Below are 55415 nucleotides of genomic sequence, written 5' to 3'. Positions count from 1 at the left end.
GATCACCACGTCGGCCTTCGGCCGGTTCCTGCAGCCCGACGACCTGGCGGCCAAGCACGTCCAGCTGCTGGTGCTCGACCTGCTCTACCTCCTGGTGGCCCAGGAGAACTACACCCGGGCCACCAGCTCCCTGGCCGCGACGGCGGTGGCGGTGGCCCCCCACCGCCGCGCCCCGCGGTCCACCCTGAACCACCCCAGTCCTCCTGCATCTGCCCGCTCCACGGCATGGACGCCACGCGGGACCCGGCAGCACGAGGTCAGCACAACCACCACACCACGGAAGGCATGAACATGAGCAACCCGAACTTCCGCCGCCGGGACTTCCTGCGCGGCTCGCTGGTCGCCGCGGCGATGGTGCCGTTCGGCGGCGCCCTCGCCTCGTGCGCCACGGGCGGCGGCGGCGGCGAGGAGCCGGCCCCCCAGACCGGCGGCGGGGAGGTGAGTGCTGAGAACCCGTTCGGCGTGGCCGAGGGCAGCACCGTCGACGCGGTCATCTTCAACGGCGGCTACGGCGTCGACTACGTCGAGTTCGCCGCCGGTGTGATGGGTGCCGGCCCGACCGGCGTCACCCCGGAGGTCTCGCCCTCCACAGCGATCGCCACCGAGCTGCAGCCGCGCTTCGCCGGCGGCAACCCGCCGGACCTCATCGACAACTCCGGTGCGCAGCAGATCGGGTTCAACACCATCCTCGACCAGCTCGAGGACCTCACCGACGTCATCGACGCGCCGAACTACGAGGGCACCACCATCCGCGACACCCTCTACGAGGGCGTGCTGGCGCCGGGCACCTTCGGCGACAAGCTGGCCGCGATCAACTACGTGCTCACCGTCTACGGCGTCTGGTACTCCTCCTCGCTGTTCGAGGAGAACGGCTGGAGCGTCCCCACCACCTGGGACGAGGCGCTGGAGCTGGGCGCCCAGGCCAAGGAGCAGGGCAAGTACCTCTTCGTCTGGGGCCGTGAGGCGGCGACCTACTACCAGACCATGGCGATCGAGTCGGCGATCATGCAGGGCGGCGACGAGGTCCGGCTGGCGCTGGAGAACCTGGAGCCGGACTGCTGGTCCAAGCAGGCCGTCCAGGACGTCTTCGCCAAGATGGAGCAGGCCGTCAGCGAGGGCTACTTCGCCCCCGGTGGCGCGGGCACCCAGTTCACCGTGGCCCAGGCCCAGTGGAGCAACGAGCAGCTCGCGCTGCTCTACCCGTCGGGTGCCTGGATCGAGAACGAGATGAAGGACCAGACGGCCGAGGGCTTCGAGATGATGGGCTTCCCCGGCCTCGTGGTCGATCCCGCGACCGCGCAGATGGCCGACGCGCTGCACAGCACCGCGGGCGAGCCCTACATCGTCCCGAGCCAGGCGGCCAACGTGGCCGGCGGCAAGGAGCTGCTGCGGGCCATGCTCAGCCAGGAGGCGGCGACCAACTTCGCCCAGCAGAAGCTGGCCCCGACGATCGTCCAGGGCACCGTCCCCGAGGACGGCTTCGGCTCGACCGCGCTGGTGTCGCAGACCCAGATGCTGGCCAACGCGTCCTCGGTGTTCACCTACAACTTCGTCAGCACCTACGGCATGAACCAGGACCAGCTGGTGGTGTGGAACAGCTTCCTGGACGGCTCCATCGACGCCGCGCAGCTGACGTCGGACCTGCAGGGCATCACCGACGCCGTCCGCGAGGACGACTCGGTCGAGAAGATCGAGGTGTCGTGACCCTCGTCCAGACCCAGGCCGGCCCCGGGGGCGCTCCTGCCCCCGCGGGCCGGCCGCGGAGCTGGTTCACCCGCAACCGGCGCAACCTGACGTTCGGGCGGATCAGCTTCTTCGCGGTGTTCCTGGGTGTCCCGCTGGCGATCTACGCGGTCCTGGTGCTGAGCCCGTTCATCCAGGCCGTGCAGATCTCGTTCACGAACTGGGGCGGCTTCAGCCGGGACTTCGAGTACATCGGGTTCCGCAACTACGCCCAGATCTTCACCAACGACGCGTTCCTCACGGCGTTGCGCAACAACATCATCCTCGTCATCGTGCTGCCGCTGGTGACGCTGGTGCTCAGCCTCGCGCTGGCCAGCATCGTCACCGTGGGCGGCGCCAGCAACGGCGAGGTGAAGGGGTTGCGCGGGTCGAGCTTCTACCGGGTGATCTCGTTCTTCCCCTACGTGGTGCCGGCCATCGTCATCGGCCTCATCTGGGGGATGGTCTACAACCCGCGCGGTGGCCTGGTGAACGGGTTCCTCACCACGCTCGGCTTCAGCGCCTTCGAGTCCTTCCCGTGGCTGGGTGACCCGCGCACCGCGATGGGCGCGACGATCTTCGTCATCGTCTGGAGCATGGTCGGCTTCTACATGGTGCTGTTCATCGCCGCCATCCGCGGGGTGGACCCGTCGATCTTCGAGGCAGCCCGCCTCGACGGCGCTGGACGCTTCCGCACCGCCGTCACCATCACCATCCCGCTGATCCGCGACAACGTGCAGACCGCCTGGATCTACCTCGGCATCCTGGCCCTCGACGCCTTCGTCTACATGCGGGCGCTCAACCCGCAGGGCGGGCCGGACCGGGCCACCTGGGTGATGTCGCAGGAGCTGTTCGACACCGCCTTCGTGGCCAACAAGTGGGGCCTGGCCTCGGCGATGGGCGTGGTGCTCGCACTGGTCACGCTGGCCTTCGCCGCGCTCGTGTTCCTCGTCAACCGGCTCACCGGCGCCGAGAAGGAAGGGGGCTACCAGTGAGCACCGTGCAGGCCGCCCGCGCCTCGACCGACCCGTCCACCGGCCCGGCCCCGGTCGCCACCCGCACCGGCTCCCGGCTCACCGGCAGCGACCGGGTGATCGCCGTCGTCTCGCACGCCGTCCTCATCATCTGGACGGTCATCATCGTCGTGCCCCTGCTGTGGTCGCTGCTGTCGTCGTTCAAGACGTCGAGCGAGATCATCAGCGGGTCGCCGTTCGCGCTGCCGGAGAGCTGGCAGTTCGAGAACTACGTCCGGGCCTGGAACGAGGCCGGTATCGGCCGGTACTTCCTCAACTCGGTGATCGTGGTGGCGGCGTCGCTGTTCCTGGTGATGCTGCTCGGGGCGATGTGCTCCTACGTGCTGGCCCGCTACCAGTTCCCGGGTCGCCGGATCATCTACTACCTGATGCTGGCCGGTCTGACCTTCCCGGTGTTCCTGGCGATCGTGCCGCTGTTCAACATCCTGCGGGACATGGGCCTGCTGGGCACCCTGCCCGGGCTGATCCTCACCTACGTGGCCTTCGCGCTGCCGTTCACCGTGTTCTTCCTGTACGCGTTCTTCCGGACGCTGCCGCAGGAGATCGCCGAGGCCGCGGCCATCGACGGCTGCGGGGACTGGCGGACCTTCTTCAGCGTGATGCTGCCGATGGCCCGTCCGGGGCTCGCCTCGGTGGCGATCTTCAACTTCCTCGGGCTGTGGAACCAGTTCCTCATCCCGGTGGCGATCAACACCAACCAGGACAACTGGGTGCTCACCCAGGGGATGGCCTCCTACGCCGGGGCGATCGGCTACCAGATCGACTTCGGCGGTCTGTTCGCCGCCGTCATCATCACCATCGCGCCGGTGCTGGTCGTGTACGTCATCTTCCAGCGCCAGCTGCAGGGCTCGGTCACCAGCGGCGCCCTCAAGTGACCGCTGGTCGAGCCAGCCGACCGCGTGCCGCCGGTCCCGTCTCCTCCGGGAGGCCGGGACCGGCGGCGCGGTGCGTCCGGGCCCGGTCAGCCGGCAGCATCGCGGGCGGCGATCCCGTCCAGCCGGAGCGTGGTCGACTCGTCGCGGTGCGCCCCGTCCGAGCCGACGTGCTTGGCGCTGATCTCCGGGCCGTTCTTGATGACCTGCACCAGGGCCATCCCGTGGCCGCGGCCCAGACCGTGCTCCTCGGCCAGCCAGGTGAGGATCTCCCCCGCCTTGGTGTCGGGCCCGTAGCCGCGCTCGTGGGCGCGGTCGACGAGCTGCTGCGGGGTGAGCCCCGTCTTCTCCTCGGCCTTGTCGAGGTAGGCCTGGAACGACATGGTGCGGTCCTCTCGGTGGTGCGGTCGCCGGGTGAGACCCCCGGCGACCGGCGGACTCATCGCGGCGCCTGGGTCCGTTCGGGCAGCTGGTGGCGGTAGGTCCACGACGTCAGCGCGGTGCCGACCATCACGGTGAGGACGCCGACGAAGATGTGCAGCGAGATCAGCTCGGCCTGGGCCAGGCCCACCTGCACCAGCGGCAGGACGGCCGTCACCACCGCCAGCGAGACCAGCACCGGCCCGGCGCTGCGCCGCAGCACGACGTAGACCACCGCGCTCAGCAGGCAGATCGCCACCACCGCCCAGGCGAACCAGCCGTGCACACCGAGGTAGGACCGGTCGTCACCGAGCCCGGCGGCGGCCCAGCCGACCTGGGCGATCAGCGCGGAGAGCACCAGCGTGGCCGTGGACCGCAGGACCAGCAGGTGCAGGGAGGGCAGCCTCATGCGCCCACTCTGCCAACCGCGTCCGACGGGCTCGTCGCCGGCCCGCCCCAGATGGCTGCCCGACCTGCCGCCGCCCCGTCACCCGGGCGACATGTGGACGGCCTAGCGTTCGGCTCGTGAGCGACACCCAGCTGATCGTCCTCTTCGGTGCCACCGGTGACCTGGCCCGCCGCAAGCTGCTCCCCGGGCTGCTGCACCTGGTGAGCTCCGGCCTGGTGCCCGACCTGCGCATCATCGGCGCCTCCCTCGACGAGCTCGACGACGAGCGCTTCCGCGAGCTCGCGGTGGCGGCCGTCGGCGACTTCGGCCGTCGTCATCCCGACGAGGTGGTGGCCGACTTCGCCCGCCGGCTGCGCTACGTCAGCACCGCGCACGGCCCCGCCGAGCTGGCCCGGGTGGTCGGCGAGGTGCGGGAGGAGATCGGGCCGTGCGGGATGCTGCACTACCTCAGCGTGCCGCCCAAGGCCGCCGTCGACGTCGTCGCCACCCTGCGCGACGCCGACCTGGTCGAGGGCTCGCGGATCATCATGGAGAAGCCGTTCGGGATGGACGCCGCCTCCAGCCGGGCCCTCAACGCCCGGCTGCACGCGGTCTTCGACGAGCAGCAGATCTTCCGGATCGACCACTTCCTGGGCAAGGAGGCCGCGCTCAACATCCTGGCCTTCCGCTTCGCCAACGGTTTGTTCGAGCCGATCTGGAACCGCACCTTCATCGACCACGTGCAGATCGACGTCCCCGAGGAGCTGTCGCTGCAGGGCCGCTCGGGCTTCTACGAGGGCACCGGCGCCTTCCGCGACATGGTCGTCACCCACCTGTTCCAGGTGCTGGCGTTCATGGCGATGGAGCCGCCGACGGCGCTGGAGGCGGCGGCGATCAGCATCGAGAAGAACAAGGTCTTCCGCTCGATGCTGCCGATCAACCCCGCCGACGTCGTCCGCGGGCAGTACATCGGCTACACCGACGAGCCCGGCGTCTCGGCGGACTCCCAGACGGAGACCTTCGTGGCGCTCAAGGTGCTCATCGACAACTGGCGCTGGGCCGGGGTGCCGTTCTACCTGCGCACCGGCAAGCGGATGGCCGAGGGCGCGCGGATCATCTCGATCGCCTTCCGTGAGCCACCCAAGTCGATGTTCCCCGCCGACTCCGGCGTCGGCCGGCACGGGCCGGACCACCTCACCTTCGACCTGGCCGACTCCGCGCGGATGTCGTTGTCGTTCTACGGCAAGCGGCCCGGGCCCGGGCTGAAGCTGGACAAGCTGTCGATGCAGTTCGCCATGCACGAGGTGTCGGACTCGCGGCACGTGCTCGAGGCCTACGAGCGGCTGATCTACGACGCGATGCGCGGCGACCGCACCCTGTTCACCACCGCCGAGGGCATCGAGCGGCTGTGGGACCTCTCCCAGCCGTTGCTGGACGACCCGCCGCCGGTGCGGCCCTACGCGCCGGGCACCTGGGGCCCGAACGCGATCCACCAGCTGATCGCCCCGCACGGGTGGCGGCTGCCCTTCGAGCGGGCCTGGCGGGCGCCCAACGCCCACGGGCAGTGAGCCCGGCCCGCGCCCGCGCCGGCCTCCCGGCGCGGGTTGCGCGGGTCGGCACGGACGCCGCTAGAGTGCTTCTCGACAAGTTGTAGAGAAGCGGGGGCGGCGATGGTCGAGGACGTGGGCCTGCGGGTCGTGCTCTCCGTCCTCTTCGCCGTCACCGCCGTCTGGTTCGTCCTGCACGGGGTACGAGGTGGGAGCTGGGCCGACCGGGTCTGCGACGGCTGCCACGCCGCGATGAGCCTGGCGATGGTCGGGATGGCGTGGCCGGCCGGGATGGGACGTCTGGTGCTGCCCCAGGTGCTCGTCTTCGCCGCCGCCTCGGTGTGGTTCCTGCTGATGGCGGTGCTGCCACCCGGACGCCCGCCCCGCCACCTCGAGCACACCGACGGCGGCCCGTGGCTGCACTGGCTGCACGTCGCGATGATGCTGGCGATGGTGTGGATGCTGCTGGCCATGCCGCACCTGCACGGCGGCGGCGCCGCGCCGGCGTCCTGGGTGCTGCCGGGTGCCGTCCTGCTCGCCCTGCTGCTCGCCGGCACCGCGCTCTCGGTACGCGCCACCGTCCCCCTGCTCCGCCGCACCCCGGGGCGGCGCCCGCCCGCCTGGCACCTCGCCCACGTCGCGATGGGGGCCGGGATGGCCGCCATGGTGGCACCGGTGCTCCTCACCTGACCTGCTCCCTGCCGTCTCCCGATCCCGAGAGGTCGCCATGCCGAACCCCCGCCGTGCCGCCCTGCCCGTCCTCGCCCTCCTCGCCGGGACGGCCCTGTGGGCCGGAGCCGCCGGCACCGCCACGGCCCACGTGACGGTGTCGGGCAGCAGCGCGGCGGCCGGCAGCTACACCACGCTGACCTTCGCCTTCTCCCACGGCTGCGGCGACTCCCCCACCACCGGGCTCACCGTCCAGGTGCCCGAGGGCATCGACGCCGCCGCGCCGCAGCTCAAGCCGGGCTGGGAGGTGGAGAAGGTCATGGTCGAACTCGACCCGCCGGTCACCGACAGCCACGGCAACCAGCTGACCGAGCGGGTCGGCGAGCTGCGCTTCACCCCCGACGAGCCCGTGCCGGACGGCTACCTCGAGACCTTCCAGGTGTCGCTGCAGCTGCCCGCCGACGCCGCGGGCACCACGATGGCCTTCCCGGCGGTGCAGACCTGCGAGCAGGGCGAGAACGCCTGGGTGCAGGTGGCCGCTGAGGGGCAGGACCCCGACGCCCTCGACTCCCCGGCTCCTACGCTGGCGGTGGTGGCGGCCGAGCAGGGGGGCGGGCACGCACCCTCCGACGGCGCGGGCGGTCAGGCACCCGCGGAGACGCCCGGCACCGACCCGGCCGCGGCCACGACCTCCGACGGCTCCGGGCTCGCGGTGGGCCTGGGCGTCGCGGGCCTGGTGGCCGGGCTCGCCGGCCTGGCCGCCGGCGTGACCGCCCTCGTGCGCACGCGGAGGCCGTGAACGCCCGGCGCCGGCGAGCCGCCGCGGCCCGTCGGGCCGCGCTCCGCTGGCTGGTGGCGGTGCTGCTGGGGCTGGTCGCCCTGGTGGCGGTGCCGGCTGTTCCCGCCTCGGCGCACGCCAGCCTGCTGTCCAGCGACCCGGCGCCCGGGACCGTCCTGGCCACCGCGCCGAGCGACGTCCGGCTGGTCTTCGACGAGCCGGTGACCCCGGCCGTGGAAGGGGTGCGGCTGGTGGGCGTCGACGGGTCGACGGTGGTGCTCGGCGCCCGGGCGGTCGACGGGACGGTCGTCGTCACGCTGCCGACCGGGCTCGCCGAGGGCAGCTGGCTGCTGTCCTGGCGGGTGGTCTCGGCCGACGCGCACCCCGTCAGCGGGGTGCTCGGGTTCGCGGTGGGGGCGCCCAGCCCCGAGGCACCGCCGGTCCCGGCCGAGGACGGAGCCCCGGTCGCGGAGCTGCTCCTCACCGGCGCGCGGGCCCTCACCTACGGTGGCGTGCTGGCCCTCGTCGGTCTGGTGCTGGTGCGGACGCTCGTGCTGCGGGAGAGCCGACCGGGCCGGGCGGTGCCCCTCGCCGCCCTGGTGGCCGGCGCCGGTGCCGTGCTGGCCGTCCCGCTGGAGTGGCTGGCGGTGCAGGCGGCCGACCCGGCGGCCCTGCTCGGCGGCGGGCTGCTCGACGCCGCCAGCGGCGCGAGCGGGGTCGCGGCGGCGCTGACGGTCGCCGGGGCCGTCCTCGGGGTCGTCGGGTCACGGTCCGGAGGGCCGGCCGGGTGGGTGCGGTGGCCCGGGATCGCCCTGGCGGTGACGTCGCTGGCCGTCGTCGGCCACACCCGGACCTACCAGCCGACCTGGCTGGTGGTCGCCGCCGACCTGGCCCACGTGCTGGCCGGCGCCCTGTGGTCCGGCGGGCTGCTGGCGCTGCTGCTGTGGTGGCGCTCGGAGCGGGGACCCAGCGACGTGCTCACGGTGGTGTCGCGCTTCTCGACCGCGGCGGCGGTGTCGGTGCTGGTGCTGGCCGCCACGGGCACGACGATGGCCGTCCTGGTGCTCGAGCGGTGGTCGGGCGTGCTGCAGACCGCCTACGGCCGGGCGCTGGTGGTCAAGCTCGCCCTGGTGGCGGCGGTGCTGGCGATCGCTGGCTGGAACCGTCTCGTCCTGGTGCCCCGGCTGCGGCGCGGGGAGGCCCCCGAGGTGGCTCCCCGGCTGCGCCGCAGCATGGTCGACGAGGTGGCGCTGCTCGCGGCCGTGGCGGTCTTCACCGGTGTGCTCACCTCGGCCAGCCCGGTGCCAGACGACCACGGCGGGCACGGCTCTCCGACCGTCGCCGTCGCGCCGGCCCCGCAGCGCCTCGACCTCGGCGAGGTCGAGGCCGAGGTGCTGCTCAGCCCGGCGCGGCGCGGCCCGAACGAGGTGGCGGTGGAGCTGCGCGACGACGCGGGGCCGGTCGAGGTGGAGCAGCCGCCGACGGTGTCGCTGACCCTGCCCGGCCAGGTCGGCCCGCTGCAGACCCGCCTGGAGCCCACCGGCACCCCGGGTGAGTACCGCGGACCGGTCGACGTCCCCCTCGCCGGGCGCTGGGACCTGGCGGTGGCCGTCCGGCTGGACCGCTTCACCGAGCCGGTCGGCGTCGTCGCCGTCGACGTCGGCTGACGACGGTGCTCGCCCACGCTGCCGGGCGGACCGGGTCAGCCGCGCAGGGCGCGTCCGGCCTGCCGCCCGGAGAAGAGGCAGCCGCCGAGGAACGTACCCTCCAGCGAGCTGTAGCCGTGCATCCCGCCACCGCCGAACCCGGCGACCTCGCCCGCGGCGTACAGACCCGCCAGCGGCTCCCCGCCCGGACGCAGCACCCGTCCCTGCAGGTCGGTCTCCAGCCCGCCGAGGGTCTTGCGGCTGAGCAGGTGCAGCCGGATGGCGACCAGCTCGCCGGCGTCGTCGTCGAGCAGCCGGTGCGGGGTGGCGACCCGCATCAGCCGGTCGCCGAGGTAGCCGCGGGCCCGGCGGATGCCGACCGCCTGGGCGTCGGTCGAGGACGGGTCCATCACGGCGGCGTCCCGCTCGCCGACCGAGGCCGCCAGCACCTCGGGGTCGACCAGGTCCGCGCCGGTGAGGGTGTTCATCGCGGTCGCGAGCTGGGTCACGCCCCGTGCGCGGACGACGTCGATCCCGGCCTCGACGAAGCGGCGCACCGGCGTGGGCGCCCCGGGCCGCAGCCGCTGGCTGAGCAGCGGGAGGTTGCGTCCGGTGAGGTCGGGGTTCTGCTCCGAGCCCGACAGCGCCAGCTCCTTGGCCAGGATCCGCTCGGTGAGCACGAACCAGGAGTGGTCGTGGCCGGTACCGCGCAGGTGGGCCAGCGTGGCCAGGGTGTCCGCGCCCGGGTAGAGCCGGGCCGGCAGCCGCCGGCCGGCGCCGTCCACCCAGAGCGAGGACGGCCCGGGCAGGATCCGGATGCCGTGGTCGGGCCACACCGGGTCGTGGTTCTGCAGGCCCTCGGTGTAGTGCCACATCCGGTCGGGGTTGATCAGGCTGGCGCCGGCGGCGGTGGCGGCCGTGAGCATCCGGCCGTCCACCGAGGCGGGGACGCCGGCCACCATCCGCTGCGGCGGCCCGCCCAGCCGGTCGGGCCAGCTGCGGCTGACCAGGTCGAGGTCGCCGCCGATCCCGCCGGAGGTGACCAGGACGGCGTCGGCGGCCAGCTCGAAGTCGCCGACGACCTCGCGCGGGCTGGCCTCCCCGCGGGTGACGCCGCTGGGCACCAGCCGGCTGCCGCGCACCCCGGTCACCCGTCCACCGGTGAGCACGAGCGCCTCGACCCGGTGGCGGAAGAGCAGCCGCACCCGGCCCGCGTCCACGTGCTCGTGCAGCCGGCGCAGGAACGGCTCCAGCAGGCCGGGCCCGGTGCCCCAGACGATGTGGAACCGCGGGACGGAGTTGCCGTGCCCGCGGCCGGTGCCGTCGCCGCGCTCGGCCCAGCCGACCACCGGGAAGAACCGCACACCCAGGCCGCGCAGCCAGGAACGCTTCTCCCCCGCGGCGAAGTCGACGTAGGCCTCGGCCCAGCGCCGCGGCCAGTGGTCGGAGTCGCGGTCGAAGGCGGCGCTACCCATCCAGTCCCGCAGCGCCAGCGCCGCGGAGTCGCGGACCCCGAGCCGGCGCTGCTCGGGCGAGTCGACCAGGAACAGCCCGCCGAACGACCACCAGGCCTGCCCACCCAGGGAGGCCTCTGGCTCCTGGTCGACGACCGTCACCCGGCGGCCCGCGGCAGCCAGCTCGACGGTGGCGACCAGCCCGGCCAGACCCGCTCCCACCACGACCACGTCGGTGTCCACGTCGATCATTGTCCACGGTGCGCGCGTCGGCGTCGCCCCCGCGGTGGCGCTACCCTGCGGCCCGGGGGTGGCTGATGACCAGCGCACGACGACGGGCCCGCGGCGAGCTCGAGACCGCGGTGCTGCGCACCCTCTGGCAGAGCGAGCAGCCGCTGACCGCCCAGGAGCTGCTCCCCCGGCTGCCCGGCGCGACCCCGGCCCTCACCACCGTGCTCACCGCCCTGGAGCGGCTGCGGGTCAAGGGTGAGGTGGTCCGCGTCGGCGAGGGCACCCGTGGGGTGCGGTTCCGCCCGGCCCGCTCGGAGTCGGAGTACACCGGCGAGGCGATGCTGGCCACGCTGGCCGACTCCAGCGACCGGACCGCGGCCCTGCTGAAGTTCGCCGGCAGCCTCGACCCGCAGGACGTCGCCGCGCTGCGGGACGCGCTGCAGCGGCCGGCGTCGGGGACCTGAGGTGGACGTCCTCGCGGGTCTGCTGCTGATCGGTCTGCCGCTGGCCTACGCCGCCGCGATGGCCGTGCTGGCCCCGCGGCTGCTCACCCGCGGGGTGTGGCGCTTCGACCGTCCCGGGCTGTGCCTCGGGCTCTGGCAGGTCGCCCTGCACACCGGTCTGGCCGGTGCCGCCACCAGCTTCGTGGCGGCGATGTGGCTGGCCGCCGTGCTGGTCGCACGCTCCACCGCCGAGCGTGCGGGCTGGGTCTCGGTGCAGGCCGTGGTGCTGCTCTGGGTGGTGCTCGCGGTGGCCGGCGTGGTGGGCGTCGTCGTCACCACCCAGTACCGCCGGCTCGCCCGGGACGAGCGCCGGGCCCGGCGGGGGCTCAGCACGCTCGAAGCCGAGCACGGCATCCACCGGGCGGTGGCCGACGGCACCTCGATCACCGTGGTGGAGTCACCGCGGGCGGTGGCCTGCGCACTGCCGGGACGGGCCCGGGCGGTCGGCTGCCGGCACCGCGTCCTGGTCTCCAGCGGTCTGGCCCGCTCGCTGGACGCCGGTGAGCTGCGCGCGGTGGTGCTGCACGAGCAGGCCCACCTGCGGCTGCACCACCCGCTGCTGCTGCGGCTGGCCCGGCTGAACGCGGCCTGCGTGCCGCTGCTGCCCGGACCGCGCGAGCTGGAGCGGGTCAGCGGGATGCTCGTCGAGCTGATCGCCGACGACGCCGCCGCCCGGCACTGCGGCGACCTCACCGTCGCGGGTGCTCTCACCACCATCGGCTCGTTGGAAGGTGACGCCGCGATGCTGCTGCGTGCGGAGCGGCTGCGCGCCCGTCGGCGTCCGCGCGTCCGACGGGGCCCGGCCCGTCCGGTCGTCGTCGCCTCGGCCCCGGGCGCCTGAGCCCGGGCACCGGTCAACAGCTGCGCAGGTTCTCCGCGGCCCAGCGTCCGAGCTGGTCGAGCACCGGGACGAGCCGCTGGCCCGCCTCGGTCAGCGCGTAGCTCACCGACACCGGCGGACCCGGGTTCACCTCTCGTGACACCAGCCCCACCCCGGCGAGCTCGGTCAGCCGGTCGGACAGGACGGCGTCGCTGATCCCACCCACCGCGCGCCGCAGCACGGCGAACGAGAGCGGCTCGTCGCTCAACGTGCTGAGGATCATCCCGTTCCAGCGCTTGCCGAGCACGCTGAACGCGAGCGTGACGGCAGCGTCACACCGCGCGTGCTCGGTCTCGGTCATGAGGCCATCCTACCCGTGCTAGTCTCCGTCGAGTCGCTATGATTTTCTGAGCGACTACACAAAGACGATCGGAGTGACATGACCCTGTTCCGCCTGGATGCCAGCATCTTCCCGACCACCAGCGCCAGCCGTGCCCTCGGCGACCTCGTCGAGGCCGAGTGGACCGCCGCCCGTCCCGGGGCCGACGTCGTGCGCCGCGACCTCGCCGCCTCCCCGGTGCCGGCCACCGCCTGGCAGGACGCCGTCACCGGCGGTTTCGTCGCCGAGGAGGAGCGCACCCCCGGCCAGCGCGAGGCCCGCGCGCTGGCGACGACGTTCGCCGACGAGCTGGTCGGGGCCGACGCCCTCCTCTTCACGGTGCCGCTCTACAACTACGGCGTCTCCCAGCACTTCAAGACCTGGTTCGACCTGGCCTACACCGACCCGCGGATCGACCCGCAGGGGACGGCGCTGCAGGGCAAGCCGGCGACGCTGGTGACGGTGCTCGGCGGCAACTACGGCCCGGGGACGCCCAAGCACGGCTGGGACCACTCGACGGCGTGGCTGTGCCGCGTGCTCGGCGACGTCTGGGGTCTCGACCTGCGGGTGGTCGAGCGCCCGTTCACGCTGGTCGGCACCAACCCGGCCCTGGACGCCTTCACCGACGCCGCCGCCGAGCTGCGGGCGAACGCCGAGGAGCACGCCCGTCGGTGCGGCCGTGAGCTCGCCGACGCACTGACCGGTGCGGGGGCCCGCTGACCCGGCAGCCCGGAGACGACACACCCGAGGACGACGACAGCCCCTGGCCTGCTGGCCAGGGGCTGTCTGCTGCGCGCTCGGAGGGACTCGAACCCCCAACCTTCTGATCCGTAGTCAGATGCTCTATCCGTTGAGCTACGAGCGCCGGTCGAACCGAGGAGTCACTCTAGCCGCCATCGCGCGCCCGGGCCAAATCCCTCCGTCCCACCCGCCGCGGTCGTGAGCGGCATCACAGACCAGCAACACGTTGGTATGAGACCAGTGGCGCGCATGGGCTACTGTCAGTCCACCCGCTCACTGGTATGGCTCTCTGGGAGGACACGCGATGACGCTGCAGCTCGAACGCCCCACCGGCACGACGACCCCACCGACCACGCACCGCAGGCTGCTGCGCTGGGTCGCGGAGGTCGCCGCCCTCACCACCCCCGACGCCGTGCACTGGTGCGACGGCTCGGAGGCCGAGTGGGACGAGCTGACCGGGCAGATGGTGCGCAGCGGCACGCTGGTCCGCCTCGACCCGCGCACCCGGCCGGGCTCCTTCGCCGCCCGCACCGATCCCGACGACGTCGCCCGCGTCGAGGACCGCACCTTCATCTGCTCCGCCGACGAGGCCGACGCCGGACCCACCAACCACTGGCGCGACCCGGCGGAGATGCGGGCGACGCTGAGGACGCGGTTCCGCGGCTCGATGCGCGGCCGGACGATGTACGTGGTGCCGTTCTGCCTGGGCCCGCTGGACACCCCCGACCCGAAGTTCGGCGTCGAGCTCACCGACTCGCCCTACGTCGCCGCGTCGATGCGGATCATGACCCGGATGGGCGCGGAACCGCTGGCCGCGATGACCGCCTCCGGCGAGGCCGACTTCGTCGAGTGCCTGCACTCCGTCGGCGCCCCGCTCGCGCCCGGGCAGCGCGACGTGCCGTGGCCCTGCCACCCCGAGAAGTACATCGCCCACTTCCCCGAGGACCAGGCGATCTGGTCCTACGGCTCGGGCTACGGCGGCAACTCGCTGCTCGGCAAGAAGTGCTTCGCGCTGCGGATCGCCAGCGTGATGGCCCGCGACGAGGGCTGGCTGGCCGAGCACATGCTCGTCCTCCGGCTGATCTCACCCGAGGGCCGCCGCTACCACGTGGCCGCCGCCTTCCCCAGCGCCTGCGGCAAGACCAACCTGGCCATGGTGCAGCCCACCCTGCCGGGCTGGCGGGCGGAGATGCTCGGCGACGACATCGCCTGGCTGCGCATCGGCGCGGACGGCCAGCTGAGGGCGGTCAACCCCGAGCACGGGCTGTTCGGCGTCGCCCCCGGCACCGGCTGGCAGACCAACCCGACCGCCATGCGCACCATCGACCGCGGCCCCACCATCTTCACCAACGTGGCCGTCACCGACCACGGCGACGTGTGGTGGGAGGGCATGACCACCCAGCCGCCCCGCCACGCCACCGACTGGCGTGGCCGCTCCTGGACGCCGGAGGTCGGCCCGGACGGCGGGACGCCCGGGGAGCCGGCCACCCACCCCAACAGCCGGTTCTGCACCCCGATCACCAGCTGCCCCACACTGGCCGAGGACTTCGACAGCCCCGACGGCGTCCCGATCGACGCGATCCTCTTCGGCGGCCGGCGCCCCAGCACGGTGCCGCTGGTCGCCCAGGCCACCAGCTGGCAGCACGGGGTGTTCCTCGGCGCCACCTGCTCCAGCGAGACCACCGCGGCGGCCGCCGGGGAGGTCGGCGTGGTGCGCCGCGACCCGATGGCGATGCGGCCGTTCCTCGGCTACCACGTCGGGGACTACCTGCGGCACTGGCTGTCGCTGGCCGAGCGCCCCGGCGTCCGGCTGCCGGCGGTCTTCCACGTCAACTGGTTCCGCCGCGACGCCGACGGCCGGTTCCTGTGGCCCGGGTTCGGTGAGAACTCCCGCGTCCTCACCTGGGTGGTCGACCGCCTCGAGGGCCGGGCCGCCGGTCAGGACTCCCCCGTCGGCGTGCTGCCCGCGCCGGGCGAGCTCGACCTCACCGGTCTGCGCGTCGACCCGGCGCAGGTCGAGCGGGCCACCGCCTTCGACCCCGGAGAGTGGCGCCGGGAGGTCCTGCTGGTCGAGGAGTGGTTCGCCCAGATCGGTGACCGCCTGCCCGAGGCCCTGGGCGAGGAGCTGGACACCCTGCGCGACCGGCTCGGCTGAGCGGACGTCCCGACCGGCCCGGGGTGGCGTCAGGCCACCCGGTCGACCTGCTCGGCGAGCTCGGTCAGGTGCTGGTGCAGGCGGTCGTCGAGGCCGAGGCGGTGCGCCTCCAGCGCGGCCTCGGCGGTGCTCCGGGCGGTGTACAGCCCCAGCACGGCCTCGTCGACCGCCGGCCGGCCCCCGTAGCCGGACCAGAAGGCGTCCTGCTGGGCCGGGCGGCGCCGCTCGACCAGGTACCAGGTCCAGTCGGCGGGCGGGTCGCCCCACCACACCCGGTCGTTGTCGACCACGCCGACCACGTCGAGACGGTGCGGGCCGGCGACCAGGACGTTGCCCGGCCCGAGGTCGCCGTGCAGGAGCCGTGGCGGCCGCTCGTCCAGCCGGTCGGTCCACCACGACACCAGCTCGACGCAGCGGCGCACGCCCGCAGCAGGGAGACCGGCCCGTTCCAGGTCGAGCCCGAGCAGCGCGAACCGCCGGCCCAGCTCCTGCGACCAGGTCGCCGACCCGGGCCCGCCCGGCCGTCCGTAGGTGCTCCCGCCGACGGCGTGCACCCGCGCGAGCAGGGCCCCGAGCTGCTCCCAGAGGACGAGGGCGTCCCGGTCGCCGCTGCGGGCCAGCGCCTCCGCGGCGGGCACCCCGGGCAGCCAGGACTGGACCACCACGTCCCGGTCGACGAGCGTGTGCGACGTGTCGCTGGCGAGCAGGCGGGGCACCGGCAGCACCGGCTCCAGCAGCGGGGTGCCGGCGACCTCGGTGCGCATCAGGTGGCGTTCGGAGGCGAGCAGTTGGCTCTCGGGCGGGGCGAAGCGGACCACCACCGGCGCGTCCCCGCGCAGCTCCACCCGGAAGGTCCGGCAGTAGCTCCCGCCCGCCAGCTCGCGGACGCCGAGCACCTCGACCGTGCCGAGCAGCCGGGTGACCACCCGGGTCACCGTCGCCGTGCTCACCGGTGGACGGGAGCGCTCCGGATCGGCCACCCGATCACCGTAAGGCACCGCCCGGGCCGGCCGGGGACGCGACGAGGGCCCTGCCGGTCGTGCCGACAGGGCCCTCGTGGTGCGGCGGAGGCGGCGGGATTTGAACCCGCGAGAGGGTTGAAGCCCTCAACCCGCTTAGCAGGCGGGCGCCATAGACCGGACTAGGCGACGCCTCCTGGTGCCGGGCCAGACTATCGTCGCGAGGTGGACCAGGGCAAAGGCGGACGCCCGGGCCCCCGCGGGCGCGCCCGCGCTGCACCCCCGGTGTGCTGGACTCTGCCTCCTACACTGTGCCGGTACCCGACCGACCGGAGATCCCGAGGAGCTGATCCGTGGCAGACGAGCGCGCGTCCTCGGAGCACACCCCCGACGGCCGCAGCTTCGGCACCAGCGCCGGCTGGACGGCGCTGGGTGCGCTCGTCCCCGGGGTCGGCCTGATCAAGGCGGGGCACCGCCGCGCCGGCGGCGTCGTCCTCGGCGTCTTCGTCCTCGCGCTGCTCGGGCTGGCCGGGGTGGCGCTGTTCGCGCGCTCGGCGCTGATCAGCGCCGTGGTCGACCCCACCCTCCTCGACACCGTCTCGGTGCTGCTGGTGCTGGTCGCGCTGGCCTGGGTGGCGGTCATCGTCGTCACCCACCTGGCGCTGCGGCCCCGCGGCGTCGCCGGCGCGCAGCGCGGTCTCGGCGCGGTCCTGGTGGCGGTGCTGGCCTTCGTGGTGGCCGCCCCGATGGCGGTCGCGGCCCGCTACTCCCACGACCAGGCCGCCGTGGTCGGCGCGGTGTTCAAGAGCGGCGCGGACAGCGACTCCGCCACCCGGCCCACCGTCGACCCGAACCAGCCCGACCCGTGGGCCGGCCAGCCCCGGGTCAACGTGCTGCTGCTGGGCGGGGACGGTGACGAGGGCCGCGAAGGCATCCGCACCGACACCGTGATCGTGGCCAGCATCGACACCGTCACCGGGGACACCACCCTGTTCAGCCTGCCGCGCAACACCGCGCGGATGCCCTTCCCCGCGGGCAGCGAGCTGGACGCGATCTACCCCAACGGGTTCTACGACGGCTACAACCCGGCCAACCTCGAGTACGTCCTGTTCGCCATGTACCGCAACGTGCCGGCGCTGCACCCCGGCGCGGTGGGCGAGACGGACCACGAGGGCGCGGACGTCCTCAAGCTCTCGGTCGGTGAGGCGCTCGGCCTCGACATCGACTACTACGCGCTGGTCAACCTGCAGGGCTTCAGCAAGATGATCAACGCCCTCGGCGGGATCACCGTCAACATCAACACCCACGTCGCCGTCGGCGGCAACACCGACCGCGGCATCTACCCCGACCGCTACCTCGAGCCGGGGCCGAACCAGCACCTCAACGGCGGCGACGCGCTGTGGTTCGCCCGCGGCCGCTACGGCTCGGACGACTTCGAGCGGATGGCCCGTCAGCGCTGCGTCATCGACGCGGTCATCAAGCAGGCCAACCCGCAGACGGTGCTGACCCGCTACGAGGCGATCGCCAAGGCCTCCCAGGACATCGTGCAGACCGACGTCCCGCAGGAGATGCTGCCGGCCTTCCTCGAGCTCGCGCTCCGGGTCCGCGACGGCAACACCCGCAGCGTGCTGTTCCGCAACGGCGACCAGGGCTTCTTCTCCGAGAACCCGGACTGGCCCGAGGTCCGCGAGCGGGTGCAGAAGGCGCTGGAGGAGACGGGCGAGAAGGAGGACGCCGACCCGGCGCCGTCCGGCGGGTCCACCGGCAGCCCCGACGAGCCGGCGGACGACCCCACCTCGAGCAGCCCGGGCTCGTCCGCGAGCACCGACCCCTCCGAGACGGCCTCCCCCGACGCCTCCGGCACCCCGGCCGACGGGTCGAGCCCCGACCCCTCCGCGGAGCCGACGACGGCCAGCGAGTCGACCGCCGACGAGTGCGCCTTCGACCCCGAGGCGGCGGCCGCCTCCCAGCCCGGCCCGACCAAGACCGGCTGAACGCCCGGCCCGTCCGGCCCCGGGCGGGTCAGATCCGGCCGTACCCGCGGTCGCGGTTGAGCAGCGTGGTCACCTCGCCGACCAGCGCGTCCACCGATCCCTGCGGGCAGACCAGGTGGACGTGCGAGCCGTCCTTGGCGACGAAGGTGATCCGGTCCCCGCTCTGGGCCAGCACCACCTTGCTGACGTCGCGCCACCGCCCGCTGAGCTCTCCGACCCGGTTGCGCACCCGGTAGCCCTCGTCGTCGAGCTCGATCTCGGCGCGGTTGCGGCTGGTCGTCACGATCGCCGCCACCAGCATCGCGGCCCCCAGCGCGACCAGCACCAGACCGGGAGCGGCCAGCCAGCGGTTGCCGGTGGCGGCGGTCAGCGCGACCGACAGCACCGCGCCGGCGACGGCCAGCCCGGCCGCCACGGCCAGTGCACGGATCGGCAACGGCGGGCGGAATCGGTGCAGGCTCACGGGCTCCCTCTCGTCGTGGTGGGCGGCGAGGGTGGGATTCGAACCCACGGAACGGTTGCCCGCTCGGACGCTTTCAAGGCGTCTGCACTAGTCCACTATGCGACCCCGCCGGACCCGGGACGTGCCCGGGAGCCACACATCCTAGTGGCGACCGCCCCGGCTCGCAGTCCCGCCGCCGGACGTCCGGCGGGAGCGGCCCTGTGGCACGCTGGCCGCATGCGTGCGGTGCGGTGCGAGGGGTCCGGCGGGCCCGAGGTGCTGGTCTGGGGCGAGGCCCCCGACCCCCGGCCCGGACCGGCCGAGCTGCTGGTCGAGGTGGTCTCGGCCGGGGTGAACCGGGCCGACCTGCTGCAGCGGCAGGGCCACTACCCGCCGCCGCCCGGTGCCTCGGAGCTGCTCGGCCTGGAGTGCGCCGGCACCGTCGTCGAGGTCGGCGCCGACGTCACCGGCTGGCAGGTCGGCGACCCCTGCGTGGCGCTGCTGGCCGGCGGCGGGTACGCCGAGCGGGTCGCCGTCCCGGCCGGTCAGGTGCTGCCCCCGCCGGTCGGCACCGACCTGGTCAGCGCCGGCGGCCTGGTCGAGGTGGCGGCCACGGTGGTGTCGAACTTCGACCACGCCCGGCTCGTCGCCGGGCAGACCGTGCTGGTGCACGGCGGCGCCGGCGGGGTCGGCTCCTTCGCCCTGCAGTACGCCAAGGCGCTCGGCTGCCGGGTGCTGACCACCGCCGGCACCGCCGACAAGCGCGACTACTGCCGCGGCCTCGGCGCCGACGAGGCCTTCGACTACGCCGAGGACTGGTCCGCCGCCGTCCGGGAGGCGGCCCCGGACGGTGTCGACGTGGTGCTGGACGTGATGGGCGCGAAGTACCTCGAACCCAACGTCGGTGTGCTCGCCGCCGACGGGCACCTGCTGGTGATCGGCATGCAGGGCGGACGCCGCGGCGAGCTCGACCTCGGCGCGCTGCTCAGCCGGCGCGGCAGCGTCAGCGCGCTGGCCCTGCGCTCCCGCCCGAGCGCGCAGAAGGCCGCGATCTGTGCCCGGGTGCGCGAGGAGGTGTGGCCGATGCTGAGCAGCGGGGACGTCCGGCTGGCGCACGAGACCCGCATCGACATGCCGGAGGCCACCCGGGCGCACACGCTGCTGGAGTCGGGGGAGCACCACGGCAAGATCGTGCTGGTGGTGCCGCGGTGAGTCCGGCCGGCGGGGGCCCCGACGCGGAGGACCCCGAGCTGGACCGGCTGTTCTCCCTCGACCCGGGTGACTTCGTCGCGGCCCGGGACGCGCTGGCCGCGGAGGCCCGCAGCAGCGGTGACCGCACCCGGGCCCAGCGGATCAAGGGGCTGCGCCGTCCGACCGTCTCGGCCTGGGTGGTCAACCTGCTGGCGCGCGAGGAGAGCGCCTCGGTCGGGGAGCTGCTCGAGCTCGGCGAGGCCCTGCGGGCGGCGCACCAGACCCTGTCGGCCGACGAGCTGCGGCCGCTGGCGGCCCAGCGCACCCAGGTGGTGGAGGCGCTCACCCGGCGGGCCGCCCGGCTGGCCGCCGACCACGGGCACCCTCCGAGCGAGGCCGTCCGGGCCGAGGTGGCCGGCAGCCTGCAGGCCGCGCTGGCCGACCCGGAGGTGGCCGAGACGGTCCGCCGCGGCCGGCTGAGCAAGCCGGTCAGCTACTCCGGGTTCGGCCTGGTCGAGAGCCGGCCGGCCGCCGAGCGACCCCCGGTGGTCGACCTGTCGGCCGCCCGCGACCGCCGGCGCTCCCGCAAGGAGCGGGAGGCCGAGCAGGCCCGGGCGAAGGCGGTGGCCGAGGCCCGGGAGCGGCTGGAGACGCTGCGCTCGGCGCTGGTCGACGCCCGCGCGGCGCACTCCGAGGCCGAGGAGCAGCACCTGGAGGCCGCCGAGGAGCTGGACCGGCGCAGCCAGGAGGTCGCCGACCTCCGCGACGAGCTCGCCGCCGCCGAGGCCGCGGAGGCGGAGGCGCAGGAGGCGGAGGGCCGCACCCGCTCGGCGCTGGCCGAGGCCGAGCAGGCGGTGGAGCGGGCCGAGGCGGAGGCCGAGGAGGCCCAGCACGCGCTGGAGGAGCTGGGCGAGGGCTGAGTCAGCGGGGCCGGCGGACGCGGCGACCCCAGCGGTTCGAGGTGATACCGGACGGCACAGCGTCCGCCAATACCTCGAACCGGCGGAACGAGGGGGCGAGGTCAGGACGTCCAGGCGCGCCAGAGGGCGGCGTACTCGCCGTCGCGGGCGACCAGCTCGTCGTGGCTGCCGAGCTCGACCACCCGGCCGTCGATGACCACGGCGATCCGGTCGGCGTCGTGGGCGGTGTGCAGCCGGTGGGCGATGGCCACCACGGCCCGGTTGGCCAGCAGACCGGCCATCGAGCCCTCGACGTCGCGGGCGGTGTGCGGGTCGATCAGCGAGGTGGCCTCGTCCAGCACCAGCGTGTGCGGGTCGGCCACCACCAACCGGGCCAGCGCCACCTGCTGGGCCTGCGCCGGGGTGAGGCTGGTGTGGCCGCTGCCCAGCATGGTGTCCAGGCCGGCGTCCAGCCGCTGCACCCAGTCCCAGGCGTCCACCGCCTGCAGTGCGCGCACCACGACCTCGTCGGGGCTGTCCTCGCGGGCCAGCACGATGTTGTCGCGGACGGTGCCGACGAAGACGTGGTGCTCCTGGGTGACCAGGGCCACCTCGGTGCGCAGCAGGTCGAGCGGCAGCGTGGTGAGCTCGACCCCGCCGACGGTGACCGAGCCGGTGCGCGGGCCGTTGATGCCGGCCAGCAGACGTCCCAGCGTCGACTTGCCCGACCCGCTCGGCCCGACCACGGCCAGCCGCTCGCCCGGCTGCAGGGTGAGGCTCACCCCGTGCAGCACGTCGTGGCCCTCCCGGTAGGCGAAGCGCAGGTCGCGCCCGACCAGGTCGACCCCCTGCGGACGGTCATCGCCGGGGGTGCGGTCCTGGGGCACCTGGCGGATGCCCAGCAGCCGGGTGGTGGAGGCGATGCCGACCTGCAGCCGGTCGACGTTGGCGATCAGCCGGTCCACCGGCTCCACCAGCGCCTGCACGTAGAGGGTGGCGGTGGTGATCTCACCCAGGCTCACCCAGCCCTGGCCGTAGCCGACCATGCCGAGCAGCAGCACCGCCACCAGCGGGGTGTTGTAGGCCAGGTCGATCCAGCCGAACATCAGGTTGCGCAGCGACATCGTGTAGCGCTCGGCCTGGGCCGACTCGGCCACGTCGTCGTCGCCGGCCGCGATCCGCTGGCCGCGCAGGCCGAGCGCCTCCACGGTCCGGCTGCCCTCCACCGTCTCGGTGAGCGTGGTGTTGATCCGGGAGTAGGTGCCGCCCTCGGTGATGTAGCCGCGCGGGGCACGCCGCAGGTAGGCCCGCACCGGGAACGACACCAGCACCAGCGCCAGCAGCGACGGCACCGCGAGCAGCAGGTTGTTGACGCACAGCGCGACGATCGTCAGCACCGTGGTGGCAGCCGCGATCACCGCCTGCGGCAGCGCGTGCTGCACCGAGTTGCTCATCGCCGAGACGTCGCGGGTGACCCGGGTGACCAGGTCGCCCGAGCTCGCGCTCTCGACCCGGCTGAGCGGCAGCGACAGCACCGTGCGGACGACGTTCTCCCGCGCCGAGGCCAGCACGTCCTGGCCGAGCACCGTGGAGGAGAACCGGGCCCCGAAGGTGAGCACCGCCTGCACCACCACGACGACCGCCACCGCGAGCACCAGCGCGTTGATGGTGGCCAGGGTGGTCTGCCCGGCCGCGACCCGGTCGACCAGCGAGCCGAGCAGCCGCGGCACCACCAGCCCCGCCACCGCCGCGGCGATGTTGAGCGTCAGCAGCCAGGCCACCCGGGCCCGCCGGTGGCTGAGCAGCTCGCCGACGAACCCGGTGACCGCGCTGGCCGGGGCCACCGGCAGCCCGCGCTCGGGGGCGCGGGAGGAGTGGAAGTAGGCGTCGGCCCGTCCCGCCCGCAGCCGGTGACGGCGCTGCCAGGCGCGCAGCCGCTCACCCACCCGGCCCCGGTGCGGCGGCACCAGCTCCGCCGGCACCCGGGGCGCGACGACGCGGTCGTCGCGCCAGGTGCGCGCCGAGTCGTCCAACCAGGTCTCAGACACCGCTGGTCTCCATCCCCCGGGCGACGACCCGGCGGTAGCCGGGCTCGGCGAGCAGCTCGGTGTGGCTGCCGCGGCCGGCCAGCCGGCCGTCCTCCAGCCACAGCACCTCATCGGCGTGGTGCAGCCACAGCGGGGACACCGTCATCACGACGGTGCTCCGCCCGGCCCGGTAGCGGGTGACCCGCTCCGCGATGCGGGCCTCGGTGTGGGCGTCGACGGCCGACGTCGGCTCCACCAGCACCAGCACCGGGGCGTCCATCAGCATCGCCCGGGCCAGCACCACCCGCTGCCGCTGCCCGCCGGACAGCCCGCGGCCGCGCTCGTCCAGCACGCCCTGCCAGCCGCCGGGCAGCGCCTCGTAGACGTCCTCGGCCGAGGCCACCCGCAGCGCCTCCTCGGCCTGCTCGCGGCTGGCCCGGCCGTGCGGGTCGACCGCCTGCTGCAGGGTGCCGGCGAAGACCTGGCTGCTGGTGTCGCTGACCAGGACGTGGCGGCGCAGCTCGGCCAGCGACAGCTCCGACAGGTCGACCCCGCCGAGGGTGACCCCCCAGCGGGCCGAGGCCTGCTCCTCGTCGGCGATCGCGCGGGCCCGCCGCAGCTGGGCCATCTCGGCCTTCGCCGCCCGCCGCGCCGCACCCTTGAGCGAGTCGTCCACGTCCAGGCTGGGCGGGGTGCCGGTGTCGGGCAGGTAGCGCCCGAGCCGGTCGGCCAGTGCCGCCGAGTCGTCGGGGACACCGCTGACCACGACCACCAGCCGGCCCGGGACGATCCGGACCCCGCTGCGCTCGTCGACCAGCTCGGCCCCGGCCGGCAGCGGACGCGGCCGCTGCGGCTCGTGCCACGGCGGCTGCAGACCGAGCACGGCGATGGTCTTGCGGGCCGACACCCGGCCCTGCACTAAGGCCCGGACCGCCTCGAAGAACACCTGGATCGGCAGCACCACGAACACCGCGTAGCCGAAGAAGCTGATCAGCTGGCCGATGGTGAGCCGTCCGGCCAGCAGCTCACGGGCGCCGAGCCAGGTCAGCAGCACCAGGAACAGCCCCGACAGCAGGACGCCGAGGGCGTCCACCGCCGACTGCCAGCCACCGGCCCGCACCCCGGCGGCCCGGGTGCGCTGGGACTGCTCGGCGTAGTTGCGGCCGAAGGTGCGCTCACCGCCGATGCCGCGCAGGATCCGCAGCCCGGCGACGATGTCGGTGGCCATCGAGGTGAGCTCGGAGATCCGGTTCCGCTCGACCGCCTGGGTGCGGTGCAGCGGGCGCAGCAGCGGCGCCGCGCAGCCCACCAGCAGCGGCCCGGCCACCAGCACCACGATGCCCAGCGGCACCGAGGTGGTGAGCACCAGCGCGGCCACCACCACGAAGGCCACCACCCCGGCCAGCGCCCGGGCGACCATGGTCAGGGTGGCGCCGAAGGTGTCGGAGTCGCTGGCCGAGACGCTGAGCACCTCCCCGGTCGGCGTCCGGCGCGGCAGCACGTGACCCATCTGCACGCTCTTGCGGGTGACCCGCAGCACCGTGCCGTACAGCGCCTGCAGCCAGGAGCCGACCTCGAAGGTGTGCCCGACGATGCCGGCGACCACGCCGAGCAGCAGCACGCCGAGCAGGCAGCCGCTCCACAGCAGCGCCTGCCCCCAGTCGCCGGTGGAGATGCCCTCGTCGACCACCCGGCCCAGGAACCACGGCCCCACCGCACCGGGCAGGAACCAGAACAGGCCGACCAGCACCATCGGCACGAAGACGCGCCACTGGTCGCCGATCATCCACAGCAGGAACCGGGTCGGGCTGCGGGTGTCGGGGACTTCGGTCGAACCGTCGGTGTAGGCGGTGACGCGCGGCGGGAAGAGGACCATGGCGAGCGTCAGCCTAGGGACAGCGGCCGACGCTTTTCACCTGGTTTGCGACGGTGGCCGGTCCGGCCCGAGGTCGGTGACCTCGCGACGGGTGGAGTCCCACACCCGGGCCCGGGTCAGCAGGCCCGACGGCGCCGCGCCGAGCAGCTCCAGCGCCCGCCCGACCTGCGCGCCGTCGAGCCGGCGCGCCAGGGTGAGGTGCGGCACCCAGGCGCCCACCTCGCCGTGCTCGACACCCGGCGGGCCCACCAGCCCGACCAGGTCGCGGTGCAGCGCCAGCAGGGCGGCGTCCACGGTGCAGGTGCGCACCAGCACGAACGGGCCGGTGCCGAAGACGGCCAGCGGCCCGGGTCGCAGCGGCAGCGGCAGCCGGTCCAGCACCGGGGCCAGCAGCGCGGGCAGCGCGGCCGGGTCGGGAGCCGCCTCGTCGGGGTGGGTGCTCACCGACAGGTGCGGGCGGTGGTGCACCGAGCGGTGCCGCGACAGGTTCGGCAGGCCGGCCTCCTCCAGCCGGGCCCAGTCGGCTCGCAGCCCGTCCGCGACGACGTCGTCGGGCAGCAGCTCCAGGTACAGCACCGCGCCAGTATCGCCGCGCCGCGCGCGGAGAGCCGGTGACCCCCGCGCCCGGCTCCCCCGGGCTCGGCCGGCGTCCCTAGACTCGGCCCCATGACCGAGCAGCCGGATGGCAACCAGGGACGGCCCCCGATCTACGCCGGGCAGACCGAGGACGGGCGCACCGTGGTGGTGACGCCCAACGGGATGGCTGTCGAGGGCCCGCAGCAGGACGCCGGGCGCGGCGAGGACGTGGTCGACTCCGAGGTGGTCGACGACGACGGCGCCGAGGGCGACTCGGTGACCGACATGGTCGAGCAGCCGGCCAAGGTGATGCGGATCGGCACCATGATCCGCACCCTGCTGGAGGAGGTGAAGTCGGCCCCGCTGGACGACCCCAGCCGCACCCGGCTGCGCGACATCCACGCCGGCGCCGTCACCGAGCTGAAGTCGGGGCTGTCGGACGAGCTGGCCGCGGAGCTGGAGCGGCTGGCCGAGCCGTTCACCGGCGACGCGGTGCCGTCGGACGCCGAGCTGCGGATCGCCCAGGCCCAGCTGGTCGGCTGGCTGGAAGGGCTGTTCCAGGGCATCCAGACCGCGTTGTTCGCCCAGCAGATGGCGGCCCGGGCGCAGCTGGAGCAGATGCGCCGCGCGCTGCCCGGCGCCGAGGCGGCCGCCCGCCAGCAGCCGCCGCAGCGCGGTAGCGGTATGTACCTCTGAGCGGCGCCCCGCCGCCTCCCCGACCGCACGGGCGACCGAGCGCGCCCCTGCGGGCTGAGTACCTCTACTCAGTGGTCTGGGTGCTGGCACCCAGACCGCAACAGGTGCTTCCTCCCACATCCAGCGGCTGCCGCCCCGCCGCGGCCCTGCCACGATGAATCCCGGCCGATCCGGAGGGAACCGAGCGCCGATCCCGTTGCGTCACACCCCTCGGAAATGCCCACGACGTTCATCCTGGGGGGACCACGAATGACCGACCGCGCTGCCGACCGTCCGAGCTGCATCGAGTTCGCCGACCTGTACCAGCACCCGGTGCTGGACGAGGGGCTGCCTGCCGGCGCGAGCGGGGACGACCGGCGCCAGGCCGCGATGATGGTGCGCAAGGCCGAGAACGTGTGCCAGGGCTGCCCGCTGCTGACCAGCTGCCTCTACGACGCCGTGGTCAAGCACGACGTCTCCGGTTACGTCGCCCAGACCACCCCGCGTCAGCGCGCGGAGATCCGCCGCCGGCTCGGCGTCACCGTCACCCCGGAGGACCTCGACACCCTGGCCGGGGTGACCGCGGCGGGACGTCAGGTCGACCACGACGAGGTGGTGCGGCTGCGGCGCGCCAACCCCGACGAGAGCCTGGAGACCCTGGCGCACCGCCTCGGCTGCTCGCTGTCGACCGTCAAGCGCCACCTCCGTCGCGCCCGCGCCGCCGCCTCCGCCGCGCCCGCTCCGGCCCCGCGTGTCCCCACCCCCGACGAGGTGGTGGCGGTGGCCCGTGAGGTCGTCAGCGGGCAGCGTCCGCGCGTCGCCGCCTGAGCCGGCGGCCGGCCCCGGGTCAGAACCAGCGGGCCAGCTCGGCGACGGTGCCCCCGGCGGTGAAGTCGTCGGTGACGTGGTCGGCCACCGCCTGCACCTCCGGCGGGGCCTCGCCGAGGGCGACGCCGCGACCGGCCCAGGTGAGCATCTCGATGTCGTTGCGGCCGTCGCCCAGGGCGAGCACCTGCGAGGCGGCGACCCCGAGCTGGTCGCACACCTCGGCCAGCGCCGCGGCCTTGTTGACGCCCTCGGGCGCGATGTCGAGCCAGGCGCTGTAGCCGATGTAGTAGGCCACCCCGTGCAGGCCCAGCGACTCGGCCAGCGCGACGAAGTCCTCGTCGGTCGACTGCGGGTCGCGGATCACCACCCGGGTGGCCGGACGGGCCGACAGCTCGTCCACGGTCTCCACCACCAGCTCCCCCGACAGGTCGCCCTCGGGGAAGTGGCTGCTCATCCGGTAGCCCACCCCGACCTCCTCGACCGCGATCAGCGCGTGCGGGGCGTGGCGGACCACCTGCTCGATCACCGGACGGGGGTCGAAGGTCACCTGGCGGACCACCTCGGTGGGACGGTGCCGCAGGGTCACCGCGCCGTTGGAGCAGACCGCCCAGCCGTCGGGCAGCTCCAGCGCCTCGTAGACCGGGCGGGTGGCGTGCCAGCCACGCCCGGTGGCCAGCACCACCGGCACCCCGGCCGCGACCACCGTCCCCACCGCGGCCCGGACGTCGCTGGGCAGCGTGCCGTCGCGGTGGAGCAGGGTGCCGTCGATGTCGAGGGCGACCAGGCCGGGACGCCAGCCGTCGGTCACCGGCTCACCGGGGTCAGCGCCTCGCGGCCGCCGAGGTAGGGCCGCAGCGCCTCGGGCACCCGCACGCTGCCGTCGGCCTGCTGGTGGTTCTCCAGCAGCGCGATGATCGTCCGCGGCACCGCGCACAGCGTCCCGTTGAGGGTGGCCACCGGCGCCGTCCCGCCCTCGAACCGGGCCCGGGTGTTCAGCCGGCGGGCCTGGAAGTCGGTGCAGTTGGAGGTCGAGGTGATCTCGCGGTAGCGCTGCTGGCTGGGGAACCAGGCGTAGCAGTCGTACTTGCGGGCGGCGCTCAGCCCGAGGTCGCCGGCGGCCAGCTCCAGCACCTGGTAGGGCAGCTCGAGTGCTTCGATGAACTCCTTCTCGAAGCCGAGCAGCGCCCGGTGCTGGGCGTCGGCGTCGGCCGGGTCGCAGTAGACGAACATCTCGACCTTGTCGAACCAGTGCACCCGGAAGATGCCGCGGGTGTCCTTGCCGTAGGAGCCGGCCTCGCGGCGGAACGACGGGCTGTAGCCGACGTAGCGCAGCGGCAGGCTGGCGGCGTCGAGGATCTCCTCGCTGTGGTAGGCCGCCAGCGGCACCTCCGCGGTGCCGACCAGGTAGAGGTCGTCGGCCTCCAACCGGTAGACGTCGGCGGCGGCCTGGCCGAGGAAGCCGGTGCCCTCCATCGCCGACGGCTTGACCAGCGCCGGCGGCAGCACCGGGGTGAAACCCCACTCCAGCGCCTTCGCCATGGCCAGGTTGATCAGCGCCAGCTCGAGCAGCGCGCCCTGGCCGGTGAGGAAGTAGAACCGCGATCCCGACACCTTCGCCCCGCGCTCGACGTCGATGGCGCCGAGGCTCTCGCCGAGCTCGAGGTGGTCACGCACCTCGATGCCCTCCGCGGCCAGGTCGCGGGGGGTGCCGTGGGTCTCCAGCACCACGTAGTCGTCCTCACCGCCGGCCGGGACGTCCTCGGGCACCAGGTTGGGCACCCGGCGGAACAGCTCGTCGAAGCGGCGTCCGGCGGCGTCGGCCTCGGCCTGCAGCTCCTTGACCCGGGTCGCGAGCTCCTTGGTGCGGGCGAGCAGCGCGGCCTTCTCCTCCCCCGTCGCCCGGGCCACCTGCTTGCCCAGACCCTTCTGCTCGGCCCGGTCGGCCTCGAACTGGGCGATGGTGCTGCGGCGCTGCTCGTCGGCGGCCACCAGCTCGTCCACCAGCGCCTCGGACTCCCCGCGGGCACGCAGGGTCGCTCGGATCCGGTCGGGGTCGGTGCGCAGCAGCTTCGGGTCGATCACGCCGGCCAGCCTAGTGAACCGGGTGTGCATCGGTTCAGCCCTTTACCCTTCACCCGTGACCGCGCGCCGCCGACTGCCCTCGACCTTCGCCTGGGCGGTGTCGGTCGCGGCCGTCCTCGGGTTCGCGCTGCTCACCCTGGTGGTGGCGCAGGGCTGGCTGGACGGCCTGGACCGGGCGACCACGGCCGTCCCGCTGGTGCCCGGGTCGGCGGCGGAGGAGATCTTCGCCGCGATCGCGCTGGTGACCACCCCGGTGGTCTGCTACTCGGTGGTGCTCGGCTACGCGCTGTGGTGCCTGCGGCGCCGGCTGCGGAACCTGGCGATGGCGATGTTCCTGTCCATCCCGGTGGCCTGGGGCGGCGGGTACGCCTGGAAGGCGCTGCTGGCCCGGGAGCGGCCGGAGTCTCCGCACGAGCTGATCACCGCGCTCGGGCACAGCTACCCCTCCCAGCACGCCGCGGCGATCACCGTGCTGGTGGTGGCGGTGACGGCCACCCTCATCCACACCCGGCAGCCGCGGACGGTGATGCTGGGCTGGCGGGTGGCGGGCCTGGCGCTGGTGGCGGTGGTGCTCCTGGACCGCTGGATCATGTCGGCGCACTGGCTCAGCGACCTGCTCGGCGGGCTGCTGTGGGGCGCCGCGGTGGTGGCCTCGGCGATGCTGGCCTGCGGGGTGCGGGTGGTGCCGCCGGAGCTGGACCGGCTGCTGGTGGCCCGTCCCGACCCGGAGCGGGAGCTGCGCACCTGCGCGGTGGTCTACAACCCGGCCCGGGTGACCGACTGGCCGGGCTTCCGCCGCCGGGTGGAGTACGAGCTGGACGCCCGCGGCTACCGCCCGCTCTGGCTGGAGACCACCGCCGCCGACCCCGGCCGGGCGATGACCCTGCGGGCCGTCCGGGAGCGGGCCGACCTGGTGCTGGGCGCGGGCGGCGACGGCACCATCCGGATCATCTGCGACGGGCTGGCCGGTACCGGCATCCCGTTCGGGCTGATCCCGGCCGGCACCGGCAACCTGCTGGCCAAGAACCTCGGCATCCCGCTGGACGAGTCGACCGCGCTGCTGATGGCCCTGGACGGCGTCGACACGCCGGTCGACCTGGTCCGGCTGGCGGTGGACGGCCAGCAGCCCGGGGAGCACTTCAGCGTGATGGCCGGGCTGGGGGTGGACGCGGTGATCATGGCCGCCACCAACCCCGACCTCAAGCGGGCCGTGGGTTCGGCGGCCTACTTCGTCGCCGCCGCCCGCCACGCCTCCTACCCGCCGGTGAACGCCCGGATCCGCGTCGACGACGGCCCGGAGCTGCGGCGCCGCGCCAGCGTGATCGTCATCGGCAACGTCGGCTTCCTGCAGGGCGGCATCCCGCTGATCCCCGACGCCCGGGCCAACGACGGGCTGCTCGACCTGATGGTGGCCTCGCCCCGCTCGGCCCGCGACTGGGCCCGCATCGTCACCCGGGTGCTCACCCGGCGCGAGCACGGGGACGCCGCCCTGGACCGGATCACCGGTCGTCGGGTCTCGATCCGGATCGACCGCACCGACCCCTACCAGATGGACGGCGACACCGTCGGCACCTGCAGCCAGCTGGTGGCCGAGGTCGTCCCCGGCGCGCTCACCCTGCGGCTGCCGCCCGGGCACCGCCACGGGCTGGTCGCCCCCGCCGCCGCGACGGCCTCGTCGACGTGACGCGGCCCGGGGGTCAGGCCCGCTCGGGGTGGCGCAACCGGGCCAGCCAGGCGGCGGCCTCGGTGTAGTCCTCGTCGCCCTGGCCCTCGGCCACGGTCGGGGTGAGCCCGTCGGCGCGCGGGTAGGAGCCGAGGAAGACGACCTCGGAGCACACCCGGTGCAGCCCCATCACGGCCTCGGCCAGCCGGGCGTCGTCGAGGTGGCCCTCGGCGTCGATGGAGAAGCAGTAGCTGCCCAGCGTGGTGCGGGTGGGCCGGGACTCGATCCGGCACAGGTTGACGCCCCGGGTGGCGAACTGCTCGAGGATCTCCAGCAGGGCACCGGAGCGGTCGACCCGCAGGAAGCAGACCAGGGTGGTCTTGTCCGCACCGGTCCGGGGCGGCAGCGGGCCGGGAGGGCCGACCAGCACGAAGCGGGTCTGGGCGCCGGCGTTGTCGGCGATGGAGGTGGCGGCGGCCACCAGCCCCTGGGAGACCCCGGCCACCGGGGCGCAGATGGCGGCGTCGAACCGCGAGCCGGGGGCGGCGACCGCGACGGCGGCGGCCGCGGTCGAGCCGCCCTCGGTGACGACGGCGTCCGGCAGGTGGGCGTCCAGCCAGCCACGGCACTGCGCGATGGCGTGCGGGTGGCTGACCACCGAACGCACCTGCGACAGCTCGGTGCCGGGACGGACGTAGAGGTCGAACTGCACCGCGATCACCACCTCGGCGCTGATCTGCAGCGGGTCGCCGTAGGTGAGCGCGTCCAGGGTGGCGCTGACCCCGCCCTCGACGGAGTTCTCGATCGGCACCAGCACCGAGCCGACCTCGCCCGAGCGCACCGCGTGCAGGGCGGCCGGCACCGACGGGTAGGGACGGGCCTCGCCGGGCAGGTCGCCCAGGCTCAGCAGCGCCTGGTGGGTGAAGGTGCCGGCGGGCCCCAGGTAGCCGTGGGTGGCGGATCTCACCTGCGGCAGGCTAGCCCCTTCGCCCAGACACGGGGCTCAGCGCAGGCTGATGCTGTCCCAGTAGGCCTCGAAGGCCGCGGCCAGCTCCGGGTCGGCCCGGTCGGGGAAGGTGCTGAGCAGCACCACCTGACGGCCGTCGGAGAGCTCGACCACCCCGACCCGGACCAGGTCGGCCTCGGCGTCGAGCTCGGTCGAGTCGATCGCCACCTCCACCTGCCACTGCACGGCGCGGTCGGCCGGCAGGTCGCCCAGCGGGCCGGTGGTCGGCGTCCCGGGGGTGTAGAGGTCGGTGTCGCTGAACAGCTGGTCGAGCACCCAGGCGCCGGCCGCCGCGGCCGTCGCGTCGAGGTCCTGCTCCTCCAGGGTCGGGCCGGCGTAGCCGACCAGGGCGTGCACGAAGAACCCGGTGCCGTCGATCTCGGTCTCGCTGAGCACGGCCGGGTCGGCCAGCTCGAGCAGGGTCTCCCGCGGGGCGACGGCCGGGTCGGCCGGCAGCTGCGCCTCCAGCTCGCCCAGCAGCACCACCCGGCGCGAGGCGGCGTCGAGCTCGAGGTCGGGGGCCTGCACCGCCGGCGTGCCGAAGACCGTCGGCGCGGTGGTCGCCCCGGGGACCGGCTCGGCGGCCCGGCGGATCGCACCCATCACCCCCACCGCGGCCAGCAGGCCGACCAGCACGACCACCGCGACGAGCACGGTGCGGGCGGTGTGGCGCTGCTGGCGGTCGCCGGCCGGCACCACGGTGGCCACCGTGCGTGCGTCACCGCCGTGCGGCGGCGGCGGTGACTGGTCGGTCTCGGCGCGCCACGCCGTCCACCCCAGGCCGTTCCACCAGCGGTAGGTGGTGGAGTCGGCCGGGTCGCGGTACCAGCCGGGCGCGGTCGCCATCAGGGCCGCTCCGTCGCCGAGGAGGCCGAGGACGCCGACGAGGCCGAGGTCGGCGTGGCCGGGGTGACCAGCAGCGACTCACGGGGCGGCTGGACCGGCACCCCGAGCTTCTTCAGCTCCCGCCGCGGCAGCAGCCACATCCGCCGCCACCAGAGCACGATCATCACCAGCACGCCCCACTGCACGACCGGGGAGGCGGTGTCGCGCATCCGGGCGGCGAGGAAGTCCAGGGCCGGGCCCATCTCCACCGCGCGGCCCGGCACGAAGGCCATCGACAGCAGGGCACCGCGCCACAGGAACAGCCGGTCCAGCTGGGTCGCACCGATCACCGCCAGCGGCACCCAGGCGATGAGGTCGTACCAGCTGAGGGTGTAGATCGAGGTGACCAGCCAGCCGACCGAGAGCAGCAGGGCCGTCCGCAGGGCCACCGTGATCGGGTCCGACATCGGATCGGTGCCCGGACGCAGCCCCGGCGCGGCCCGCCAGGGCAGCACGCGGGAGAGCATCCAGGCCACCACCACGAGCATGACGAGGGCGACCACGTTGAGCAGGGCGGTGGAGCGCGGCGGCGGGATGTGCAGCACCTGGGTGAGCAGGCCGTACACCGGGGAGGCCCAGCCGCCGGCCGAGACGTAGGTGGTGTTGCGCAGCACCTGCAGCAGGGCGGTCGGCTGCCACACCCCGTAGGCCAGCCCGATCGGCACCAGCGCACCCAGGCACAGCAGCAGCGCCTTCTTCGGCTCACGCCGGTAGGCCCACAACATCGCCAGCCCGTACAGGCCGATGGAGAGCTTGGCGCAGCCCGCCAGCCCGATCCCGATACCGGCGCCGAACGGCGACTTGCGCATCAGCATCAGCCCGAGCACCGCGAACATCACCGACTGCGCCTCGTTGTGCCCGGAGGCCACCACCGCCCAGATCAGCAGCGGGTTGCAGATGCTCAGCAGCGCGGCGCGGGACTGCAGCTTGGGGTCGCCGTGGGCCAGCCAGACCACGCCGGCGCAGGTGAGCAGGAAGGGCACCAGGCAGAACACCTGCAGCCAGAACACGACGTCGTGCATGTTCTCCCCGCCGAGGACGTTGGAGAACCACTGGGTCCAGGAGGTGATGGGCCCGTAGACGCTGGGGGTGTCGCGCCACGGCTCCTCGGTGAGGGCGAGCACCGGGTCGTACTGGCTGCGGAAGATCTCGGCGGGGGTGATGTCGTAGGGGTTGCGACCCAGCACCTGCAGCCGTCCGTAACCGGCGTACATGAGGATGTCGGCCGAGGTCAGCGGCGGCACCATGATGGTGGCGGTGCTCATCACCGCACCCAGCCCGAACAGCCGGCGGTGGTGCGGACGCCAGCCGTCGGCCATCGCCCGCAGGCAGATCCACACCCCCAGCGCGCCGACCGCGATCCCGAGCAGCACCGCGACCGAGACGGCGAGCTCGTCCGGCTCGGGCAGCCACTTGGTCGGCAGGTAGTACGGCGGCAGCAACGACGTCCGGTCCCCCAGCGTGAGGGTGACGACCGAGGGGCCGAGGAAGCCGACCACCAGGGTGGTGGCGACGCTCGCGAGGATCAGCGCCAGACCGACCCGGTTGTCCCGGTGCCAGACCGCGGCGGCGGGAGCCCCGGGGTGCCTCCCGTCGGGACGGGTGAGGAGGTTCGGCAGGCGCACCTCGGCCTCCTCCTGGGTGGTGGGCGGACACGGCAGAGCGACCGTCGAGGTCGCCGGTGCGCCCAGGGTAGTCCGACGGGGGCTCTGGCATCGGTTCCGACCACACCGCCCTGAGCCTGTCGAAGGGCGAGCACCCCGGCACCGCGGAACCCCTCAGACCAGGCCCTGCTCCCAGGCTCGCCGCACCGCCGAGGCCCGGTCGGTGACCTCGAGCTTGGTGTAGACGTGCAGCAGGTGGGTCTTCACGGTGGCCTCGCCGATGCCCAGCCGGGTGGCGATGGCACGGTTGGTCAGCCCGTCGGCCACCAGCCGCAGCACCCCCGCCTCCCGGTCGCTGAGCACGGGGTCGGTGCCGCGCCGGGTCAGCGCCGCCAGCGCGGCCGGCACCAGCACCGGACGGCCGTCGGCCAGGTCGCGAACCGCGCGGACCAGGTCGGCGCTGCGGACGTCCTTGAGCAGGTAGCCGTCGGCCCCGGCCTGCATCGCCCCGCGGATGTCGCGGTCGGTGTCGTAGGTGGTCAGCACGAGCACCCGGGGACGCCGGCGGTCGCGCTCCCGGAGCCGCCGGATCGCCTCCACGCCGCTGCCGTCGGCCATCCGCAGGTCCATCAGCACGACGTCGGGGTCGCGCTGCCCGACCAGGTCGACCGCCTCGTGGCCCCCGGCGGCCTCGCCCACCACCTCGATGCCGTCGGCGGCGCCGAGCACGCCGATCAGCCCGTCGCGGACCACGGGGTGGTCGTCGACCACCAGCACCCGCACCACCGCCCCGTCCCCGGCGCTCACCGGGGCACCCGCGCGGTGATCGTGCAGCCGGCGTCCTCGGCGCTGCTGACGTCGAGCCGGCCCTCGACGGCGGCCAGCCGCTCCCGCATCCCGGTCAGGCCGTGCCCCGCCGCCACCCGCTGCGGGTCGAACCCGACGCCGTCGTCGGCGATCTGCAGCAGCTCCTCGGTCGGCGTGGCCCACCAGCGCAGCCGGACCCGTCCGGCGCGGGCGTGGCGGGCCACGTTGGACAGCCCCTCCTGGGCCACCCGCAGCAGCACCGCCGGGTGGGCCGACCGCTCCGGTGCGTCGTCGGCGTCGAGCTCGGTGACGATGCCGTGGGTGCGCGCCCACCGCGACACCACCGCCCCCAGCGCCTCGCCCAGGCCGCCCTCGCCGAGCTGCTGCGGGGCCAGCGCCTGCACCGCCCGGCGGGCCTCCAGCAGGCACTCCCGGGCGCTGCGCTCGGCCTGCTCCACCCGGTGCCGGACATCGGCGTCGAGCGGGCCGGGCAGCGCCTCGAGCTGGCGGATCACCGCCACCAGCCCTTGCGCGACCGTGTCGTGGATCTCCCGGGACAGCCGGGCCCGTTCCTCGCTGATCCCGGTGGCGCGGGCCTGCTCGACCAGCCGGGCCTGCAGCGACACGTTCTCCTCGTAGGCCGCGGCCAGCTCGGCGGCCGCCCGCTCCCGGGCCCGCAGCTGCTGCTCGCGCTCGTGGCTGAAGCGCATCAGCACCAGCGCCGCGGCCAGGTTGACCAGGGCGAGCACCGCGAAGAGCACCGGGACGCCCAGGATCCCGCGGAAGCCGCCGGTCTGCCCGAAGGCGGCCAGCACGGCCGTCACCACGACCACCACCGGCACCTGCCGGCCGCGGAAGAGCCGGTCGGCCTCGTAGTAGCCGACGAAGGCGTAGATGCACAGGAACGGGTTCCACCACAGCCCGACCGCCAGCAGCACGGTGTGCACCGCGAACCCGACCACCAGCGCCGGCGAGCCCGGACGCAGCCGGTCCTGCAGCAGCCCGAGCAGCACCCAGGTGGCGAGCAGCAGCACCGTGGACGGCGTCGAGGCCAGGATCGCCTCCCGCGTCAGCAGCTCACCGGTGGTCGCCCAGCCGGCCGCCGCGGAGAGCCCCAGCAGCAGCACCGGCAGCAGCACCCCGGGCAGCCGCCGCGCACCCGGGCGGTCGACGGGCCGCTCGGGCGGCTCGGCGCAACCGGGGACGGGAGGCTCCGGGCCGGGGTCCACCGACCCGGTCGTGCCGTCCCGGGTCGCCACCGGCGGCGAGGTGGCGGTCATAGACGCCATTCTCGTCCGCCCCCGGCCGCCGGGCCAGGGTCCTCCCCTCCACCGATCGGTGGATCCGGACGCCACCGATCGACCGAGGCGCCGGCCTGTGGGCCGCCCTAGCGTCGAGGTCATGAGCACCACCACCTCCGGCACCACCTCCACGACACCGCGGCTGCACGGCCTGGACGCCCTGCGGGCGGGAGCGCTGCTCCTCGGCATCGTGCTGCACACCCTGATGCCCTTCGTGCCCGGGATCGGCTGGCTGGTCGTCGACTCCGAGACGTCGGTGGTCGCGGGCATCCCGGTGATGGTCATCCACCTCTTCCGGATGCACCTGTTCATGATGCTGGCCGGCTACCTCGGCCGGATGGTCCTGCACCGGCGCGGGCCGACGTCCTACCTGCGGGACCGGACGCTGCGCATCCTGCTCCCACTGGTCGCCTTCTGGGCACCCGCCGTGCTGGGGCTGGGACTGGTGGCGGGCGCGGTCGCGCTCTGGCGCGGAACCCCGCCGCCCCAGCCTCCGCCGACCGCCGGTCCGCCGCCACCGCTGGCGGAGCTGCCGCCCGGGCAGCTGTGGTTCCTGGCGGTGCTCATGCAGTGCGTGCTGGTGGTGGTGGTCGTCCGCGCGGTGGCCGTCCGGCTGCTCGGCGCCGACCGGGCCGGACGGGTCTCGGCCCGCCTCGGTGCCGTGCTGGTGGCTCCCGCCGGGGTGCTGCTGGCCGCGCTGCCCTACCTGGTGGCGCTGCTGCTGCAGGGCATGCCGGAGGCCGGCATCGCCCAGCCGCTGACGGTGCTCCCCCAGCTGGTCCCGCTGACCGCCTACCTCGGCGCCTTCCTGGTGGGCTGGTGGCTGCACGCCTCCTCCGAGGCGCTGCAGCGGCTGGCCGGTCGGTGGCGGGTGCACCTCGGCCTGGCCGTGCTGCTGTCGGCCGCGCTGGTGCTCTCCTACGGCGTGCCCGTTCCCGAGGCGGCCCGGTCCGTGGTGGTCGCCGCGGCCGGCTGGCTGTGGGTGTACGGGCTGGTCGGGCTCTGCGTCCGCCACCTGGACCAGCCGCGGCCCGCGGTGCGCTACCTGGCCGACGCCTCCTACTGGATGTACCTGGTGCACCTGCCGCTGGTGGTGGCGGTGGAGGGCTTCCTGCTCGCCGACCTGACACTGCCGATCGTCGTCAAGCTGGTGCTCACCTGGGCGCTGTCGGGCGTGCTGATGGTCGCCAGCTACGACCTGCTCGTGCGGAGCACCTGGGTGGGCCGGTGGCTCAACGGCCACCGGCGTCCGCGCGTGCTGTTCCGCCGTCGGAGCGCCGAGGCGCGCACCCCCGCCGCCTGAGCCGACTCGGCCCAGCGGGGAGGGTCGTGCACAGAGTTCGGTGCACAACCCTCCTCCCTGTGGTGGTGCCGGGTGCGGGAGGGCGCGCCACTAGAGTCACAGCGCATGAGCCCCACCCGCCAGGCGCCCGGCGTCCGCTCCGAGGTCGGACCGCTGCGCACGGTGCTGCTGCACCGTCCCGGTGCGGAGCTGCGCCGGCTCACCCCGCGCAACAACGACGCCCTCCTCTTCGACGGGATCCCGTGGGTCGACCGGGCCCAGGAGGAGCACGACGCCTTCGCCGCGCTCCTGCGGGGTCGCGGGGTCGAGGTGCTGCTGCTGGCCGACCTGCTCACCGAGACCCTCCAGGTGCCGGCGGCCCGCGACCGGGCGGTCGAGCTCACCTGCGCCGACCTGCGGCTGGGTCCGCAGCTGCGGCGCTGGCTGCGCGAGCACCTGTCCTCACTCGCCGCGGAGGACCTGGCCGAGGTGCTGGTGGCCGGGCTGCGCAACGACGAGACGGGTGGGCAGCGCACCCTGGTCACCGCGCTGATGGCCGAGGACGACTTCGTCATCGACCCGCTGCCCAACCTGCTGTTCACCCGCGACTCCAGCGTCTGGGTCGGCGACCGGCCGGTGGTGACGTCGCTGGCGATGCCGGCCCGCAAGCGCGAGACCCAGCTGACCGGGCTGGTCTACGCCTTCCACCCCCGCTTCGCCGGGGTGGAGCCGCTCTACGGCTGGGACCGCGAGCACGTCGAGGGCGGGGACGTCCTCGCGCTGGCCGAGGGGGTGCTCGCGGTCGGCGTCGGCGAGCGGACCACCCCGGCCGGCCTGGAGCGGCTGGCGGGCACCGTCTTCGCCGCCGGGCTGGCCCGCACCATCGTGGCCGTCCCGGTCGACCAGCAGCGCGCCACCATGCACCTCGACACCATCTGCACCATGGTCGACACCGACGCGGTGCTGATGTACCCCAACATCGCCCACCGGCTCTCGGCCCGGGTGGTGCGGCCCCGCGACGGGGACCCGTCCGAGCTGGAGGTCGGCGCGCCGCAGCACTTCCTGGACGCCGCCGCCGACGCCATGGGCATCACCGAGCTGCGCCAGATCGACACCGGGCTCGACCCGGTGACCGCCGAGCGCGAGCAGTGGGACGACGGCAACAACACCCTCGCCCTCGCGCCGAAGGTGGCGGTGGCCTACGAGCGCAACACCGAGACCAACGAGCAGCTGGAGGCGGCCGGCATCGAGGTGCTCGCCATCCGCGGGTCCGAGCTCGGGTCGGGCCGGGGCGGCCCGCGGTGCATGTCCTGCCCGATCGCCCGCGACCCGCTGTGAGCCGCGGGTGATCCTCGAGGTCTCCTGGGGGGTCTGGCTGCTGATGGGCCTGGCGCTCGCCGTCGGCGCCCTGGTGCAGGGCACCGTCGGGCTCGGGCTGGGGCTGGTCGCCGCGCCCGTGCTCACCCTGCTGGCGCCGGACCTGATGCCCGGTCTCATCCTCTTCCTCACCCTGCTGCTGCCGGTGATCACGCTGGCCGAGGGCCGCAGCGCGGTGGACGTCCGGGGTCTGCTGTGGGCGCTGCCGCCACGGATCCCCGGCACGGTGCTCGGGGCCTGGCTGGTGGTGCAGCTGGACCAGGCCACGCTCGGGCTGGCGATCGGGGCGATGGTCCTGCTGGCGGTGCTGGCCAGCGCCGTCGCGCTGCCGCTGCCGCTGCGCCGGGAGACCCTGGTCGCCGCCGGCTTCGTCTCCGGCGTCACCGGCACCGTGTCCTCGATCGGCGGGCCCCCGCTGGCGCTGCTCTACCAGCGCCAGCCGCTCGAGGTCATCCGCCAGACCCTGGCGGTCTACTTCGTGGCCGGGGCGCTGCTCAGCCTCGGCGCCCTCGGCATCGGCGGTGAGCTCGGCTGGGGCCAGGTCGGTCTCGCCGCGCTGCTCGCCCCGTTCGTGGTCGGCGGGTTCCTGCTGGCGCCGCTGCTGCGCCGCCGGGTGCCCCCGCACCGGGTGCGCCCGGCCGTCCTGGTGGTCTGCGGGTGCTCCGCGGTCGTGCTGCTGGTGCGCAGCCTGCTCACCTGGTGAGGGACGCGCTCAGCCGCCGTCGGACAGCACCGCCAGCGCCCGGTCCGGGTGGTCGGTGGTGATCCCGGTCGCCCCCCGACGCACCCAGTCGGCCACCTCGGCCGGGTCGTCGACGGTCCACAGGTGCAGGGCGTGACCCCGCGCCAGCAACGCCTCGACCCACCCGGGGTGCTGGGCGGCCAGCCGGTGGTCGATGCCGACCGTGTCGACGCCCTCGGGCAGCGAGCCGTCGGCCCACGGGCCGAGATCACCCGCGACCAGCAGCGAGCGGGGCAGCTCCGGCGCCAGCACCCCGGCCCGGGCCACCGCGTCGGGGTCGAAGCTGATCAGCCGGGCGGGCAGGTCGGCGTCGGTCCAGCCGTGCACCGCCAACGCCTCCAGCGCCGGCCCGACCACGTCGCGCCCGTGCGGGTCGGGGTGCTTGGCCTCCACCGCCACCCCCACGTCGACGCCGTCGGCCCGGGCCTCGGCGACCAGCTGGAGCCATTCGGCCAGGGTGATCAGCTCGCGCTCCTCCGGGGTGGGGTCGGCGCACCACCAGGAGCCGACGTCCACCCGCTTGAGCTCGGCGACGGTCAGCTCGGCCACCGCGTCCGGACGTCCGCCGGTGCGCTGCAGGGTCGCGTCGTGCACCACCACCGGCTGGCCGTCCGCGCTGAGCTGGACGTCGCCCTCGAGCCGCAGCCGACGCCCGGTCCGGCGGGCCAGCTCGACCGCGGCGGCGTAGGCGGCGCGGGTGGACTCGGGGTGGCGGCCCGACCAGCCGCGGTGGGCGAAGACCTCGACGGGAGACGACACGGAGCCAGTCTGCCGGTTTGGCCCGCCGCCGTCCCGTCGGGTTGGATGCCGGGGATGGCCACCGCACGCACCCCCGCAGACCCGGGGACCAGTGGCACCCCGTCCGGCGCCACCGCCCGGGCCCGGTTGCAGCAGATCGACTTCATGCGGGTGGTCGTCTTCACCTTCGTGGTCTCGGCCCACGTCGTCACGGTCACCCTCGACATGGCCGACCTGTGGGTCTCGGGCTGGGGCATGCTCATGCACTTCACCCGCTACGCCTTCGTCTTCATCTCCGCGTTCGTGCTCTTCCACAGCTACCGCGACCGCCCGCTGCGCGCCACCACCTTCTGGCGGAAGCGGTTCGGCACCGTGGTGCTGCCCTACCTGGTCTGGACGCTGCTCTACGGCGTCGTGCGGATGGTGGACGAGGGCGTGCCGGGGCTGACCGACTGGCTGGTCGACTACGCCCGTCGGGTCGCCACCGGCAGCGAGTGGTACCACCTGTACTTCCTGCTGATCTCGATCCAGCTCTACCTGTTCTTCCCGCTGGTGCGCTGGGTGGTCGACCGGTTCGCCGGACGGCACGGGCTGCTGCTGGTGCTGGCCGCGACGGTGCAGCTGGGGGCGATGGCGCTGGTCTCGCTGGTGCCCGCCCCGCCCGGGCCGGCCGGCGTGCTGTGGAGCCACCCCGACGTGGTCTTCGGGCTCTACACCCTCTTCGTGGTCGGCGGCGGGGTGTGCGCGCTGCACGTCGAGCAGGTCAACCGCTGGATCGGTGAGCACCGGGTGCTGCTCGTCGCGCTCGGGGCCGGTGGGCTGGCCGTCACGCTCGGCATCTACCTGGTCCGGGCCACCGGCGGGTCGGCCGAGCTGGCCTCGCTGCCCGGCCACCCCGGACTGGTGCCCTGGGCGGTCGCGGCGACCATGGTCGTCTACGCCCTCGGCACCGCCTGGGTGAACCGGGGCGTGGAGAACCGGCTCTCCCAGCGGGTCGTGGCCGCCGGCGCGCACCGGGCGTTCGGGGTGTTCGCGGTCCACCCGCTGGTGCTGTGGGCGCTCAACTGGCTGCTCGTGCCGACGCTGGCCACCTGGGTGCCGCAGACGCTGCCGCGGACCCTGGTCGTCTTCGTGCTCACCCAGCTCGGGGCCCTGCTGCTGGTCGAGCTGCTGCTGCGGACCCCGTTCAGCCGGGTGCTGGTGGCCCGTCCGCGCACCCGCCGGCCCGACGTCGCCACCGGCTGATCTCCGGCGCCCGGACCGGCCGCACCTCAGCGCAGCCGGCGGGCCCGGGCGATCCGGGCCGAGGCCCGTCCCAGCACCGCCATCGCCAGCGCGCCCACCCCGATCGCGGCCACCGACGAGCCGAGCCAGCTCGGCGCCGAGAAACCGATCGCCTGCGCCAGCCCCGACCACAGGTCGGACCAGACGGGCACCGTGCCCGGCGCGATCAGCTGGTAGGTGACGAACCCGCACAGCCAGGCCAGCAGCGGCGCCAGCCGCAGCCGGGAGCGGTCGGAGACGTCCCAGCGTCCGCGCGAGACGAGGAAGAAGTCGACGGCCGCCACCGCGAACAGCGGCACGAAGACCGAGCCGATCAGGTAGAGGAAGTTCTGGTACTGGCTGAAGTCCAGCAGGCTGGCGAAGACGGTGGCGAGCACCCCGACCCCGATCGCGACCCAGCGCCGGTCCGCACCACCGAAGAGGTTCTGCACCGACATCGTGGTCGAGTAGATGTTGGCGAAGGCCTCGTCCACCTCGTCGACCAGCAGGATCAGCAGCGCGATCCAGCCGGCCGGCAGCGCGATCAGCGCGGCGATGAGGTCGTCCCCCTCCAGGTGCACCACCGCGAAGACACCCAGGCTGTAGTAGGCCACGGCGGCCAGCCCGTAGCCCAGGCCGGAGCCGGCCATCGCGGCCCGGGTGCTGCGGGAGTGCCGGGAGTAGTCCGCGGCCAGCGGGGCGAAGGAGACGACGCCGGCGACGGCGATGTCGACCGCGGGCCAGAACCCGAGCACCGCGCTCTGGTCGACCGGACGGGCCGGCTGCAGCAGCACCTGCACGTACAGCAGCACCGAGGCGGCCAGCACCAGCCAGACCATCACCTTGCGCAGCAGCCGGACGCTGCCCAGCGGCCGCAGCGCCATCAGGGTGGCGACCGCGCCGGCCGCCACCGCCGCCGGCACCCGCCAGCCGTCACCGAGGACCAGGGCCGCCGCGGTGGAGATGACGATGATCTCCATGGTGGCCCAGCCGATGTTCTGGGCCAGGTTGAGCACGGTGGGCGCCACCGACCCGCGGCGTCCGAACAGCCCGCGCAGCGCCACCATGGCCGGCGCGCCGGTGCGGGCGCCGAAGGCCGCCGAGCAGGCCAGCAGCAGCCCGCCCAGGGCGCAGCCGACGACGACGGCGACCAGACCGCTGAGAAGCGAACCGGTGGTGGCCAGCACCAGGGCACCGGTGAGCGGGCCGAACAGCGAGATGCCGAGGTTGGCCCAGGTGGCGAACTGGTCGAGGAAGCCGAGCGGCTGCGGCGGTGCGGTGGTGAGGACCAGCGGGGCCTCGGGACGTCCGGCCGGCGAGCCGGGAGCACGCGTGCTGGTGGACGAGGACATGGGTGGACAACCTCCCTACGCCGGCATTACCCGGACAGGTTCGGCCGGTCGGGGACCCGGCGACGACCGTCGCCACTCCCCCTCTCAGCCCGCCACAGGGCGCGAGCTCCCGGATGTTCGGCTCCCACCCTAGCCACCCCGCACACCGCACCGGCGCCGGGTCGGCTCCGTAGGCTGGCGCCGTGGACGTCGGGCCGCTGCACACCGTGGTGCTGGTCGAGGGGCTGAGCGACCGCGCGGCGGTCGAGACCCTGGCCCGGCGGCTCGGGCGCGACCTGGACGCCGAGGGCGTCGGGATACGGGCGATGGGCGGCGGCACCTCGATCGGGCGGGGCGTGGTCGAGCACGGGCCGCAGGGGGCCGGGCGGCGGCTGACCGGGCTGGTCGACCGGCGCGAGGCCGGCTCGGTGGCGCGGGCGCTGCACCGGGCGGGTCTGCTGGCCGAGCCGGCGGTGGAGCGGCTGGCACCGGCGGGGTTCTTCGTCTGCGGGGAGGACCTGGAGGACGAGCTGGTCCGCGCGCTCGGCGTCCCCGCGGTGCTGGAGGTGGTCGAGCGGGCCGGCGAGACCGGGCTGTGGCGGACCTTCTGCAGCCAGCCGGCGCACCGCGACCGCGACGACGCCAGCCGGCTGCGCCGCTTCCTCGGCACCCGGGCCGGGCGCAAGATCCGCTACGGCACCCTGCTGGTCGAGGCGCTCCCGCTCGGTGCGGTCCCGCGACCGCTCGCCGACCTGCTCGACACGGTGGGCCCGCTGCCCGGCGGGTGACCCCGGGTGGGCCTATCCTCCGCGACAGACCGGGCCGGACAGGCACCCGGAGCACGCACCCGAGGAGGACCCATGTCGGCACCCACCACCGGCTCCCGGGTGCGGCTGGCGGAGGTCGCACAGCTGGTCGAGCAGGCCGCGGCCGACGTCGACGACGTGCAGCGCATCCTCGAGACGAGGGTCGACACCCTGATCAGCGCGACCGACACGGGCGCCGTCCGCAGCGGCGGGGCCGCGACCTTCCTGCGCGCCTTCACCGACTTCGACGCCCAGCTCAGCCGGGTGCAGGACGGCCTGGCCGAGGTGCACCGCCACCTCACCGGACCGGGCGCGGCCTGATGCCGGGAGCCGCCTCGCTGCCCGAGGACGGGTTGGCCGAGCTCGTCCTGGCCCACCGCCGGCTGGGCCAGCGGCTGAGCGACCTCGAGCACGAGCTGGACGACGCCCTCGACCCCGACGACCCCGCCACCCTGCACACCTACGCCACCGCCCGTCGGCGCTGGCGGGCGGCGCTGGAGCACATGGCCGGGGTGATCCGTCGGCTGGAGGGTGATCTGCGGCGCTGATGCGGCGACAGCCGCCGGGGACGCCGACGTCCTACGGTGGGGCCGTGATGCTCAACGCCCGCACCCTCGCCGGCATCGCCGACGGGTCGGTGACCCTGGTCTTCCGCCGCTGGGAGGCGCCGCGCGTGCGGGCCGGGGGCAGCCAGGTCACCGCGGTCGGGGTGGTGTCGTTCGACCGCGTCGAGGAGGTCGACCCGGCTGCGATCACCGAGGAGGAGATCGCCGCGGCCGGGCTGTCCTCGCGGGAGGAGCTGACCCGGCTGCTCGACCGGCGTCCCGGGCGGGTGCACCGGGTGGAGGTGAGCCTGGCCGGGCCCGACCCGCGGCTGGCGCTGCGCGAGCAGCTGCCCGACGCCGCCGGGCTCGCCGACCTGGAGGCCCGGCTGGCCCGGATGGACGCCGGCCGGCACGGCCCCTGGACGCGGACGGTGCTGCGCTGGATCGCCGACCACCCCGGCGTCGTGTCGACCGAGCTGGCCGAGCACGTCGGTCGGGAGCGGTTCGCCCTGAAGGCCGACATCCGCCGGCTCAAGGCGCTCGGGCTGACGATCAGCCTCGACGTCGGCTACCGGCTCTCCCCGCGCGGCCACGCCCTGCTGGAGCACCTCGAGCGTTCCTGACCCCCCGCCCCGACCGCCCCTTGGTCGATCGGCCAAGAAGTGTTGGTCGATCGCCCAAGAAGTGGCTACCCTGGACCCATGGAGCCGACCGGGAACCGTCGCGGGCAGGAGACCCGCGCCGCCCTGCTGGGGGCGGCCGCGGAGCTGGTCGTCGAGGTGGGCTGGGGTGCGGTGAGCACCCGGTCGGTGGCCGAGCGCGCCGGCGTCCGGCCCGGGCTGGTGCACTACCACTTCGGGTCGGTCCGCCAGCTGCTCACCGAGGCCAGCGCCGCCGCGCTGGAGGAGATGGTCGAGGGGCTGACGGGCGAGCTGGACGCCTCGCACGACCTGGAGCAGGGGCTGCGGCGGCTGGTCGACAGCATCGTCGACCTCGAGCCGACCCACCCGCTACACCTGCTCGTCACCGAGACCTACCTCGCCGCCTCCCGCGACCCCCAGGTCGCCGGGGCGCTGCGCGGGGTGGTCCGGCGGATGCGGGAGCGGCTGGCGGGCTGGCTCGCATCCCGCGGGGTGCCGGCCGGGCGCAGCGCGGAGGTGGCCGCCTTCGTGGCGGCGACGCTGGACGGGTTCGCCCTGCACCGGGTGCTCGACGCCGACGTGCCCGCCCCGCCGCTGGCCCGGCTGGTCGGCTCCTGGACCGAGACGGAGGAGGAGGGGTCCTGATGCGGGTGGTGGTGAACGGGGCCGGGATCGCGGGGCTGGCGTGCGCGCTGGCGTTGTCCCGGCTGGGCTGGCAGGTGCTGGTCACCGAGATCGCGCCGGCGCCGCGGCGCGGCGGCTACATGATCGACTTCTTCGGGCCGGGCTGGGAGGCCGCCGAGCGGCTGGGGGCGCTGGAGGCGCTGCGCCGGCGGGGACGGCTCTACCAGGAGGCACGCTTCGTCGACGAACACGGTCGCACCACCGGACGGCTCGGCTTCGAGACGGTCGACGAGCTGGCGCGCGGGCGGTTCTTCTCGATCATGCGGCCCGACATCGAGGAGTCGCTGCGCGGCTGCCTGCCTCCCGACGTCGACCTGCGCTACGGCACCACCGTCAGCGCGGTCGAGCCGGACGGGACCGGGCCGGTGGAGGTCCGGCTGTCCGACGGCAGCACCGTCCGCGCCGACCTGGTGCTGGCGGCCGACGGGTTGCACTCCGCGCTGCGGACCATGCTGCTGGGGCCGGAGTCGGCGCTGGTGCGCGAGCTCGGCTTCCAGACCGCGGCCTTCGTCTGCACCGACGAGGCGCTGGCGACCCGTCTCGGCGCGCGCCTGCAGCTCAGCGACGTGGTGGACGGCCAGGCCTGGTTGTTCGCCCTCGACCGGCGCACCGTCGCCGCGTTCGTGGTCGTCGCCGACGACGGGCCGGTGCCGGCGGACGTCCGCGCGATGATCCGCGCGGAGCTGGGTCGGCACGGGCCTGACCCCGCCTCGCTGGTCGACCGGGTGCCCGACGACGTGTGGGCCGACACCGTGGCCCAGGTGGTCGCGCCGCGCTGGCGGAGCGGACGGGTGCTGCTGATGGGCGACGCCGCGCACGCGGTCTCGCTGCTGGCCGGCCAGGGCGCCTCGCTGGCGATCGCCGGCGCGGACGCGCTGGCCCGGGCGCTGGAGGAGCACGACGACCTGGAGGCCGCCCTCGCCGCCTACGAGACGCGGTGGCGGGCCGTGGTCGGGCCGGTGCAGGCCACCGCCCGGCGGTTCGGCAGCGGGTTCGTCCCGCGGACCCGGCGCCAGCTCTGGATCCGCCGGCTGGTGCTGCACGCGGCCCGGGTGCCGCTGGTCAGCCGCCGGCTGGTCGGCTCGCTGACCGGCGGCGTCACCCACTGACGCCGTCGCGGCGCCGGGGCGGCGGCGTAGGCTCCGGCGGGTGGGAAGCACGCTGCAGACCCTCGACCGGGGCATCCAGGCCCTCGAGGTGGTGGCCGGTCGGGCGGGTGGGCTGAGCGTGGCCGAGCTGGCGGTCGAGCTGGGGGTGGCCCGGGCGGTGTGCCACCGGGTGGTCGGCACCCTGGTCGCGCACGGCCTGGTCGCCCGCGACGACGACGGCCGGCTGCACCTCGGCGCCCGGCTGCCGGTGCTGGCCTCCGGGTACTGGCCCGCGGTGCTGAGCCGGGCGCCGGGCCTGCTGCAGCCTCTGGCCGACCGCACCCGCGCCACCAGCTTCCTGGCCGTGGTCGAGGACGAGCAGGCCGTCGTGCTGGTGTCGCTCGACCCCACCGACGCGCTGCTGCGGGTCGGCTACCGGGTCGGCAGCCGGCACCCGCTCACCCGTGGCGCGTCCGGGCTGGCCGTGCTGGCCGCCCGCCCCGGCCGTCCCGACGACCCCGAACCGGTGCGGCGCACCCGCGAGCGCGGCTACGCGGTCACCCGGGGCGAGCTGCAGCCGGGCGCGGTCGGCGTCGCCGCCCCGCTGACGGGGGCCGAGGGCTGGGCACCGGAGGCCTGCGTCGGGGTGGTCGCCCTCGGGGAGGTGGACGTGGAGGCCGTCGCGCCGCTGGTGGTCGCGACCGCCCGCCAGCTGGCCTGACCGCACGTCCGGAAACCCGTCGCGCACCCCGCTCCCGGATCGCTACGGTGCCGGCCATGCCTGCTGCACTGCTCACCGGGGTCGGACGTCGTCGCGGGATCGGTGCCGGCATCGCGGCCGGTCTGGCCGAGGACGGCTGGGACCTCGCGCTCTCCTACTGGACGCCCTACGACCAGCGTCTGGCGCTGCCCGGGGACGCCGACGACCCGGCCTCCCTGGCCGCGGAGCTGCGGGACGCGCACGGCGTCCGGGTCGAGCTGGTGCCCGCCGACCTGGCCGACCCGTCCGTGCCCGCCGAGGTGGTGGCGACCGCCCGGGAGCGGCTCGGCCCGCTGGACGCGCTGGTGATGGCCCACTGCGAGAGCGTCGACTCCGGCCTGCTCGACACCACGGTGGAGAGCTTCGACCGCCACTACGCGGTGAACGTCCGCGCGACCTGGCTGCTGCTGGCCGAGTTCGCCCGCCAGCTGCCCGCCACCGGTGGTGCCGTCGTCGCGCTCACCAGCGACCACACCGTGCACAACCTCCCCTGCGGCGCCACCAAGGGCGCGCTGGACCGGCTCGTGCTGGCCGCCGCGCACGAGCTCGCCGACCGCGGGCTGCGCAGCAACGTCATCAACCCCGGTCCGGTCGACACCGGCTGGATGGACGACGCGGTGCACGCCTCGGCGCTGGCCCAGCAGCCCACCGGTCGGCTCGGGACGCCGGAGGACACCGCCAACCTCATCCGTTTCCTGCTGTCGGAGCGCGGGGCGTGGATCAACGGCCAGCTGCTGTACAGCAACGGCGGCTTCCCCGCCGGGCACCTCCCCGTCTGAGCAGCGGGCGGGGCTCGCCCTTCGACAGGCTCAGCAGCCGGCGGGACGGATGCGTCCGCGGACCTCGCCGAGGGTGATCCGCCCGCCGAGGACACCCGGCGCGGAGTAGCGCAGCACCACCTCGTCGCCGTCCTCGAGGAAGGTGCGGGTCGACCCGCCCACCGGCACCGGGTCGCGCCCGCCCCAGGAGAGCTCGAGCAGCGAGCCGCGCTGGTCCGGCTCCGGGCCGGAGATGGTGCCGGAGGCGAAGAGGTCGCCGGTGCGCAGGCAGGCCCCGTTGGCGGTGAGGTGGGCCAGCATCTGCGCCGGGCCCCAGTACATCGACGCGTACGGCAGCCGGCTCACCACGGCGCCGGCGACCTCCACCTCGACGTCGACCTCCAGCCCGGCCGGCTGGGCCACCCGCAGGTAGTCCAGCGGCTCGGGGTGCTGGGGCGGGAGGTCGCACCAGGCCACGGCGAGGGCGTCCAGCGGGGTGACCCAGTGGCTGATCGAGGTGGCGAAGGACTTGCCGAGGAACGGCCCGAGTGGCACGTACTCCCAGGCCTGCAGGTCGCGGGCCGACCAGTCGTCCACCCCCACCACGCCGAAGACGTGCTCGGCGAAGGCGTCGGTACCCACCGGGACGCCCAGCGGTGAGCCGACCCCGACCACGAAGCCCAGCTCGGCCTCCAGGTCGAGCCGGGTGCTCGGACCGAAGGTGGGGCCCTCCGCGCCGGGCGGTCGGCGCTGGCCGCAGGGCCGCACCACGTCGGTGCCGGAGGCGACCACCGTCCCCGCCCGCCCGTGGTAGCCGACCGGCAGGTGCCTCCAGTTCGGCAGCAGCGGCTCGGCGTCGGGACGGAAGATGCGGCCCACGGTGCTGGCGTGGTGCTCCGAGGCGTAGAAGTCGACGTAGTCGGCGACCTCGAACGGCAGGTGCAGGGTGACCTCGGCCAACCGGTGCAGGTGCGGCGCGATCGCCGGGCGGTGCCGCGGGTCGGTGAGGACGCCGGTCAGCCAGCGGCGGACCCGCTGCCACTCCGGGCGCGCCACGGGCCATCAGCGGGTTGAGCGCCGGCGCCTCCAGCGCGGTGGTCAGGTCGGGCAGCGCATCGCGGGAGGCGGCGGCCAGGTCGAGCACCCGCTCCCCCACCCGGACACCGACCCGGCAGCCGAGGTCCTCGGTGCAGAACACGCCGTAGGGCAGGTGGTCGACGTCGAAGCCCGAGCCGGCCGCCCCCGGCACCCAGGTCGGCGCCGGCCGGGTCATGGCCGGGCTCCCGCCGGAGGCTCCAGCAGCCCCAGCGCACACAGGTCGTCGAGGGGTCCGGTGGTGCTGCACGAGCCGAACCCGGTGAACCGCTCGCGCACCCGGCCGCGGGTGCCGACGTCCCAGCCGGCGACCGTCGCGGCGAGCCCCGCGGCGTCGCGGCGGTCCAGCAGGTCCCGGACGTCCGCCTCGGCGGCGCCGTCGAGCAGAGCACCGACGGCCGCCAGGACATCGAGGAACCCGTGGTGCTCGAAGCCGGTCGCGGGGTCGGTGTGGCGGACCGCGGCGTGCAGCCCGGCGGTGCACTTGACCGGCAGCCCGCGCTCGTCGGCGGCGACCAGCCAGCGCGCCAGCCGGTCGGTCGGCGGGAACGCCTCGGCCCGCACCCCGCCGGTGCGCAGCTTGAGCCGGGCGCCGATCGCGACCAGCCGGTCGCAGGCCGCCAGCCACGCCGCGTCGGGGTCGAGCGCCGGGAGCTCGACGGCCAGCACCGGCCGGTCGGCTGCCGACCCGAGAGAGCCCGCCACCGCGTCGACCGCCGCGACGAGGTCGTCCCCGCTCACCGCCACCTCCACCGCGGCGACCGGCACCCCCGCCCGGTCGGCCCGGGCCAGCGCGTCGGGCACGGTGCCGCAGACGACGAGCACGCAGGGGAACGGGTCCGCGTCGAGGGCGGCGGCGAGCTCGTCCAGCCGGTGGTCGGCCACCACGAACGGCCCCACCACCGGCGCGTACCAGGCCGCGCGGTGCCGGCGGTGGGCGGCCACCGCCGCGGGCAGCGGGGCGTCTCCGGGCGGGAACAGCGCGGCGTCGTCGACCAGTGCCCGCCAGCAGGGGTCGCCCGGTCCGCGCGTGACGGCGTCGGACGTTGACACGTCCCGCAGCCTAATCGAGGATACAGTGAGGGAACAGACCGTTCGCTGAGCGAACCGGAGGAGCGTCATGGCCTACTACCGCCAGGTGGGCGCGGTGCCGCGGACGCGGCACACCCAGCACCGCGAGGACGGCCGGCTGCTGCGTGAGGAGCTGATGGGCGAGGAGGGGCTCTCCTCCGACTCCTCGCTGCTCTACCACCGCGGGGTCCCCTCGGCGCTCGTGGCGAGCGAGCCGTGGGAGCTGCCCGACCAGACCCGCACCCCGAACCACCCGCTCCGGCCCCGGCACCTGCGGCTGCACGACCTGTTCCCCGACGGCGGGGCCTGCCCGGTCACCGGGCGCCGGCTGGTGCTGGCCAACGCCGACGTCCGGATCGGCTACGTGGTCACGGGCACCGACCCCTCGCCGTACTACCGCGACGCCGTCGGCGACGAGTGCGTCTACGTCGAGGCCGGCAGCGGCACCGTGGAGACGGTCTTCGGGACGGTGCCCTACCGCCCCGGCGACTACGTGCTCGTCCCGCGCGCCACCACCCACCGCTGGTGCCCCGCCGAGCCGTCGCGGCTGTACGCCATCGAGGGCAGCGGCCACATCGCCCCGCCGCGGCGCTACCTGTCGCGCTACGGCCAACTGCTCGAGCACGCCCCCTACTGCGAGCGCGACCTGCACGGGCCCGGCGAGCCGCTGCTGGTCGAGGGCGAGGACGTGGAGGTGCTGGTCAAGCACCGCACCTCCGCCGGGCTCGTCGGCACGGCGATGACCTACGCCACCCACCCCTTCGACGTGGTCGGCTGGGACGGCTGCCTCTACCCCTACACGTTCAACGTGGAGGACTACATGCCGATCACCGGCAAGGTGCACCAGCCGCCGCCGGTGCACCAGGTGTTCGAGGGCGAGCGGTTCGTGGTGTGCCACTTCCTGCCGCGCAAGGTCGACTACCACCCGTTGAGCATCCCGGTGCCCTACTACCACTCCAACGTCGACTCCGACGAGGTGATGTTCTACGTCGGCGGCGACTACGAGGCGCGCAAGGGCTCCGGCATCGGGCTCGGCTCGATCTCGCTGCACCCCGGAGGGTTCGCCCACGGCCCGCAGCCCTCGGCGATCGAGGCCTCGCTCGGCGTGCAGGAGTTCGAGGAGTCCGCCGTGATGGTCGACACCTTCGCCCCGCTGGAGCTCGGCGAGGCCGCACTGGCCTGCGAGGACCCGGCCTACCCCTGGATCTGGGCCGCCGACTCCCGCCCCTCCGTCGGCTCCTGAGTGCGCGCACCCCTGCCGGGTGTCGCAGCGGTGGGCGATGATGGCCCCATGCCGGAGATGCCCGAGGTCGAGTCGCTGCGGTCCTTCCTGTCGGAGAGGGCGGTCGGACGGGTCGTCGCCCGCGCCGAGCTGACCGCGTTCAGCGCGCTGAAGACCTTCGACCCGCCGCTGTCGGCGCTGCACGGGCTGGAGGTGACCGGTGTCCACCGCTACGGCAAGTTCCTCGCCCTCGACGTGGACGGGCTGTGGCTGGTGACCCACCTGGCCCGGGCCGGGTGGCTGCGCTGGCGGGAGTCGATCCCGCCGACCCCGGCCCGTCCGGGCAAGGGGCCGCTGGCGCTGCGGGTGGTCCTCGACGACGACTCCGGGTTCGACCTCACCGAGGCGGGCACCCAGCGCAAGCTCGCGGTCTACGTGGTGACCGACCCCCAGCAGGTGCCCGGGATCGCCTCGCTGGGCCCCGACCCGACGGCCCCGGAGTTCGGACGTCCCGAGCTCGACGCGGTGCTCGAGGCGGCGGGACGCGCCCAGCTCAAGGGCGTCCTGCGCGACCAGCGGGTGCTGGCCGGGATCGGCAACGCCTACTCCGACGAGATCCTGCACGCCGCCCGGATGAGCCCGTTCAAGGCGTCCAGCTCGCTCACCGACGAGGAGCGCGACGTGCTGCTGGCCGCGATCCGCTCCGAGCTGGCCGACGCGGTCCAGCGCTCGGCCGGGATGGCGGCCAAGGACCTCAAGGGTGAGAAGAGGTCGGGGATGGCGGTGCACGGACGGGCCGGGCAGCCCTGCCCGGTGTGCGGGGACACCGTGGCCGAGGTCAGCTTCGCCGACTCCTCCATGCAGTACTGCCCGACCTGCCAGACCGGTGGCAAGAAGCTCGCCGACCGGCGGATGTCGCGGCTGTTGAAGTAGCGGCTCAGACCGCCAGCGAGACCACCAGACCGCCGAGCAGGAACGCCCCCAGGGCCGCCACCAGGGTGGAGGTGGCGAGCGCGGGGATGAACCGGCGCGCACCCGTCGGCGCGGAGGCCTCGGAGTAGCGGTGGGTCAGCGCGTGCCCGCGGCCCCGGCGAAGCAGCACGACGTTGACCGGGTAGGCGGCCGCGAACGCGGCGGTCAGGGCGATCGCCATCCCGACCCAGAACACCGGGTTGACCAGACCGGCGTCCATCGCGCCCGGGATCAGCGCCATCACCACGTTGTCGACCACCTCCATGGTGGCGATCGACAGGGTGTCGGCGGCCAGCACGACGCCCAGCGCGGCACCGACCCCGACGCCGGCCCGCAGCAAGGGCAGCGTGGACAGCGTGTAGCCGAACAGGAAGGCCAGCGCGACGGCCAGCACGATGGTCCAGCCGGTGCCCAGCCCGAGTGCGGTGCCGATCATCAGCCCGGCGATCTCACCGATCGCGCAGCCGGTGAGGCAGTGCAGGGTGGCGGCCAGCGCCATCGTCCGGGTGCTGCCGCCGTGGCCCTCGTGACCGGCGTGCTCCTGGCCGGCGTGCGCGGTGTGGTCGGTGTGGTGCGAGGTCATGGCGTCCTCCTGGCTCGACGACGTCCGGGCGCCCACCCGGACGTCCCTGCAACATACCCCTTGGGGGTATGTATTCCGAGGTCTGGGACCTCGTCAGGTCCGCGGCGGCAGCCGGTGCAGCTCGACCTCGAGCCGGCCGCCGGACACCACGGCGGTCAGGTAGGTGCAGTGCGGCTGGCGGCGCCGGTCGGTGGGCGAGCCGGGGTTGAGCAGGCGTAGCCCGGCCGGTGTGGTGGTGTCCCAGGGGATGTGGCTGTGGCCGAACACGAGGACGTCCAGGTCGTCGAACCGCTGGTCCATCCGGGCCTCGCGGCCCTGCGCGGCACCGGTCTCGTGCACCACCCCGAGCCGCAGCCCGCCGACCTCGGCCCGGGCCACCTCCGGCAGCCGCGACCGCAGCTCCGGTCCGTCGTTGTTGCCGTAGCAGGCCACCAGCCGCGCCGACCGCTGCTCCAGCTCCTCGAGCAGCGCCGCCTCCACCCAGTCCCCGGCGTGCACCACGACGTCGGCTGCCCCGACCGCGTCCCACACCTCGCCGGGCAGCTGCTTGGCCCGCTTCGGCAGGTGGGTGTCGGCCAGCAGCACCAGCCGGACGTCCGCGGCCACCTCAGGAGCTCCAGTCCGCGGGCGGGGCCTTGAGCGCGGCGTGCAGCCGGCGCAGGTACCCGGCACGGCTCACCCCGACCGCGCCGAGGGAGTCCAGGTGCGGGGTGCGCCACTGCACGTCGAGCAGCCGCTCCGCGCCGTCGGCCGACAGCCGCTGCACCAGGTGCATCAGCGCCACCTTGGAGGCGTCCCGGCCGAGCTCGGGGTGGTGGAACATCGACTCACCGGCGAACAGCCCGCCCAGCGCCAGCCCGTACAGCCCGCCGACCAGCCGGTCCCCGGCATCCCACACCTCCACCGAGTGCACCAGCCCGCGCTGGTGCAGCGAGCCGTAGACGGCCATGATCCGCTCGTCGATCCAGCCGTAGTCGCGGGACGGGTCGGCGCAACCGCCGATGACGCCCTCGAAGTCGCGGTCGACGGTGACCCGGTAGCGACGGGCGCTCTTGCGCATGGAGCGGGTGACCCGCAGCCCGTCCAGCGGGATCACCGCGCGCTCCATCGGGGAGAACCAGCCGACCACCCCGTCCTCCAGCGGCATCGGGAAGACGCCCCGGGTGTAGGCCTCCACCACCAGCGTCTCGTCGAGCTCGGCCGACACACCGATGAGGTCCTGCCGGGGCCAGACCTCGTCGTCGCCGAAGGTCGAGAGCTCCATGGCCTCCATCCTGCCCCAGCCCCGGAGCCGCGCCGGGGCTCAGGGTCGGATCAGGGACGACGACGGTCCGGTGGTGTCACGGCGCTGCGTAGGCTGGGCGCGCCGGACCGCGACGCGAGGTGCGGCAGCACCGAGCAGAGGAGACTGCAGATGGGAGTCGGCGACTTCGCCCGCGGGCTGGTGCCCGTCGCCCGCAACGGGACGCGGCAGGCCGGTGGCGCGCTGCGCACCGTGCTCGAGCTGAGCATCGACGGTTTCGCCGGGCTGCCGGGGGCCAAGGCGGCGGCGAAGAGCCAGCTGCAGAAGCACGGCTCGGCCGACGACGCCATCGACGCCGTGGTGGCCCAGCACGTGGCGCTCTCCTCCGCGCAGGGCTTCATGTCCAACGTCGGCGGCGTGATCGCCAGCGTCGTCTCGATCCCGGGCAACCTCGCCGGGCTCGCCGCCGTCCAGATCCGGATGGTGGCCGCCATCGCCCACCTGCGGGGCTACGACATCGACGACAACCGGGTGCGCACCGCGATGGTGATGTGCCTGCTGGGCGGGGACCAGATCGTCCGGCTGATCCGCAAGGGCGTGCTGCCCACCACCCCGATGGCGGTGGCCACCGCGCCGGTCTTCGACCCCGACCTCGACCGCCGGGTGGCCGAGCGGGTCGTCATGGAGATGGCGGCCCGGGTGGGCGGCACCAACGGCGCGCTGCTGCTGACCAAGCGGATCCCGCTCATCGGCGGTGGCGTCGGCGCCGTGGTCGACGGCGTGGCCACCCGCCAGATCGGCGTCTTCGCCAGCGGCGAGCTGCGTCGCCGCCGCAGCATCAGCCACTGAGACCCCGGACGGGGCCGACCCTCCCGCACCAGGTGCAGGAGGGTCGGCGCGTCGAGCACGAAGCGGGTCACCGCGGGGTCAGCGCAGGTCGTCGATCACCTGGTTGAAGGTGGCCGACGGGCGCATCACGGCGAAGGCCTTGGCGTCGTCGGGGTGGTAGTAGCCACCGATGTCGACCGGCTCGCCCTGGG

Annotated in this window: 57 protein-coding genes, 3 tRNA genes and 1 pseudogene (2 of these 61 only partly in view); 33 read left to right on the top strand and 28 right to left on the bottom strand. The window is 74.5% G+C overall.

Going from position 1 to position 55415, the window contains the following annotated elements; all coding sequences use genetic code 11:
• The 4 genes in view from DT076_RS16245 to DT076_RS16230 are tightly spaced (each overlapping or abutting the next) and all read left to right on the top strand, a layout consistent with a single transcriptional unit that may run on beyond the window.
• Window positions 1–289: the final stretch of a MurR/RpiR family transcriptional regulator gene (locus DT076_RS16245; RefSeq protein WP_114127746.1), read on the top strand. The gene continues 722 nt to the left of window position 1, outside the view; only the last 289 of its 1011 coding nucleotides appear in the window; the start codon falls outside the window, past its left edge; the stop codon is at window positions 287–289.
• Window positions 226–1704: an N-acetylglucosamine/diacetylchitobiose ABC transporter substrate-binding protein gene (gene ngcE / locus DT076_RS16240; protein ID WP_233494015.1), complete on the top strand. Its 1479-nt coding sequence runs from the start codon at window positions 226–228 to the stop codon at window positions 1702–1704. The genes DT076_RS16245 and ngcE overlap by 64 nt, the downstream gene beginning before the upstream one ends.
• Window positions 1701–2717 carry a carbohydrate ABC transporter permease gene (locus DT076_RS16235; RefSeq protein ID WP_114127744.1) on the top strand — a complete coding sequence of 339 codons (1017 nt, stop codon included), beginning with the start codon at window positions 1701–1703 and terminating at the stop codon, window positions 2715–2717. The genes ngcE and DT076_RS16235 overlap by 4 nt, the downstream gene beginning before the upstream one ends.
• Complete coding sequence (locus DT076_RS16230) at window positions 2714–3631, top strand: carbohydrate ABC transporter permease (RefSeq protein WP_233494014.1); 918 nt, start codon at window positions 2714–2716, stop codon at window positions 3629–3631. Before DT076_RS16235 ends, DT076_RS16230 begins: the two co-directional genes overlap by 4 nt.
• Window positions 3632–3717: 86 nt before the next feature.
• Here DT076_RS16230 and DT076_RS16225 read toward each other — a convergent pair whose 3' ends face one another.
• Together DT076_RS16225 and DT076_RS16220 are read right to left on the bottom strand one after the other, a co-directional pair.
• Entirely contained in the window at window positions 3718–4011 is a 294-nt protein-coding gene (locus DT076_RS16225; protein ID WP_114127743.1) for a DUF4287 domain-containing protein, read from the bottom strand.
• A gap of 56 nt (window positions 4012–4067) precedes the next feature.
• The gene (locus DT076_RS16220; RefSeq protein WP_114127742.1) at window positions 4068–4457 is read right to left on the bottom strand and encodes a hypothetical protein; all 390 of its coding nucleotides are present in this window, start codon (window positions 4455–4457) and stop codon (window positions 4068–4070) included.
• A gap of 116 nt (window positions 4458–4573) precedes the next feature.
• Between DT076_RS16220 and zwf the strand changes: the two genes are divergently transcribed.
• The 4 genes from zwf to DT076_RS16200 all read left to right on the top strand — a co-directional run bounded on the left by zwf (window position 4574) and on the right by DT076_RS16200 (window position 9097).
• A complete protein-coding gene (gene zwf / locus DT076_RS16215; protein WP_114127741.1) occupies window positions 4574–6004 on the top strand; it encodes a glucose-6-phosphate dehydrogenase in 1431 nt (476 codons plus the stop codon).
• Between the two features lie 102 nt (window positions 6005–6106).
• Complete coding sequence (locus DT076_RS16210) at window positions 6107–6673, top strand: DUF5134 domain-containing protein (protein WP_114127740.1); 567 nt, start codon at window positions 6107–6109, stop codon at window positions 6671–6673.
• A gap of 37 nt (window positions 6674–6710) precedes the next feature.
• Window positions 6711–7451: a YcnI family protein gene (locus DT076_RS16205; RefSeq protein ID WP_114127739.1), complete on the top strand. Its 741-nt coding sequence runs from the start codon at window positions 6711–6713 to the stop codon at window positions 7449–7451.
• On the top strand, window positions 7448–9097 hold the full coding sequence (locus DT076_RS16200) for a copper resistance CopC/CopD family protein (protein WP_114127738.1): 1650 nt from the start codon (window positions 7448–7450) through the stop codon (window positions 9095–9097). Before DT076_RS16205 ends, DT076_RS16200 begins: the two co-directional genes overlap by 4 nt.
• Before the next feature lie 35 nt (window positions 9098–9132).
• On the opposite strand, the gene DT076_RS16195 is transcribed toward DT076_RS16200, so the two are convergent.
• Window positions 9133–10782 (bottom strand): FAD-binding dehydrogenase, encoded by a 1650-nt coding sequence (locus tag DT076_RS16195; RefSeq protein WP_114127737.1) that lies wholly within the window; start codon window positions 10780–10782, stop codon window positions 9133–9135.
• 65 nt (window positions 10783–10847) lie between these two features.
• Here DT076_RS16195 and DT076_RS16190 point away from each other — a divergent pair, with 65 nt between their 5' ends.
• Both DT076_RS16190 and DT076_RS16185 read left to right on the top strand, forming a co-directional pair.
• Window positions 10848–11225, top strand: a complete 378-nt coding sequence (locus DT076_RS16190) for a BlaI/MecI/CopY family transcriptional regulator (RefSeq protein ID WP_114127736.1) — start codon at window positions 10848–10850, stop codon at window positions 11223–11225.
• A gap of 1 nt (window position 11226) precedes the next feature.
• The gene (locus DT076_RS16185) at window positions 11227–12105 is read left to right on the top strand and encodes a M48 family metalloprotease (protein ID WP_114127735.1); all 879 of its coding nucleotides are present in this window, start codon (window positions 11227–11229) and stop codon (window positions 12103–12105) included.
• Between the two features lie 13 nt (window positions 12106–12118).
• Here DT076_RS16185 and DT076_RS16180 read toward each other — a convergent pair whose 3' ends face one another.
• On the bottom strand, window positions 12119–12445 hold the full coding sequence (locus DT076_RS16180; RefSeq protein WP_114127734.1) for a winged helix-turn-helix transcriptional regulator: 327 nt from the start codon (window positions 12443–12445) through the stop codon (window positions 12119–12121).
• Between the two features lie 78 nt (window positions 12446–12523).
• Here DT076_RS16180 and DT076_RS16175 point away from each other — a divergent pair, with 78 nt between their 5' ends.
• Window positions 12524–13183, top strand: coding sequence for an FMN-dependent NADH-azoreductase (locus DT076_RS16175; protein ID WP_114127733.1), 660 nt, complete (start codon window positions 12524–12526; stop codon window positions 13181–13183).
• 72 nt (window positions 13184–13255) lie between these two features.
• Here the strand turns inward: DT076_RS16175 and DT076_RS16170 are convergent.
• A tRNA-Arg gene (locus DT076_RS16170) sits at window positions 13256–13328 on the bottom strand.
• Window positions 13329–13508: 180 nt separating this feature from the next.
• Between DT076_RS16170 and DT076_RS16165 the strand changes: the two genes are divergently transcribed.
• Window positions 13509–15359 carry a phosphoenolpyruvate carboxykinase (GTP) gene (locus tag DT076_RS16165; protein ID WP_114127732.1) on the top strand — a complete coding sequence of 617 codons (1851 nt, stop codon included), beginning with the start codon at window positions 13509–13511 and terminating at the stop codon, window positions 15357–15359.
• 29 nt (window positions 15360–15388) lie between these two features.
• Here the strand turns inward: DT076_RS16165 and DT076_RS16160 are convergent, their stop codons facing one another.
• Both DT076_RS16160 and DT076_RS16155 read right to left on the bottom strand, forming a co-directional pair.
• A complete protein-coding gene (locus tag DT076_RS16160) occupies window positions 15389–16339 on the bottom strand; it encodes a phosphotransferase family protein (protein ID WP_158548174.1) in 951 nt (316 codons plus the stop codon).
• An 85-nt stretch (window positions 16340–16424) separates the two neighbouring features.
• A tRNA-Ser gene (locus DT076_RS16155) sits at window positions 16425–16515 on the bottom strand.
• A 156-nt stretch (window positions 16516–16671) separates the two neighbouring features.
• On the opposite strand from DT076_RS16155, the gene DT076_RS16150 reads away from it, so the two are divergent.
• On the top strand, window positions 16672–18312 hold the full coding sequence (locus DT076_RS16150; protein WP_114127730.1) for an LCP family protein: 1641 nt from the start codon (window positions 16672–16674) through the stop codon (window positions 18310–18312).
• A 28-nt stretch (window positions 18313–18340) separates the two neighbouring features.
• Here the strand turns inward: DT076_RS16150 and DT076_RS16145 are convergent, their stop codons facing one another.
• Window positions 18341–18775: a hypothetical protein gene (locus DT076_RS16145; protein ID WP_114127729.1), complete on the bottom strand. Its 435-nt coding sequence runs from the start codon at window positions 18773–18775 to the stop codon at window positions 18341–18343.
• A 23-nt stretch (window positions 18776–18798) separates the two neighbouring features.
• Window positions 18799–18885 (bottom strand) — tRNA-Ser (locus DT076_RS16140).
• A gap of 106 nt (window positions 18886–18991) precedes the next feature.
• On the opposite strand from DT076_RS16140, the gene DT076_RS16135 reads away from it, so the two are divergent.
• Window positions 18992–19966 (top strand): NAD(P)H-quinone oxidoreductase, encoded by a 975-nt coding sequence (locus DT076_RS16135; protein ID WP_114127728.1) that lies wholly within the window; start codon window positions 18992–18994, stop codon window positions 19964–19966.
• A complete protein-coding gene (locus DT076_RS16130) occupies window positions 19963–20865 on the top strand; it encodes a hypothetical protein (RefSeq protein WP_199539239.1) in 903 nt (300 codons plus the stop codon). The genes DT076_RS16135 and DT076_RS16130 overlap by 4 nt, the downstream gene beginning before the upstream one ends.
• 101 nt (window positions 20866–20966) lie before the next feature.
• On the opposite strand, the gene DT076_RS16125 is transcribed toward DT076_RS16130, so the two are convergent.
• The 3 genes from DT076_RS16125 to DT076_RS16115 are packed head-to-tail and all read right to left on the bottom strand — an operon-like array spanning window position 20967 to window position 25323.
• Window positions 20967–22892, bottom strand: a complete 1926-nt coding sequence (locus tag DT076_RS16125; protein ID WP_199539238.1) for an ABC transporter ATP-binding protein — start codon at window positions 22890–22892, stop codon at window positions 20967–20969.
• The gene (locus DT076_RS16120) at window positions 22885–24747 is read right to left on the bottom strand and encodes an ABC transporter transmembrane domain-containing protein (protein WP_114127726.1); all 1863 of its coding nucleotides are present in this window, start codon (window positions 24745–24747) and stop codon (window positions 22885–22887) included. The genes DT076_RS16125 and DT076_RS16120 overlap by 8 nt, the downstream gene beginning before the upstream one ends.
• A gap of 36 nt (window positions 24748–24783) precedes the next feature.
• Window positions 24784–25323, bottom strand: a complete 540-nt coding sequence (locus DT076_RS16115; protein WP_158548173.1) for a 2'-5' RNA ligase family protein — start codon at window positions 25321–25323, stop codon at window positions 24784–24786.
• A 90-nt stretch (window positions 25324–25413) separates the two neighbouring features.
• On the opposite strand from DT076_RS16115, the gene DT076_RS16110 reads away from it, so the two are divergent.
• Entirely contained in the window at window positions 25414–26019 is a 606-nt protein-coding gene (locus tag DT076_RS16110; RefSeq protein WP_114127725.1) for a bacterial proteasome activator family protein, read from the top strand.
• A gap of 249 nt (window positions 26020–26268) precedes the next feature.
• Window positions 26269–26826, top strand: a complete 558-nt coding sequence (locus DT076_RS16105; protein WP_114127724.1) for a sigma factor-like helix-turn-helix DNA-binding protein — start codon at window positions 26269–26271, stop codon at window positions 26824–26826.
• Window positions 26827–26845: 19 nt separating this feature from the next.
• On the opposite strand, the gene DT076_RS16100 is transcribed toward DT076_RS16105, so the two are convergent.
• Together DT076_RS16100 and serS are read right to left on the bottom strand one after the other, a co-directional pair.
• Window positions 26846–27610: an HAD family hydrolase gene (locus tag DT076_RS16100; RefSeq protein ID WP_114127790.1), complete on the bottom strand. Its 765-nt coding sequence runs from the start codon at window positions 27608–27610 to the stop codon at window positions 26846–26848.
• Between the two features lie 20 nt (window positions 27611–27630).
• Complete coding sequence (gene serS, locus DT076_RS16095) at window positions 27631–28908, bottom strand: serine--tRNA ligase (protein ID WP_114127723.1); 1278 nt, start codon at window positions 28906–28908, stop codon at window positions 27631–27633.
• A 55-nt stretch (window positions 28909–28963) separates the two neighbouring features.
• Between serS and DT076_RS16090 the strand changes: the two genes are divergently transcribed.
• Complete coding sequence (locus DT076_RS16090) at window positions 28964–30592, top strand: diacylglycerol kinase family protein (RefSeq protein WP_114127722.1); 1629 nt, start codon at window positions 28964–28966, stop codon at window positions 30590–30592.
• Window positions 30593–30605: 13 nt separating this feature from the next.
• Here DT076_RS16090 and pheA read toward each other — a convergent pair whose 3' ends face one another.
• The 5 genes from pheA to DT076_RS16065 form a co-directional block, all read right to left on the bottom strand.
• Window positions 30606–31538 carry a prephenate dehydratase gene (gene pheA, locus DT076_RS16085; protein ID WP_114127721.1) on the bottom strand — a complete coding sequence of 311 codons (933 nt, stop codon included), beginning with the start codon at window positions 31536–31538 and terminating at the stop codon, window positions 30606–30608.
• Window positions 31539–31574: 36 nt separating this feature from the next.
• Window positions 31575–32423: a DUF2510 domain-containing protein gene (locus DT076_RS16080; protein ID WP_114127720.1), complete on the bottom strand. Its 849-nt coding sequence runs from the start codon at window positions 32421–32423 to the stop codon at window positions 31575–31577.
• The gene (locus tag DT076_RS16075; protein ID WP_114127719.1) at window positions 32423–34087 is read right to left on the bottom strand and encodes a hypothetical protein; all 1665 of its coding nucleotides are present in this window, start codon (window positions 34085–34087) and stop codon (window positions 32423–32425) included. Before DT076_RS16075 ends, DT076_RS16080 begins: the two co-directional genes overlap by 1 nt.
• A gap of 153 nt (window positions 34088–34240) precedes the next feature.
• Window positions 34241–34873 carry a response regulator gene (locus DT076_RS16070; RefSeq protein WP_233494013.1) on the bottom strand — a complete coding sequence of 211 codons (633 nt, stop codon included), beginning with the start codon at window positions 34871–34873 and terminating at the stop codon, window positions 34241–34243.
• A complete protein-coding gene (locus tag DT076_RS16065; protein ID WP_158548172.1) occupies window positions 34870–36153 on the bottom strand; it encodes a sensor histidine kinase in 1284 nt (427 codons plus the stop codon). Before DT076_RS16065 ends, DT076_RS16070 begins: the two co-directional genes overlap by 4 nt.
• A gap of 121 nt (window positions 36154–36274) precedes the next feature.
• Between DT076_RS16065 and DT076_RS16060 the strand changes: the two genes are divergently transcribed.
• From DT076_RS16060 to DT076_RS16050, 3 genes are all read left to right on the top strand, one after another.
• Window positions 36275–37477, top strand: coding sequence for an acyltransferase family protein (locus tag DT076_RS16060; protein ID WP_199539237.1), 1203 nt, complete (start codon window positions 36275–36277; stop codon window positions 37475–37477).
• A gap of 105 nt (window positions 37478–37582) precedes the next feature.
• Complete coding sequence (locus DT076_RS16055; protein ID WP_114127717.1) at window positions 37583–38794, top strand: arginine deiminase; 1212 nt, start codon at window positions 37583–37585, stop codon at window positions 38792–38794.
• A 7-nt stretch (window positions 38795–38801) separates the two neighbouring features.
• A complete protein-coding gene (locus DT076_RS16050; protein ID WP_233494012.1) occupies window positions 38802–39536 on the top strand; it encodes a sulfite exporter TauE/SafE family protein in 735 nt (244 codons plus the stop codon).
• A 9-nt stretch (window positions 39537–39545) separates the two neighbouring features.
• Here DT076_RS16050 and DT076_RS19225 read toward each other — a convergent pair whose 3' ends face one another.
• Window positions 39546–40334, bottom strand: coding sequence for a glycerophosphodiester phosphodiesterase (locus tag DT076_RS19225; RefSeq protein WP_158548171.1), 789 nt, complete (start codon window positions 40332–40334; stop codon window positions 39546–39548).
• 54 nt (window positions 40335–40388) lie between these two features.
• Here DT076_RS19225 and DT076_RS19220 point away from each other — a divergent pair, with 54 nt between their 5' ends.
• On the top strand, window positions 40389–41558 hold the full coding sequence (locus DT076_RS19220) for an acyltransferase (RefSeq protein WP_158548170.1): 1170 nt from the start codon (window positions 40389–40391) through the stop codon (window positions 41556–41558).
• Between the two features lie 26 nt (window positions 41559–41584).
• On the opposite strand, the gene DT076_RS16040 is transcribed toward DT076_RS19220, so the two are convergent.
• On the bottom strand, window positions 41585–42928 hold the full coding sequence (locus DT076_RS16040) for a purine-cytosine permease family protein (RefSeq protein WP_114127715.1): 1344 nt from the start codon (window positions 42926–42928) through the stop codon (window positions 41585–41587).
• Window positions 42929–43110: 182 nt separating this feature from the next.
• On the opposite strand from DT076_RS16040, the gene DT076_RS16035 reads away from it, so the two are divergent.
• From DT076_RS16035 to DT076_RS16000, 8 genes are all read left to right on the top strand, one after another.
• Complete coding sequence (locus tag DT076_RS16035) at window positions 43111–43695, top strand: TOPRIM nucleotidyl transferase/hydrolase domain-containing protein (protein WP_199539236.1); 585 nt, start codon at window positions 43111–43113, stop codon at window positions 43693–43695.
• A gap of 72 nt (window positions 43696–43767) precedes the next feature.
• A complete protein-coding gene (locus DT076_RS16030; protein ID WP_114127714.1) occupies window positions 43768–44034 on the top strand; it encodes a hypothetical protein in 267 nt (88 codons plus the stop codon).
• Window positions 44034–44261 carry a hypothetical protein gene (locus DT076_RS16025; protein WP_114127713.1) on the top strand — a complete coding sequence of 76 codons (228 nt, stop codon included), beginning with the start codon at window positions 44034–44036 and terminating at the stop codon, window positions 44259–44261. The genes DT076_RS16030 and DT076_RS16025 overlap by 1 nt, the downstream gene beginning before the upstream one ends.
• A gap of 44 nt (window positions 44262–44305) precedes the next feature.
• Entirely contained in the window at window positions 44306–44881 is a 576-nt protein-coding gene (locus DT076_RS16020) for a hypothetical protein (protein WP_199539235.1), read from the top strand.
• A gap of 78 nt (window positions 44882–44959) precedes the next feature.
• Window positions 44960–45544 (top strand): TetR/AcrR family transcriptional regulator, encoded by a 585-nt coding sequence (locus tag DT076_RS16015; RefSeq protein WP_114127712.1) that lies wholly within the window; start codon window positions 44960–44962, stop codon window positions 45542–45544.
• Window positions 45544–46692, top strand: coding sequence for an FAD-dependent monooxygenase (locus DT076_RS16010; RefSeq protein ID WP_114127711.1), 1149 nt, complete (start codon window positions 45544–45546; stop codon window positions 46690–46692). The genes DT076_RS16015 and DT076_RS16010 overlap by 1 nt, the downstream gene beginning before the upstream one ends.
• 40 nt (window positions 46693–46732) lie before the next feature.
• Entirely contained in the window at window positions 46733–47392 is a 660-nt protein-coding gene (locus tag DT076_RS16005; protein ID WP_114127710.1) for an IclR family transcriptional regulator, read from the top strand.
• A 56-nt stretch (window positions 47393–47448) separates the two neighbouring features.
• Window positions 47449–48210 (top strand): SDR family oxidoreductase, encoded by a 762-nt coding sequence (locus DT076_RS16000; protein WP_114127784.1) that lies wholly within the window; start codon window positions 47449–47451, stop codon window positions 48208–48210.
• Window positions 48211–48240: 30 nt separating this feature from the next.
• On the opposite strand, the gene DT076_RS15995 is transcribed toward DT076_RS16000, so the two are convergent.
• From DT076_RS15995 to DT076_RS15990, 3 genes and pseudogenes are all read right to left on the bottom strand, one after another.
• Complete coding sequence (locus tag DT076_RS15995; RefSeq protein ID WP_233494011.1) at window positions 48241–49245, bottom strand: fumarylacetoacetate hydrolase family protein; 1005 nt, start codon at window positions 49243–49245, stop codon at window positions 48241–48243.
• Window positions 49246–49294: 49 nt separating this feature from the next.
• Window positions 49295–49462, bottom strand: a pseudogene (locus tag DT076_RS20100) (hypothetical protein); the annotation flags it as partial.
• Window positions 49459–50337, bottom strand: a complete 879-nt coding sequence (locus DT076_RS15990; RefSeq protein ID WP_199539234.1) for a hypothetical protein — start codon at window positions 50335–50337, stop codon at window positions 49459–49461. The pseudogene DT076_RS20100 and the gene DT076_RS15990, both read right to left, overlap by 4 nt.
• A 67-nt stretch (window positions 50338–50404) precedes the next feature.
• Here DT076_RS15990 and DT076_RS15985 point away from each other — a divergent pair, with 67 nt between their 5' ends.
• Both DT076_RS15985 and DT076_RS15980 read left to right on the top strand, forming a co-directional pair.
• Entirely contained in the window at window positions 50405–51598 is a 1194-nt protein-coding gene (locus DT076_RS15985) for a homogentisate 1,2-dioxygenase (RefSeq protein ID WP_114127709.1), read from the top strand.
• Window positions 51599–51646: 48 nt separating this feature from the next.
• On the top strand, window positions 51647–52510 hold the full coding sequence (locus DT076_RS15980; protein ID WP_114127708.1) for an Fpg/Nei family DNA glycosylase: 864 nt from the start codon (window positions 51647–51649) through the stop codon (window positions 52508–52510).
• Between the two features lie 4 nt (window positions 52511–52514).
• Here DT076_RS15980 and DT076_RS15975 read toward each other — a convergent pair whose 3' ends face one another.
• The 3 genes from DT076_RS15975 to aat form a co-directional block, all read right to left on the bottom strand.
• Window positions 52515–53132 (bottom strand): DUF4396 domain-containing protein, encoded by a 618-nt coding sequence (locus DT076_RS15975; RefSeq protein WP_233494010.1) that lies wholly within the window; start codon window positions 53130–53132, stop codon window positions 52515–52517.
• Between the two features lie 93 nt (window positions 53133–53225).
• Window positions 53226–53738 (bottom strand): metallophosphoesterase family protein, encoded by a 513-nt coding sequence (locus tag DT076_RS15970; protein WP_199539233.1) that lies wholly within the window; start codon window positions 53736–53738, stop codon window positions 53226–53228.
• A gap of 1 nt (window position 53739) precedes the next feature.
• Window positions 53740–54396: a leucyl/phenylalanyl-tRNA--protein transferase gene (gene aat, locus DT076_RS15965; RefSeq protein WP_114127707.1), complete on the bottom strand. Its 657-nt coding sequence runs from the start codon at window positions 54394–54396 to the stop codon at window positions 53740–53742.
• 150 nt (window positions 54397–54546) lie between these two features.
• On the opposite strand from aat, the gene DT076_RS15960 reads away from it, so the two are divergent.
• Window positions 54547–55224 (top strand): EcsC family protein, encoded by a 678-nt coding sequence (locus DT076_RS15960; protein ID WP_114127706.1) that lies wholly within the window; start codon window positions 54547–54549, stop codon window positions 55222–55224.
• 78 nt (window positions 55225–55302) lie between these two features.
• Here the strand turns inward: DT076_RS15960 and DT076_RS15955 are convergent, their stop codons facing one another.
• On the bottom strand, window positions 55303–55415 hold the 3' portion of the coding sequence (locus DT076_RS15955; protein ID WP_114127705.1) for an NADP-dependent isocitrate dehydrogenase. It continues 2107 nt past the right edge of the window; only the last 113 of its 2220 coding nucleotides appear in the window; its start codon lies off the right edge, out of view — the gene reads right to left on this strand; its stop codon occupies window positions 55303–55305.

The organism is Desertihabitans brevis, assembly GCF_003327535.1.
GTDB classification, from domain to species: domain Bacteria; phylum Actinomycetota; class Actinomycetes; order Propionibacteriales; family Propionibacteriaceae; genus Desertihabitans; species Desertihabitans brevis.
This window is presented reverse-complemented; position numbering and strand designations above follow the sequence as displayed.

Excerpts from the sequence above, each read along its gene's own strand:
- ngcE (WP_233494015.1), top strand. The coding sequence starts at position 226 with ATGGACGCCACGCGGGACCCGGCAGCACGAGGTCAGCACAACCACCAC.
- DT076_RS16225 (WP_114127743.1), bottom strand. The coding sequence starts at position 4,011 with ATGTCGTTCCAGGCCTACCTCGACAAGGCCGAGGAGAAGACGGGGCTC.
- DT076_RS16220 (WP_114127742.1), bottom strand. The coding sequence starts at position 4,457 with ATGAGGCTGCCCTCCCTGCACCTGCTGGTCCTGCGGTCCACGGCCACG.
- DT076_RS16210 (WP_114127740.1), top strand. The coding sequence starts at position 6,107 with ATGGTCGAGGACGTGGGCCTGCGGGTCGTGCTCTCCGTCCTCTTCGCC.
- DT076_RS16205 (WP_114127739.1), top strand. The coding sequence starts at position 6,711 with ATGCCGAACCCCCGCCGTGCCGCCCTGCCCGTCCTCGCCCTCCTCGCC.
- DT076_RS16195 (WP_114127737.1), bottom strand. The coding sequence starts at position 10,782 with ATGATCGACGTGGACACCGACGTGGTCGTGGTGGGAGCGGGTCTGGCC.
- DT076_RS16190 (WP_114127736.1), top strand. The coding sequence starts at position 10,848 with ATGACCAGCGCACGACGACGGGCCCGCGGCGAGCTCGAGACCGCGGTG.
- DT076_RS16180 (WP_114127734.1), bottom strand. The coding sequence starts at position 12,445 with ATGACCGAGACCGAGCACGCGCGGTGTGACGCTGCCGTCACGCTCGCG.
- DT076_RS16175 (WP_114127733.1), top strand. The coding sequence starts at position 12,524 with ATGACCCTGTTCCGCCTGGATGCCAGCATCTTCCCGACCACCAGCGCC.
- DT076_RS16165 (WP_114127732.1), top strand. The coding sequence starts at position 13,509 with ATGACGCTGCAGCTCGAACGCCCCACCGGCACGACGACCCCACCGACC.
- DT076_RS16135 (WP_114127728.1), top strand. The coding sequence starts at position 18,992 with ATGCGTGCGGTGCGGTGCGAGGGGTCCGGCGGGCCCGAGGTGCTGGTC.
- DT076_RS16120 (WP_114127726.1), bottom strand. The coding sequence starts at position 24,747 with ATGGTCCTCTTCCCGCCGCGCGTCACCGCCTACACCGACGGTTCGACC.
- DT076_RS16110 (WP_114127725.1), top strand. The coding sequence starts at position 25,414 with ATGACCGAGCAGCCGGATGGCAACCAGGGACGGCCCCCGATCTACGCC.
- DT076_RS16105 (WP_114127724.1), top strand. The coding sequence starts at position 26,269 with ATGACCGACCGCGCTGCCGACCGTCCGAGCTGCATCGAGTTCGCCGAC.
- DT076_RS16080 (WP_114127720.1), bottom strand. The coding sequence starts at position 32,423 with ATGGCGACCGCGCCCGGCTGGTACCGCGACCCGGCCGACTCCACCACC.
- DT076_RS16065 (WP_158548172.1), bottom strand. The coding sequence starts at position 36,153 with ATGACCGCCACCTCGCCGCCGGTGGCGACCCGGGACGGCACGACCGGG.
- DT076_RS16060 (WP_199539237.1), top strand. The coding sequence starts at position 36,275 with ATGAGCACCACCACCTCCGGCACCACCTCCACGACACCGCGGCTGCAC.
- DT076_RS16055 (WP_114127717.1), top strand. The coding sequence starts at position 37,583 with ATGAGCCCCACCCGCCAGGCGCCCGGCGTCCGCTCCGAGGTCGGACCG.
- DT076_RS19220 (WP_158548170.1), top strand. The coding sequence starts at position 40,389 with ATGGCCACCGCACGCACCCCCGCAGACCCGGGGACCAGTGGCACCCCG.
- DT076_RS16040 (WP_114127715.1), bottom strand. The coding sequence starts at position 42,928 with ATGTCCTCGTCCACCAGCACGCGTGCTCCCGGCTCGCCGGCCGGACGT.
- DT076_RS16030 (WP_114127714.1), top strand. The coding sequence starts at position 43,768 with ATGTCGGCACCCACCACCGGCTCCCGGGTGCGGCTGGCGGAGGTCGCA.
- DT076_RS16025 (WP_114127713.1), top strand. The coding sequence starts at position 44,034 with ATGCCGGGAGCCGCCTCGCTGCCCGAGGACGGGTTGGCCGAGCTCGTC.
- DT076_RS16015 (WP_114127712.1), top strand. The coding sequence starts at position 44,960 with ATGGAGCCGACCGGGAACCGTCGCGGGCAGGAGACCCGCGCCGCCCTG.
- DT076_RS16010 (WP_114127711.1), top strand. The coding sequence starts at position 45,544 with ATGCGGGTGGTGGTGAACGGGGCCGGGATCGCGGGGCTGGCGTGCGCG.
- DT076_RS16000 (WP_114127784.1), top strand. The coding sequence starts at position 47,449 with ATGCCTGCTGCACTGCTCACCGGGGTCGGACGTCGTCGCGGGATCGGT.
- DT076_RS15985 (WP_114127709.1), top strand. The coding sequence starts at position 50,405 with ATGGCCTACTACCGCCAGGTGGGCGCGGTGCCGCGGACGCGGCACACC.
- DT076_RS15980 (WP_114127708.1), top strand. The coding sequence starts at position 51,647 with ATGCCGGAGATGCCCGAGGTCGAGTCGCTGCGGTCCTTCCTGTCGGAG.
- DT076_RS15975 (WP_233494010.1), bottom strand. The coding sequence starts at position 53,132 with ATGACCTCGCACCACACCGACCACACCGCGCACGCCGGCCAGGAGCAC.
- aat (WP_114127707.1), bottom strand. The coding sequence starts at position 54,396 with ATGGAGCTCTCGACCTTCGGCGACGACGAGGTCTGGCCCCGGCAGGAC.
- DT076_RS15960 (WP_114127706.1), top strand. The coding sequence starts at position 54,547 with ATGGGAGTCGGCGACTTCGCCCGCGGGCTGGTGCCCGTCGCCCGCAAC.